Annotated in this window: 68 protein-coding genes and 4 tRNA genes; 21 read left to right on the top strand and 51 right to left on the bottom strand. The window is 41.9% G+C overall.

What is annotated here, in order from left to right; genetic code table 11:
• Positions 1-395: 395 nt before the first annotated feature.
• Genes FTV27_RS03145 through FTV27_RS03155 form a run of 3 tightly spaced genes read right to left on the bottom strand, consistent with a single transcriptional unit; the run spans position 396 to position 3232 of the window.
• On the bottom strand, positions 396-1472 hold the full coding sequence (locus FTV27_RS03145; protein ID WP_180077062.1) for a DUF6670 family protein: 1077 nt from the start codon (positions 1470-1472) through the stop codon (positions 396-398).
• A gap of 36 nt (positions 1473-1508) precedes the next feature.
• Complete coding sequence (pssA, locus tag FTV27_RS03150) at positions 1509-2333, bottom strand: CDP-diacylglycerol--serine O-phosphatidyltransferase (protein WP_180077063.1); 825 nt, start codon at positions 2331-2333, stop codon at positions 1509-1511.
• A 41-nt stretch (positions 2334-2374) separates the two neighbouring features.
• Positions 2375-3232 carry a 23S rRNA (adenine(2030)-N(6))-methyltransferase RlmJ gene (locus FTV27_RS03155; RefSeq protein ID WP_078189232.1) on the bottom strand — a complete coding sequence of 286 codons (858 nt, stop codon included), beginning with the start codon at positions 3230-3232 and terminating at the stop codon, positions 2375-2377.
• Between the two features lie 114 nt (positions 3233-3346).
• Here FTV27_RS03155 and FTV27_RS03160 point away from each other — a divergent pair, with 114 nt between their 5' ends.
• Both FTV27_RS03160 and FTV27_RS03165 read left to right on the top strand, forming a co-directional pair.
• Positions 3347-3949, top strand: coding sequence for a 2OG-Fe(II) oxygenase (locus FTV27_RS03160; protein WP_180035685.1), 603 nt, complete (start codon positions 3347-3349; stop codon positions 3947-3949).
• Positions 3950-4020: 71 nt separating this feature from the next.
• Positions 4021-4548, top strand: coding sequence for a hypothetical protein (locus tag FTV27_RS03165; RefSeq protein ID WP_180035684.1), 528 nt, complete (start codon positions 4021-4023; stop codon positions 4546-4548).
• A 51-nt stretch (positions 4549-4599) separates the two neighbouring features.
• On the opposite strand, the gene FTV27_RS03170 is transcribed toward FTV27_RS03165, so the two are convergent.
• The 5 genes from FTV27_RS03170 to FTV27_RS03190 all read right to left on the bottom strand — a co-directional run bounded on the left by FTV27_RS03170 (position 4600) and on the right by FTV27_RS03190 (position 9250).
• A complete protein-coding gene (locus tag FTV27_RS03170) occupies positions 4600-4857 on the bottom strand; it encodes a DUF2789 family protein (protein ID WP_078189234.1) in 258 nt (85 codons plus the stop codon).
• Between the two features lie 105 nt (positions 4858-4962).
• Entirely contained in the window at positions 4963-5223 is a 261-nt protein-coding gene (locus FTV27_RS03175; protein ID WP_078192425.1) for a DUF2789 family protein, read from the bottom strand.
• A 188-nt stretch (positions 5224-5411) separates the two neighbouring features.
• Positions 5412-6398: a malate dehydrogenase gene (locus FTV27_RS03180; protein WP_078192426.1), complete on the bottom strand. Its 987-nt coding sequence runs from the start codon at positions 6396-6398 to the stop codon at positions 5412-5414.
• 170 nt (positions 6399-6568) lie between these two features.
• A complete protein-coding gene (locus FTV27_RS03185; RefSeq protein WP_111885947.1) occupies positions 6569-7228 on the bottom strand; it encodes a ribonuclease I in 660 nt (219 codons plus the stop codon).
• 45 nt (positions 7229-7273) lie between these two features.
• The gene (locus FTV27_RS03190; RefSeq protein WP_180035683.1) at positions 7274-9250 is read right to left on the bottom strand and encodes a lytic transglycosylase domain-containing protein; all 1977 of its coding nucleotides are present in this window, start codon (positions 9248-9250) and stop codon (positions 7274-7276) included.
• Between the two features lie 307 nt (positions 9251-9557).
• Here FTV27_RS03190 and miaB point away from each other — a divergent pair, with 307 nt between their 5' ends.
• From miaB to FTV27_RS03210, 4 genes are all read left to right on the top strand, one after another.
• Entirely contained in the window at positions 9558-11015 is a 1458-nt protein-coding gene (gene miaB / locus FTV27_RS03195; protein ID WP_180035682.1) for a tRNA (N6-isopentenyl adenosine(37)-C2)-methylthiotransferase MiaB, read from the top strand.
• A 38-nt stretch (positions 11016-11053) separates the two neighbouring features.
• Positions 11054-12145, top strand: coding sequence for a PhoH family protein (locus FTV27_RS03200; protein WP_111885944.1), 1092 nt, complete (start codon positions 11054-11056; stop codon positions 12143-12145).
• A 9-nt stretch (positions 12146-12154) separates the two neighbouring features.
• Complete coding sequence (ybeY, locus tag FTV27_RS03205) at positions 12155-12637, top strand: rRNA maturation RNase YbeY (protein WP_078192431.1); 483 nt, start codon at positions 12155-12157, stop codon at positions 12635-12637.
• Between the two features lie 62 nt (positions 12638-12699).
• Complete coding sequence (locus FTV27_RS03210; protein WP_180035681.1) at positions 12700-12990, top strand: antibiotic biosynthesis monooxygenase; 291 nt, start codon at positions 12700-12702, stop codon at positions 12988-12990.
• Positions 12991-12993: 3 nt separating this feature from the next.
• Here FTV27_RS03210 and FTV27_RS03215 read toward each other — a convergent pair whose 3' ends face one another.
• Positions 12994-13851 (bottom strand): energy transducer TonB, encoded by an 858-nt coding sequence (locus FTV27_RS03215; RefSeq protein ID WP_213066202.1) that lies wholly within the window; start codon positions 13849-13851, stop codon positions 12994-12996.
• Positions 13852-14109: 258 nt separating this feature from the next.
• On the opposite strand from FTV27_RS03215, the gene FTV27_RS03220 reads away from it, so the two are divergent.
• The 4 genes from FTV27_RS03220 to FTV27_RS03235 all read left to right on the top strand — a co-directional run bounded on the left by FTV27_RS03220 (position 14110) and on the right by FTV27_RS03235 (position 16991).
• Positions 14110-14793: a hypothetical protein gene (locus FTV27_RS03220; RefSeq protein WP_078192433.1), complete on the top strand. Its 684-nt coding sequence runs from the start codon at positions 14110-14112 to the stop codon at positions 14791-14793.
• A gap of 157 nt (positions 14794-14950) precedes the next feature.
• Positions 14951-15664 (top strand): DUF3108 domain-containing protein, encoded by a 714-nt coding sequence (locus FTV27_RS03225; RefSeq protein WP_180010540.1) that lies wholly within the window; start codon positions 14951-14953, stop codon positions 15662-15664.
• A 91-nt stretch (positions 15665-15755) separates the two neighbouring features.
• Positions 15756-16331 carry a xanthine phosphoribosyltransferase gene (locus FTV27_RS03230; protein ID WP_078189246.1) on the top strand — a complete coding sequence of 192 codons (576 nt, stop codon included), beginning with the start codon at positions 15756-15758 and terminating at the stop codon, positions 16329-16331.
• A 267-nt stretch (positions 16332-16598) separates the two neighbouring features.
• Complete coding sequence (locus FTV27_RS03235; protein WP_180077209.1) at positions 16599-16991, top strand: hypothetical protein; 393 nt, start codon at positions 16599-16601, stop codon at positions 16989-16991.
• 619 nt (positions 16992-17610) lie between these two features.
• On the opposite strand, the gene wrbA is transcribed toward FTV27_RS03235, so the two are convergent.
• Positions 17611-18204: an NAD(P)H:quinone oxidoreductase gene (gene wrbA / locus FTV27_RS03240; RefSeq protein ID WP_180035680.1), complete on the bottom strand. Its 594-nt coding sequence runs from the start codon at positions 18202-18204 to the stop codon at positions 17611-17613.
• A 112-nt stretch (positions 18205-18316) separates the two neighbouring features.
• On the opposite strand from wrbA, the gene FTV27_RS03245 reads away from it, so the two are divergent.
• On the top strand, positions 18317-19564 hold the full coding sequence (locus tag FTV27_RS03245) for a YihY family inner membrane protein (RefSeq protein WP_180035679.1): 1248 nt from the start codon (positions 18317-18319) through the stop codon (positions 19562-19564).
• A gap of 53 nt (positions 19565-19617) precedes the next feature.
• On the opposite strand, the gene FTV27_RS03250 is transcribed toward FTV27_RS03245, so the two are convergent.
• Entirely contained in the window at positions 19618-20547 is a 930-nt protein-coding gene (locus tag FTV27_RS03250; protein ID WP_180035678.1) for a DMT family transporter, read from the bottom strand.
• Positions 20548-20650: 103 nt separating this feature from the next.
• Between FTV27_RS03250 and FTV27_RS03255 the strand changes: the two genes are divergently transcribed.
• From FTV27_RS03255 to FTV27_RS03265, 3 genes are all read left to right on the top strand, one after another.
• A complete protein-coding gene (locus FTV27_RS03255) occupies positions 20651-21466 on the top strand; it encodes a helix-turn-helix domain-containing protein (RefSeq protein WP_180035677.1) in 816 nt (271 codons plus the stop codon).
• A gap of 96 nt (positions 21467-21562) precedes the next feature.
• Entirely contained in the window at positions 21563-21922 is a 360-nt protein-coding gene (locus tag FTV27_RS03260) for an SEL1-like repeat protein (RefSeq protein WP_180035676.1), read from the top strand.
• Positions 21903-22337, top strand: coding sequence for a tetratricopeptide repeat protein (locus FTV27_RS03265; protein ID WP_180035675.1), 435 nt, complete (start codon positions 21903-21905; stop codon positions 22335-22337). The genes FTV27_RS03260 and FTV27_RS03265 overlap by 20 nt, the downstream gene beginning before the upstream one ends.
• A 52-nt stretch (positions 22338-22389) precedes the next feature.
• Here the strand turns inward: FTV27_RS03265 and FTV27_RS03270 are convergent, their stop codons facing one another.
• Both FTV27_RS03270 and FTV27_RS03275 read right to left on the bottom strand, forming a co-directional pair.
• Positions 22390-23031 carry a fumarylacetoacetate hydrolase family protein gene (locus FTV27_RS03270; RefSeq protein WP_180035674.1) on the bottom strand — a complete coding sequence of 214 codons (642 nt, stop codon included), beginning with the start codon at positions 23029-23031 and terminating at the stop codon, positions 22390-22392.
• Between the two features lie 32 nt (positions 23032-23063).
• Positions 23064-23561, bottom strand: a complete 498-nt coding sequence (locus FTV27_RS03275; protein ID WP_180035673.1) for a YcxB family protein — start codon at positions 23559-23561, stop codon at positions 23064-23066.
• Positions 23562-23724: 163 nt separating this feature from the next.
• Between FTV27_RS03275 and FTV27_RS03280 the strand changes: the two genes are divergently transcribed.
• A complete protein-coding gene (locus FTV27_RS03280; RefSeq protein ID WP_180077064.1) occupies positions 23725-25029 on the top strand; it encodes an SRPBCC family protein in 1305 nt (434 codons plus the stop codon).
• Between the two features lie 93 nt (positions 25030-25122).
• Here the strand turns inward: FTV27_RS03280 and FTV27_RS03285 are convergent.
• From FTV27_RS03285 to FTV27_RS03300, 4 genes are all read right to left on the bottom strand, one after another.
• Positions 25123-25199 (bottom strand) — tRNA-Arg (locus tag FTV27_RS03285).
• Between the two features lie 483 nt (positions 25200-25682).
• Positions 25683-25759, bottom strand: a tRNA-Arg gene (locus FTV27_RS03290).
• 45 nt (positions 25760-25804) lie between these two features.
• Positions 25805-25881 (bottom strand) — tRNA-Arg (locus FTV27_RS03295).
• A 15-nt stretch (positions 25882-25896) separates the two neighbouring features.
• Positions 25897-25986 (bottom strand) — tRNA-Ser (locus FTV27_RS03300).
• 268 nt (positions 25987-26254) lie between these two features.
• Here FTV27_RS03300 and rnr point away from each other — a divergent pair.
• The 5 genes from rnr (at position 26255) to FTV27_RS03325 (ending at position 32522) form a co-directional block, all read left to right on the top strand.
• Positions 26255-28672, top strand: a complete 2418-nt coding sequence (rnr, locus tag FTV27_RS03305) for a ribonuclease R (RefSeq protein ID WP_180035671.1) — start codon at positions 26255-26257, stop codon at positions 28670-28672.
• Between the two features lie 161 nt (positions 28673-28833).
• On the top strand, positions 28834-30873 hold the full coding sequence (locus FTV27_RS03310; RefSeq protein WP_180077065.1) for a M3 family metallopeptidase: 2040 nt from the start codon (positions 28834-28836) through the stop codon (positions 30871-30873).
• Between the two features lie 40 nt (positions 30874-30913).
• Positions 30914-31123, top strand: a complete 210-nt coding sequence (locus FTV27_RS03315; RefSeq protein ID WP_171256675.1) for a YheV family putative zinc ribbon protein — start codon at positions 30914-30916, stop codon at positions 31121-31123.
• Positions 31124-31139: 16 nt separating this feature from the next.
• A complete protein-coding gene (locus FTV27_RS03320; RefSeq protein ID WP_078192446.1) occupies positions 31140-31577 on the top strand; it encodes a hypothetical protein in 438 nt (145 codons plus the stop codon).
• A gap of 66 nt (positions 31578-31643) precedes the next feature.
• Entirely contained in the window at positions 31644-32522 is an 879-nt protein-coding gene (locus FTV27_RS03325) for a DMT family transporter (RefSeq protein ID WP_180035669.1), read from the top strand.
• A gap of 86 nt (positions 32523-32608) precedes the next feature.
• On the opposite strand, the gene FTV27_RS03330 is transcribed toward FTV27_RS03325, so the two are convergent.
• The 5 genes from FTV27_RS03330 to FTV27_RS03350 form a co-directional block, all read right to left on the bottom strand.
• Complete coding sequence (locus FTV27_RS03330) at positions 32609-34810, bottom strand: TRAP transporter large permease subunit (protein WP_180077066.1); 2202 nt, start codon at positions 34808-34810, stop codon at positions 32609-32611.
• 191 nt (positions 34811-35001) lie between these two features.
• Positions 35002-35574 carry a rhombosortase gene (gene rrtA, locus FTV27_RS03335; protein ID WP_078192449.1) on the bottom strand — a complete coding sequence of 191 codons (573 nt, stop codon included), beginning with the start codon at positions 35572-35574 and terminating at the stop codon, positions 35002-35004.
• A 41-nt stretch (positions 35575-35615) separates the two neighbouring features.
• Complete coding sequence (locus tag FTV27_RS03340; RefSeq protein WP_180077067.1) at positions 35616-36698, bottom strand: hypothetical protein; 1083 nt, start codon at positions 36696-36698, stop codon at positions 35616-35618.
• Between the two features lie 519 nt (positions 36699-37217).
• A complete protein-coding gene (locus tag FTV27_RS03345; RefSeq protein ID WP_078189263.1) occupies positions 37218-37604 on the bottom strand; it encodes a hypothetical protein in 387 nt (128 codons plus the stop codon).
• Positions 37597-37854 carry a succinate dehydrogenase assembly factor 2 gene (locus FTV27_RS03350; RefSeq protein ID WP_078189264.1) on the bottom strand — a complete coding sequence of 86 codons (258 nt, stop codon included), beginning with the start codon at positions 37852-37854 and terminating at the stop codon, positions 37597-37599. The genes FTV27_RS03345 and FTV27_RS03350 overlap by 8 nt, the downstream gene beginning before the upstream one ends.
• 181 nt (positions 37855-38035) lie before the next feature.
• Between FTV27_RS03350 and FTV27_RS03355 the strand changes: the two genes are divergently transcribed.
• A complete protein-coding gene (locus FTV27_RS03355) occupies positions 38036-39208 on the top strand; it encodes an acyl-CoA dehydrogenase family protein (protein WP_180035666.1) in 1173 nt (390 codons plus the stop codon).
• Between the two features lie 44 nt (positions 39209-39252).
• Here FTV27_RS03355 and FTV27_RS03360 read toward each other — a convergent pair whose 3' ends face one another.
• From FTV27_RS03360 to rplC, 29 genes are all read right to left on the bottom strand, one after another.
• On the bottom strand, positions 39253-40050 hold the full coding sequence (locus FTV27_RS03360; RefSeq protein WP_373687142.1) for an alpha/beta fold hydrolase: 798 nt from the start codon (positions 40048-40050) through the stop codon (positions 39253-39255).
• Between the two features lie 132 nt (positions 40051-40182).
• A complete protein-coding gene (locus FTV27_RS03365) occupies positions 40183-41673 on the bottom strand; it encodes an NAD(P)/FAD-dependent oxidoreductase (RefSeq protein WP_180035665.1) in 1491 nt (496 codons plus the stop codon).
• A gap of 215 nt (positions 41674-41888) precedes the next feature.
• Positions 41889-42254: a 50S ribosomal protein L17 gene (gene rplQ / locus FTV27_RS03370; protein ID WP_005012953.1), complete on the bottom strand. Its 366-nt coding sequence runs from the start codon at positions 42252-42254 to the stop codon at positions 41889-41891.
• An 18-nt stretch (positions 42255-42272) separates the two neighbouring features.
• The gene (locus tag FTV27_RS03375) at positions 42273-43280 is read right to left on the bottom strand and encodes a DNA-directed RNA polymerase subunit alpha (RefSeq protein ID WP_004650465.1); all 1008 of its coding nucleotides are present in this window, start codon (positions 43278-43280) and stop codon (positions 42273-42275) included.
• A 17-nt stretch (positions 43281-43297) separates the two neighbouring features.
• Complete coding sequence (gene rpsD / locus FTV27_RS03380) at positions 43298-43924, bottom strand: 30S ribosomal protein S4 (protein WP_078192454.1); 627 nt, start codon at positions 43922-43924, stop codon at positions 43298-43300.
• 12 nt (positions 43925-43936) lie between these two features.
• Positions 43937-44323 (bottom strand): 30S ribosomal protein S11, encoded by a 387-nt coding sequence (rpsK, locus tag FTV27_RS03385; protein WP_001040166.1) that lies wholly within the window; start codon positions 44321-44323, stop codon positions 43937-43939.
• Between the two features lie 19 nt (positions 44324-44342).
• Positions 44343-44699: a 30S ribosomal protein S13 gene (gene rpsM, locus FTV27_RS03390; protein ID WP_078189269.1), complete on the bottom strand. Its 357-nt coding sequence runs from the start codon at positions 44697-44699 to the stop codon at positions 44343-44345.
• Positions 44700-44806: 107 nt separating this feature from the next.
• Entirely contained in the window at positions 44807-44923 is a 117-nt protein-coding gene (gene rpmJ, locus FTV27_RS03395) for a 50S ribosomal protein L36 (RefSeq protein ID WP_000867907.1), read from the bottom strand.
• A gap of 20 nt (positions 44924-44943) precedes the next feature.
• Complete coding sequence (gene secY, locus FTV27_RS03400) at positions 44944-46263, bottom strand: preprotein translocase subunit SecY (protein ID WP_171263746.1); 1320 nt, start codon at positions 46261-46263, stop codon at positions 44944-44946.
• A gap of 45 nt (positions 46264-46308) precedes the next feature.
• Entirely contained in the window at positions 46309-46749 is a 441-nt protein-coding gene (gene rplO, locus FTV27_RS03405) for a 50S ribosomal protein L15 (protein WP_078189271.1), read from the bottom strand.
• A gap of 3 nt (positions 46750-46752) precedes the next feature.
• A complete protein-coding gene (gene rpmD, locus FTV27_RS03410; RefSeq protein WP_005012961.1) occupies positions 46753-46929 on the bottom strand; it encodes a 50S ribosomal protein L30 in 177 nt (58 codons plus the stop codon).
• A gap of 6 nt (positions 46930-46935) precedes the next feature.
• Positions 46936-47433 carry a 30S ribosomal protein S5 gene (gene rpsE / locus FTV27_RS03415; RefSeq protein ID WP_067762902.1) on the bottom strand — a complete coding sequence of 166 codons (498 nt, stop codon included), beginning with the start codon at positions 47431-47433 and terminating at the stop codon, positions 46936-46938.
• A 2-nt stretch (positions 47434-47435) separates the two neighbouring features.
• Positions 47436-47786: a 50S ribosomal protein L18 gene (rplR, locus tag FTV27_RS03420; protein ID WP_067762903.1), complete on the bottom strand. Its 351-nt coding sequence runs from the start codon at positions 47784-47786 to the stop codon at positions 47436-47438.
• 14 nt (positions 47787-47800) lie between these two features.
• Positions 47801-48334 (bottom strand): 50S ribosomal protein L6, encoded by a 534-nt coding sequence (gene rplF, locus FTV27_RS03425; RefSeq protein WP_078189272.1) that lies wholly within the window; start codon positions 48332-48334, stop codon positions 47801-47803.
• A 13-nt stretch (positions 48335-48347) separates the two neighbouring features.
• Complete coding sequence (rpsH, locus tag FTV27_RS03430; RefSeq protein ID WP_078189273.1) at positions 48348-48743, bottom strand: 30S ribosomal protein S8; 396 nt, start codon at positions 48741-48743, stop codon at positions 48348-48350.
• Positions 48744-48755: 12 nt separating this feature from the next.
• Complete coding sequence (gene rpsN, locus FTV27_RS03435) at positions 48756-49061, bottom strand: 30S ribosomal protein S14 (RefSeq protein ID WP_067762906.1); 306 nt, start codon at positions 49059-49061, stop codon at positions 48756-48758.
• A 9-nt stretch (positions 49062-49070) separates the two neighbouring features.
• Positions 49071-49607, bottom strand: a complete 537-nt coding sequence (gene rplE / locus FTV27_RS03440) for a 50S ribosomal protein L5 (RefSeq protein WP_067762907.1) — start codon at positions 49605-49607, stop codon at positions 49071-49073.
• A gap of 15 nt (positions 49608-49622) precedes the next feature.
• Positions 49623-49940 (bottom strand): 50S ribosomal protein L24, encoded by a 318-nt coding sequence (gene rplX, locus FTV27_RS03445; RefSeq protein ID WP_078189274.1) that lies wholly within the window; start codon positions 49938-49940, stop codon positions 49623-49625.
• Between the two features lie 9 nt (positions 49941-49949).
• Positions 49950-50318 carry a 50S ribosomal protein L14 gene (gene rplN, locus FTV27_RS03450; RefSeq protein WP_005012978.1) on the bottom strand — a complete coding sequence of 123 codons (369 nt, stop codon included), beginning with the start codon at positions 50316-50318 and terminating at the stop codon, positions 49950-49952.
• Positions 50319-50407: 89 nt separating this feature from the next.
• Positions 50408-50665 (bottom strand): 30S ribosomal protein S17, encoded by a 258-nt coding sequence (gene rpsQ, locus FTV27_RS03455; RefSeq protein WP_078192456.1) that lies wholly within the window; start codon positions 50663-50665, stop codon positions 50408-50410.
• On the bottom strand, positions 50662-50859 hold the full coding sequence (gene rpmC / locus FTV27_RS03460; protein ID WP_005012982.1) for a 50S ribosomal protein L29: 198 nt from the start codon (positions 50857-50859) through the stop codon (positions 50662-50664). The genes rpsQ and rpmC overlap by 4 nt, the downstream gene beginning before the upstream one ends.
• Positions 50859-51272, bottom strand: a complete 414-nt coding sequence (rplP, locus tag FTV27_RS03465; protein ID WP_068909575.1) for a 50S ribosomal protein L16 — start codon at positions 51270-51272, stop codon at positions 50859-50861. Before rplP ends, rpmC begins: the two co-directional genes overlap by 1 nt.
• 3 nt (positions 51273-51275) lie before the next feature.
• Positions 51276-52028, bottom strand: a complete 753-nt coding sequence (gene rpsC / locus FTV27_RS03470; protein WP_078189277.1) for a 30S ribosomal protein S3 — start codon at positions 52026-52028, stop codon at positions 51276-51278.
• A 1-nt stretch (position 52029) separates the two neighbouring features.
• Positions 52030-52359 carry a 50S ribosomal protein L22 gene (gene rplV / locus FTV27_RS03475; RefSeq protein ID WP_035265103.1) on the bottom strand — a complete coding sequence of 110 codons (330 nt, stop codon included), beginning with the start codon at positions 52357-52359 and terminating at the stop codon, positions 52030-52032.
• 11 nt (positions 52360-52370) lie between these two features.
• Positions 52371-52646, bottom strand: a complete 276-nt coding sequence (gene rpsS / locus FTV27_RS03480; RefSeq protein ID WP_004281508.1) for a 30S ribosomal protein S19 — start codon at positions 52644-52646, stop codon at positions 52371-52373.
• A gap of 19 nt (positions 52647-52665) precedes the next feature.
• Entirely contained in the window at positions 52666-53490 is an 825-nt protein-coding gene (rplB, locus tag FTV27_RS03485) for a 50S ribosomal protein L2 (RefSeq protein WP_078189278.1), read from the bottom strand.
• Positions 53491-53501: 11 nt separating this feature from the next.
• The gene (gene rplW / locus FTV27_RS03490) at positions 53502-53822 is read right to left on the bottom strand and encodes a 50S ribosomal protein L23 (protein WP_005012992.1); all 321 of its coding nucleotides are present in this window, start codon (positions 53820-53822) and stop codon (positions 53502-53504) included.
• Positions 53819-54421, bottom strand: a complete 603-nt coding sequence (gene rplD, locus FTV27_RS03495) for a 50S ribosomal protein L4 (protein ID WP_180035664.1) — start codon at positions 54419-54421, stop codon at positions 53819-53821. The genes rplW and rplD overlap by 4 nt, the downstream gene beginning before the upstream one ends.
• 11 nt (positions 54422-54432) lie before the next feature.
• Positions 54433-55071, bottom strand: coding sequence for a 50S ribosomal protein L3 (gene rplC, locus FTV27_RS03500; protein ID WP_078189280.1), 639 nt, complete (start codon positions 55069-55071; stop codon positions 54433-54435).
• Between the last annotated feature and the right edge of the window lie 22 nt (positions 55072-55093).

The following is a 55093-nucleotide window of genomic DNA, read 5'->3' on the forward strand; positions in this document are numbered from 1 at the left end:
TACTGACAAAAATTTGCTCAAATAAACTTCGAGTAATTTCTACCATCAATCAATGAAAATAATTTCGATCGATCAATCAGTAAAAATCCACACAAGTTGTTCTTCATAATCTCTTAATGATCTTCTTGTTGGTTCGTCACCAGCAAGCTAGGTCGGCTATATTACTCTTTATTTCTAAAGAGTCAACTGGTAATTCAAATTATTTTTAAACTTAAAAAATAAAACCCAACTTAATCAATTCAACCAAGTCATTGTTTTATCAGAAGTTTTAATCTTCATCACCGCCGATGGATGTGCATTCTACAGCATTTCACATCCGTTGCAACACCCTTTTTCATTTATTTTTATTTTTTCATTACGTTTGTTTATTTATTCTACTAAATTAAGTTTTTTTACTATTTTTTGAGCATAAAAGGGACGATATTTCCATATTTGTCCGTTAATTTATCTTTTTCATTCTTTTCTTGCCATTTTAAAGCTCGGCAATCGACATATTCACAGTAGCCACCCTCCCCACACTCGATTTCGTCGTTAATTTTAATTTGATAGTTAAAGCTTCCTGCATAGCCAGCGCCGAGTCCAAATTTAAAATCCCCACGACTCTGCGCTTGTATATGTATTTTCATTTTGTCATTTTGGTAAATCCATTCAAATTCACGTGGCAAATACATTTTTTGCAAATTTGGGGTTTTAACAGCGGGATAAACGCGCATGACTTTAAAGAACACACCTTGGTCTGCCATGAACACTTGCTGCTGATTTAAATCTCTTAGATATAAACGCGAACTCAAAATATTGTTATAACGATCTCGCGTTTGCATAAAGATAATTTGACGTTGTCGACTAAGGTTAATCACCTGATGGGTATAAAACGCTAAAGGTAAATATGGGAACTTGCGTATTTGTGCATAGGATAATACCGCCAGCTGATTTACATCATACATCTGGCCCTGAAATTTGATTTGACCTTCACATTGGCACATCACCGACCAATACTCAGCAAGACCTAATCTCAACTTAATTAAACACGAAGAAATATCGGTAGTTTGCACGGACAAATCTAAACTGAGTTCAGTATCTTCTCGATGGATTTGAAATACCGCTCCATCCCAACCAATCTGCTCTTTATCTCTAAATTTAAAGACGGTATCACTCAGACTACAGTCGTCTTTGATGGAATATGATTGTAATTGCCCAACCATATGACCGCTCACACTGGTCAATACTGTGGCTGTATTGAGTTCGTCTTGTTGAATGGACACAGGATTTTGAAAAGCGGGAATCTGAGGCTGACCGAGCCAACTTATAAAGTTAAGATAATGTAAGGGCGCAGGAAGATTCGGTAGACAGAGTCCATAATGGACTGAAGGGTAAGGCGTATTCGGCGCATGTAGATTTATTTTTTTATGTTGTAAATCTGGAGCTTGATTCAGTCGTCTTGATTGATCCAAGAAATCTTGAAATATATGCATATCAAGCTCCTTTTAATTTTTATTTCATGTTTTAACTCATGCTTCAGCCTTTTTTGCCATTAAGGTTGTGACAAAGCCAGACAATGCATAAATTACTGAAATAATTAAAATACCCATTGGAATATTATACGTTACGGCAGCTAAAATGAAGACTATGATTGGCAACACCGCAAATGGAACACGGCGACGATCCACAGTTTTAAATGAATAGTATTTTACATTTGAGATCATCAATAGACCCACTGCAATAATCACTACCGCATTAAAAATCTGAATACCTGTTTCGCGTAAGTCGAAGACCGCAGGGATATCCATACCTACCCATACCAATGAAATAATCATAACGGCTGCGAGTGGACTTGCAACACCAATAAAATAACGTTTATCGACAACCCCAATTTGTACGTTAAAACGTGCCAAACGGAAGGCTGCACATGCGGTGTAAACAAAACATGCTGCCAGGCCAATACGGCCTAAGTCATTTAGACTCCAGCTATACATTAAAACGGCAGGTGCAACACCAAATGCTAGCAAGTCCGACAACGAGTCAAACTGTTCACCAAAAGGACTTTGTGCGCCGATAGCACGTGCGACACGTCCATCCAAACCATCAAATAATGCTGCAAGGAAAATGGCATAAATGGCTTGTTGAAACTCACCATTCATACTGGCAATTATTGAATAAAAGCCGGATAACAACGCTGCAGTTGTAATCAAGTTTGGCCACAGATAGATCCCACGACGTTTCACTTTATGCCCTTCATGGGTATGCTCCTCTTCTTCAACTTCAAATGTAATGCCATCAAATGCATTTTCATCCTTTGAAGAAATTTCCCGCTCAGGTTTATTTGTATTTGTCATTGTTCGATCCTAACTGTGACCTTTCTTTTTCAAGTTTAAAATTATTCGCCAACCAACCAACGTACGGCTGCATGACCACCATTTTCATTCATACGAAGATGTGGGAACAACCATTGTAATGCTTCGTCCGCATCTTCAGAGAATTTCCAAGGTGGGTTAATCACCAATAAACCACAACCATTCAGTCCGACTGGAGTGTCATCTGGCCATACACAAATTTCGCAAACTAACTGACGACGAATGCCGGTTTTGTACATTTTCTTTTCAAAACGTTCAATCATCGCGCGGTCTTTAATTGGATACCATACCGCAAAAACGCCTGTCGGCCATTTTTTATAAGCAGCCACCAACAATTCTACAAGCTGTGGAAAATCTTTACGTTCTAATTCGTAAGGCGGGTCAATCATGACTAAACCACGTTTTTCTTTTGGTGGAATTACACCCAGTAAACCTTCGTAAGCATCACGCTCATGCAAGCCTGCACGTTTATCAAAAATATTGTGGCGCAATTGTTGGAATACATCGCGCTGCATTTCAAAAATCGTTGCCTTATCAGTTTCACGCATGCCTTCAAGTGCGAACCACGGAGAGCCTGGATAAGCGCCTTTGCCAAAGTTTTCACGCATTTTTTCAACAACTTTTAAATATTGTTGAACACCTTCAGGCGCATTGCGTTTAATCGAATCATCGAGCTTAACTAAACGATGAATACCATTTAAAAACTCACCTGATTTCTGTGCTTCAGAGGTCGAAAGATCATATTTACCTGCACCACCATGTGTATCTACATAGCGATAAGGTTTATCTTTTGCATTCAATCGACTTAATAACTGAAGCAGCAAAACGTGCTTCATCACGTCGGCAAAGTTGCCTGCATGGAAATGGTGACGGTAATTCATGTTTCTTTAATTCCTAATATCAACGGACATTTTAGCATGAAAAATAGTTTCATTCCGATGCTATTCTTGCTCTAGAATACGTCACCTTTTTTTCCACAACTTTATGGATCGTATATGGAAACAGCCTTTCTCCCAAAGTCTTGGCCGGTTGATCAAATCCTCGATGATTTAGATCAACACGGGTTTAGCATTATTGATGACGCTTATCCTGCTGAATATATACATGCACTTGTTGAAGAATGTATGTCAAATTTAAATAAATTTAGGGATGCAGCCGTACAAAATGGAGTCATCAGTAAAATTAGAAGTGATCATATTTTATGGATTAACGACACATTAGATGTCGCACAAGAACACGTTCAAGCCTTAGAACATTTATCAGAACAATTTAATCGCGCATTTTTTTCTAACATTCACGAAGTCGAAGCACATTTTGCTTGTTATAACGCAGGTGAGTTTTATGCACTACACAAAGATAATCCTCAAGGCAAAAATGGACGTGTCATTTCAGCGGTTTATTATTTGCATGAATATTGGCAAGCCGACTGGGGCGGTGAATTGCGCTTACAGGATAAGAATGATGTTTGGCATATTATAGAACCTAAACCGAATCGCATTGCGTTATTCCAAAGTGACCTATTACACGAGGTACTCGAAGCTAAACATCAACGTTTATCGATTACGGCTTGGCTACGTAATGACAACTCGATGTGGTAATTCGAGATTCCTCCTTTAAATCCCTTAAACTATCCTCATATATGAGTCATTCATAGATGAGGATGTACCCGATGCGTCAAAACAGTCATAAAATTATTCAGCGTATTGGCGAAACCGATCAATTATTTCTACAAGGCAACAGCCCTGAACTTGCCCTTGAGCGTGCAGACTTACGCCTGCAATTGGTTAATTTAAGTAAGAACCATCAAGAACAAGTGTATTTTCTGCAAGAAGCCATTGTTCTACTTGAGCAAAGCCGGATTGAATTTGAAGAAATGCCGATTGAGCTATACATCAATTTGTCTGTACATTTAGCCAAAGCTTATATGATATTTTTTGAAATTACCCAAGAGCAGCGCTATGCCCTGATTACCCAGCAGATTATGAAACCGATGTCCAAAGCTGAACATGGCGACATTTACTTCTACTTGGCCTATGCCTCTGCGGTAAAACAGGAACCTGCGTTAACCCGCCACTGGTTAAATAAATACTGCAAATCTCAAGAATTCAAACTGACCACATTACTTGAGCATCCTGCATTTAATCCATATCGCCAAGAAGATTGGTTTGCAGAGTTACGCCAAAGCAAACTGCACTAAATAAAAAAACACCTCTGAGGAGGTGTTTTTTTATTTGTGGAAAAATGAAATCTATGCTGGCTGCAGCTTATATGCATCCATATGCAACTGTTGATTCAGCTCATCAATCCATATAGCCCAATCATCATCTTGTACTAAATGACTGATTAGAAAATCACGCTGCGCTTTATTCCAAAACGGCGCATCATGTAAATTTTCACTTGCAGCAAGCTGATGCGTACGCACGTATAATTCGATCGCAGCTGGACTGCTAGCTAACCCCAATTGAGAAAACAATAAAGCTAAGGATGGTTTATTTTGATTGAGCATCTCGCCCTCCTTATCAACTAATCTGTCATTTATTATTTAATTAACTTATATGATGAAGCTAAAAAAACCTAGCGTTAAAACTAGGTTTGTTGTTTCAAATTGTATTTAGATTTTGCATGATCCGGAAAGCTTATGTTCTGTATGCAATTGTTCATTTAAAATATCGACCACTATGGCCCAGTCATCATCTTTTTTCCAATGACTGATAATGAAGTCACGCTGTGACTTCGTCCAAAATGGCGCTTCATGCAATGGAACATCCATGGTGATTTGATGCGTTTCGATAAATTGATCAATGCCTTCCGGACTTGCATCTAACCCCAATTGTTCAAAAAATAGTTCCAACGTCGGTTGTTGATCAAACATTGCCGTTCTCCTCAAGCCAAAAACATTTCTTCCACTTCATAGTTATCTGTTTAATTGACTTTGTCAGTTGCAACTACATCTCAACGTGTTATTTTTTGTTCAAAACTTAAGCTTGGTATTTTTCGCAGGCCATAAAAAAGCACCCCAAATGGAGTGCTTTTTTTTATAATTTAATTTAAAAAATTAAATTATTTAACCATGTCAGCAACTGCTGCACGTTCTTCTTCAAGCTCGTTTAGAGTGACGTTGATACGTTCACGGCTGAATTCGTCGATTTCAAGACCTTGAACGATTTTGTATTCGCCATTTTCACAAGTTACAGGGAAACCGAACATTACGCCTTCAGGAATACCATAAGAACCGTCAGAAGGAATACCCATAGTTACCCATTTGCCGTTTGTGCCAAGAGCCCAATCGCGCATATGGTCGATTGCAGCATTTGCAGCAGAAGCAGCAGAAGAAAGACCACGCGCTTCGATGATCGCAGCACCACGTTTACCAACAGTTGGAAGGAATACGTCTTTGTTCCAAGCAGCATCGTTGATTTTGTCTTTTAAGCTTTCGCCGTTTACATTTGCAAAACGGTAGTCAGCATACATTGTTGGAGAGTGGTTACCCCAAACTGTCATGTTTTCGATGTCAGAAACTGCAACACCCGCTTTTTGAGCAAGTTGAGTTAACGCACGGTTGTGGTCAAGACGTAACATTGCTGTGAAGTTTTTCGCTGGAAGATCTGGAGCAGATTTCATTGCGATGTAAGCGTTAGTGTTTGCAGGGTTACCTACAACAAGAACTTTAACGTCACGGCTAGCAACTTCGTTAAGTGCTTGGCCTTGACCGATGAAGATTTCACCGTTTACTTTAAGAAGGTCAGCACGTTCCATACCAGGACCACGTGGACGTGAACCTACAAGAAGAGCGTAGTCAGCATCTTTGAATGCAACTTTAGGATCATCAGTACCGATCATACCTTCTAAAAGAGGGAATGCGCAGTCATCAAGTTCCATCATTACGCCTTTAAGCGCTTGTTGAGCTTTCTCAACTGGAATTTCTAATAATTGAAGGATAACTGGTTGGTCTTTACCCAACATTTCACCGCTTGCGATACGGAATAATAAGCTATAACCGATTTGACCAGCTGCGCCAGTAACGGCAACACGAACTGCTTGCTTCATGTAATTATCTCCAATTGAGGAAGGTCATAATGATTAAATAGCTGTTCTATCTAATCTTAATAATCATAAACGGCAAAGATTGTACTCCAATCTTTTGACGCTTGCATGTAAAAGAGAATGCTTTTCAACAAAAGTATGATAGGAAATATAAATAAAATGCCGAAAAAAGCTTAGAAAGAACCTTTAATTATGAAAGTTGCAGGACAATTTCCGACAATAGTCGTAGGGCAACTTTTATACTGCCCATTGTTTTTATAGCAAATTTTAATCTCGGTCAGTAAACTGCCACCACGGGTTTGCATACAGTTAAATTCAATACTTTGGGATACCAATCCGCTGTTCATACGCAACATTTTATTACGCAAGACATTGGCTTGAATGGATTGGGTTTCTTGGCTAGTCAATTCATCTGGAATTTTTAGCTTATCTGCATGATTAATAATGGTTCTGAAATACTGACTAGCATTCATTGGGATACAGCCGCCGGTAGTGTGCCAAAGCGCCACGCGAGCATTTTCATCAGGCATAATCCGTGCAACCACTTTGGCTTGCAACGGAGAAAGTTTAGCTGAACTATTGGTAGTGCAATCACGGGTAGAAGTTTCTGGATATAGTCCCGTGATATTGAGTGAATACCCTTCCAGACATTTACGTTTTTTACTTTTTAAAGGATCATAGGCGCAAACAGCTGGCACCATTTGCACATCCATCACATAGCCATTAACCACGGGTGCTGCCGAAAGCACAGACACACCAAAGCCTGCACCACTGCCAATGAGCAGTGATGTCAGTATTCGATAAACAGGTCTAATGTTCAATTCGGCATTCATTATTTACCCATATTGCGCCTCAAAACAGGCGCGTTGCTTCAATGCTTATTGCGCATTCCGTAATGGAATCATTTGCATTCGTTTTTCAATCGATTGCGGTCCCTGACCCAATAAAAGGCCGTAATGGGTTGCATTGGTCATCACATGTTTTACATACTCTCGAGTTTCCGTTAATGGGATCGATTCTGTATATTGGTCCGCTGCAATCGCTTGATACTCAGGCTGCCAGCGTCGAGCACGATTTGGACCCGCATTGTAGCCTGCAGTCGCTAATACTGGACTATTACTCAATTGACGTTGAATCATCGATAAATAGAAAGTGCCATAACGGATATTGGTATTCATATCCGTTAATGCAGCGGGGTTATAACTCTCCCCCATCTGACGAGCCACCAATTTTGCGGTGTCTGGCATAATTTGCATTAAACCACCAGCACCGACATGTGAACGTGCGCTAGTGACAAACCGACTTTCTTGACGCATCAAGCCATAAGCCCATGCAGGGTCAATCCCTGCATTACGACTATGACTCACCACATAATTTTGATGCGGCATAGCATAACGTAAAGCATAATTGTGCTGTTTAGTGGTTCGATCTGCCGCATAAATCGCCCGATCATACCACCCCATATCGGTTGCACGTTTAGCTGCGGCAAGAATCATGCCATCATCATGCTTTAAGTAGGCTTGACGCACTGCCCAGTTCCATTCACGGTTAATATAGCTGTCAGATGCATTAATATTGCGCAATGCAAAGGCACGACGGAAGTGAATATCCTGACTGAGACGCTGCGCATCTTGTGACGAAGGCTGCACATTTGACGGAATATTGTTATAAGACTGACCAATTTTGTCACGTGCTAACAAATTATGGTAATCATCGCCAATGGCAAGCTTACGATAAATTTCTTTTGCCGCACGTTTAGATGAGGCATCGCCACGTTGTTCAGAGGCACGTGCTAACCAATATTGCCAACGATCTTCTTGCTTTTGCGAAACGCTCATCGCATCAATTGCACGAATGACACTTTCCCATGCGCCAAAACGAATGGCTTGTCGCGCATAAATCTCGGCTTCTTCTGCACTAAAAGGCAAGCCATAACTCAAATCAAGATAATTTAGAACTTCACGGTTGAAATTATTTTTCATTACCGTTGTACCACCGATATACCCGACACTACGGTATAGGGCTTTTTGTACATCGGCTGGTGTGCCTTCTGCTGCACGTTTCACCGAAGAAATTGCGCCATTTAAGTCGCTATCGGCCAAGCGTCCCATCGCATAAATCAGGTATGCATGATCTTCAGCTGTGGCTTTGGGTGCAGACCATAAATAATTCAGTGGATTGGCTTGAATGGTGTTGAGTTGTGACAAATTAATATTTACGCCAATGGTTTGCGCAGTCGCAATCGCTTGTCCTGACTGACCCGCTCTTAACTGTCCCCACATCCGTTGATGGCGGTCATCTTGAGTCATTAAAGGACTCGACAGCATCATACGGCCCAAGCCCGTACACGAGTCAGGTTGTGAGTTTGTGGTCAACCATACATCTTTAAATTCTGCGTAAACCAGAGGGTCGCCCGACTTTGCGCGGACTTGAGCCATGGCACATGTTTCAGCACGGTCAGCATTAGTCACATATTGCAAAACAGGCTGTGCTGTAGCGAAATCAGCTTGTTTGACTTTTTCTTCAACATAATCTGCGGCTAATTTTTCTGCCATTGCCGAGTTTGGATAGCGCTGTGCAAAATTAATAATGGCACTTGCAGGTTGTGAAGCCAAATTGTTATTCAGTAACCAATATTCTGGATAATAGCCCAAAACATCATTTTGCATGGATGATTGGTATTGTTGTAATAAACTAATATTGCCTGCATTCGCAGCACGTAAAGCATCGTTAAACTGCTCATCTGCGGCTTGGGAAAACGCAGAAATTCCGGAGAGCCCGACACTCAAAGCAAGTAATTTAGCGTAATTTTTCTGTTTAAAATTATGTTTTAACATCCACTTGCCTTCTTTCATGTCATTCTGCTCAGTTACAGCACATCGAACTTTGTTTAGGAATTAGTTTAATAATTCTAAACTCTGCATTGTGTTCTGTTATGTAACCTTATGATTAGCCAATATTAATTTTCAAACATTTTTACTTCATAAATCAATATGGCAGAGTTGTCATTTTAGGCTGTAAGTTTCTAGTAAATTACTGCTAAAATATTGCCCATTCTTAAAATCCCCTTTTTGACCTCCGCAGCTGCACAATTCAATTGATTGAATTGTCTGTCAGCCACGTATGGTTATTGATTTTCATAAAATTCCTTTAGGAGCCTACATGACGGTTCAAACCTTCATCCCGAATAGTGCCCAAGCTGCCCCAGATAACACTGTTACCCAGCCACAGCACACCCCAGCTCAAGATGGAGCAGTGAAAAAACTGTACATCGAAACGCAAGGGTGTCAGATGAATGAGTATGACAGTCAACGTATGGGCGACCTTTTAGGTGATTCTCACGGCTATGTGCTGACAAACGATCCAAAAGAAGCGGATATTCTCCTGATGAATACCTGCTCTATCCGTGAAAAAGCACAAGAAAAAGTATTTTCTGAGTTAGGCCGCTGGCGCAAGCTGAAAGAAAAAAATCCTGACTTGGTGATTGGTGTCGGTGGTTGTGTGGCATCTCAAGAAGGCGACAACATTCAAAAACGTGCGCCTTATGTCGATATGGTCTTTGGCCCACAAACTTTGCATCGTTTACCACAAATGCTTGATCAACATACTGAGCAAGTGGTCAAACCGAAAAAAGAAAAAATTCAGTTGGTGGATATTTCATTCCCTGATATTGAAAAATTCGACTTTTTACCTGAACCGCGTGTAGAAGGCTTTAAAGCGTTTGTTTCTATCATGGAAGGCTGTTCTAAATACTGTTCATTCTGCGTGGTTCCCTATACCCGTGGTGAAGAAGTTTCTCGCCCACTCGATGACGTATTGGCTGAAATTGCCACTTTAGCTGAAAAAGGTGTACGTGAAATTTCATTACTCGGCCAAAACGTGAATGGCTACCGTGGTGAAACCTTCGAAGGTAATATATGCACCTTTGCAGAGTTACTGCGTTTAGTGGCCGAAATTCCGGGCATTGGACGTATTCGTTACACAACCTCGCACCCGCTTGAATTTAACGATGACTTGATTCAATGCTACCGTGACTTACCGCAAATGGTTTCTCACTTGCATCTACCGGTTCAAAGTGGTTCGAATGACGTTCTACAAGCCATGAAACGTAACCACACGATTGATGTATATATCGATAAAATTGCTAAATTACGTCAAGTTCGCCCTGATATGCATTTATCTAGCGACTTTATTATTGGCTTTCCGGGTGAGACTGACGAAAACTTCGAAGAAACTTATCAATTTATCCAAGATATGGATTTCGATCATTCATACAGTTTCATCTACTCAAAACGTCCGGGTACTCCTGCTTCAGAACTTGAAGACACGACCCCTGAAGATGTGAAAAAAGAACGTCTTGCAAAAGTTCAACAATGGATTAAACAATCCAGTATCGATAAAACTGATGCAATGCTAGGGACCATTCAACGTGTCTTGATTGAGTCTGTTTCAGACAAAGATCCGAACTTGCTGATTGGTACTGCAGACAATACACGTTTGGTTAGCTTTATCGGTGATCCTGCATGGGTTGGGCGTTTTGCAGAGATTGAAGTGACAGATATTAAAACTTTGAAGTTTGTTTACGGTGAACTCTTGAATCTTGAGCCTGACGTGGCGTAATGTAAGCTTAATCGTCAGACCAATTTAAAGGAATTCTCTTGACTGCAGCGATTCGACGTACTGTAACTTTTGCTGGTATTCCACTTGACCGTTTACAAAGCATGCTCGGTGCCTATAACGGTCATCTCAAACAAATTGAACAACGTTTAGATGTCAAAATTTCTCATCGTGCAGATGCTTTTTTTGTCGATGGGGAAATCGATGCGGTAGAGAGAGCCGAAAGTCTCCTTCACCGTCTTTATGAAGAGTCCGAAACCAATCCACAGATTAGTGCGGACATTTTACACATGATGATTCAAGGCAGTCAGACTGACCGCGAAATTCAGGAAGATTTTTCTGAAAATGAGCATACCGGTTTAGACAATGTTTATCTACAAACCCGTAAAGGTCGGATCAATCCACGTGGTGCCAATCAAAAACGCTATGTACAGCGTATTTTACAAAGCGATATTTCATTTGGTATCGGCCCAGCGGGTACAGGTAAAACTTATCTCGCGGTCGCCGCTGCTGTAGATATGCTAGAACGTAACGAAATTCAACGCATTTTATTGGTTCGCCCTGCGGTTGAAGCCGGTGAAAAATTGGGTTTTTTACCCGGTGATTTGAGCCAAAAAATTGACCCTTACTTACGTCCGCTATATGACGCTTTGTATGAAATGCTCGGTTTTGAAAAAGTCGCAAAACTGATTGAACGTCAAGTGATTGAAGTTGCACCACTGGCCTACATGCGTGGTCGTACCTTAAATCATTCTTTTGTGATTTTAGATGAAGCACAGAACACTACCCCTGAACAGATGAAAATGTTCCTCACCCGTTTAGGCTTTGGTTCTCGAGCGGTGATCACGGGCGACATTACACAGGTCGATTTACCTCGTGGTCAACAATCTGGTTTGGCACATGCCTTACGTGTGATTGAAAAAATCAAAGAAATTCATATTACTCGCTTCCACTCTCGTGACGTGGTACGTCATCAATTGGTTCAAAAAATTGTTGAAGCTTATGAGGGATGGGACAGCGAACAACATCGCCTCACGGCTGAACAACGTGCAGAACGTAAAGCACGTCAGGAAGCTTTGGTGGCGGACAATGATGCTAAAGCTGATGGGCAGCATCAAGACGAAAACATTTAAGGATTCATTTTGAAACTTAATCTCTCCTTGCAGCAAAATTTTCAGTCACCTGAATTGGTGGTGAAACGTGCGCATATCAAAAAAGTCGTGGAAACGGCTTTACGTCATATCGATACACAAAGTGATTGTGAGATCGGTATTGCATGTGTGGACAATGACGAAAGCCACAAATTGAACTTGGAATATCGTGGTAAAGACAAACCGACTAATGTGTTGTCTTTTCCGAGCGATCTCCCCGATGAAATGGCTGCAGTTTTAGACTCATTTCCGATTGGCGACTTGGTGATTTGTATTCCTGTGGTTCTTCGTGAAGCACAAGAACAAAGCAAAGCACCCCTGACCCACTTTACGCATATGCTGGTACACGGTACGTTGCACCTCATGGGTTACGACCATGAAACCTCTGATGAAGATGCTGAAGAAATGGAAGCGTTGGAAATCGAGATTTTAGCCAAATTAGGGTTTGATAACCCTTATCTGGAAAGAGATTAAGAACAAAAAAGCGAGCTACGGCTCGCTTTTTTTATCGTCATAAAAACCAAGGAAGGAAAGATATGCAATATATCGTGATTTTTAAAGCACGCATTTGTACGCTTGATGAGCTGTATTTTTCGACTGCACAGCAGCTTAGAGACAAAGCCTTGACACACTTTAACTGTCAACATTTTGAAGCGCTGACAGAGGGTGAGCATGAAATCGCCCTTTCCTACTGGAATACATTAGAAGACATTCGAGCTTGGCAGCAAGATGCACAACATCTAGTGGCGCAACAATTGGGGAAAAACCAATGGCATGCGAGTTTTAGCGCCGAAATCTGCGAAGTTTTGCGACGCTATCGCGACTGAATTTTAACGCACCTCAAATTCTGCTTCTGCAGGATCGAAGCGCCAAGTACGCACAATACGAAGTTCTGAGATGTCTTTCATTTTGGCATCAAACAAACCAAAAGGTGCCGCCTTACGTACAGAGGTTTTTGCAGCTTCGTCCAATAAGTTTGAACCTGAACTTTCGATCAAACGAATGGCACGAATCCCGCCATTACTGTTCAAAATAACCATTAAACGTACTTCACCGCGTAGCTGTTGCTGTTTTGCCGCTTCAGGATAATAACGGTTACCGTAAAATTCGACTTTTTCGCGAAATTTTTCCATGTAAGCAGCAGAAACATCTTGCTTGGCTTGAATACCATCAATGGTTTTAATTTTTTGCTGACGGCTAAAATTTTGTTGGCGTTGTAAATATTGAGCTTCGATACTCGCCACCATCGCAGCCTTGGCCTGAAACTGACTATTCAACTCCTCAACGGCTTTTTTGCGACTGTTTTCTTCCGCTTGTTTTTGCCAACTCAAGGTTGTCATCAACACTTTGTCTTCAAAGCTCAGCTCTTTCTTTTGTTGCAGTTGTTCTAAAGCTTCGCTTTTTTGCTCCCCGGCTTTTTGTTCGATCATCGGTGCAGGCATGTCACTCGACATACGATGTGACTCACGGAATGTCCCTGAGCCCTGCTGATCGGCTTGTGCTAAAAAGTCTGCATGTTCAATTTTTTCCGTCGTAGAACGTAAAGAAACTGCAATTTCTTTGGTGTTATAATCCGCCTCTTGGGGCATGGAAAATTGCATGGTTAAAAAAGCCAAATGCAACACAGCAGCAAACGCCAATGCAGTTGCAAATATGGGATCTTTCCACCACTCTTTCATCAAGGGCATGAACGTTATTTTTTTCAGCATCACATTAAACCGACAATTTGCCGCATTCCCCAAACTGCTTAAAACAGTATAAAATAAAACTCGTATTCATTTTTTGATGAAAACGAGAAATCCATCAACACATAGATAATGCACAATTAAAATCATGAAAATGGTGCAATTTATTTTGCTAAACTGCAAGATCAAAACCTTGTGTTTTTATAGAAATCGACAAGATAAACATCGTCAAAAAACATAATTTGTCAGGATGCACTTCTTATGCAAACGCTAGTTTCCAATATCGCTAAACGTATACGCCAAGTGTACCAAAAAGCTGAAGGATTTATTGAAGATGAGCGTGAATTCCCAATGTCTCAAGTGTTTTTAAATGCGACATTTCAGCGCTTTGTGACCGATAATGTGAAAATGCTCAAAGACTTGCATGCTGACCTGCATGATGACTGGCTTCGACTGTATGCCACATTGGATTATAACGGGCTGATCATAACACTCTCTGTCGATTTAAAACTGGTACAGATGGAACTCAACAAACAAACCCAATTGATCGTATTTGAACAAATTAGTGATACACAAGTGATTGAAGCGAAGTATCCAAATGTTCTGTATAAGATGGGCGTGCGCATGGCGTTATGGTTCTATCAAAAAGTACTCAACCAAGATCCATTGGGTATGATTTTGGAAAAGCTCAATGTGATCAAAGTTAAAGATGATTTACTGTATTTAGACCTGAATCGCTGGCTCGGTAAAAGTCGATCAATTATCGACACACTGGGCAAAGTCCATGTCAACCATGCTGTTTTACGTGAGGCCGAATTGGTGGTGATTGGTAATGTTAATTTAACCGCATTGTTCACCAAGATGTCGCAAGAACGGATAGAAGACTGGGATGACTCAAATTTAAAAGACGATGAAGTCACGCCAATTAAGCAAAAGGAAAGCTAGACTTATCCTGTACTTAGATATCTTGAGCCTATAAAACGCTACACAACATATACATTAGGCACGGATTTGTGACGTGATTCTCCACAATCCAGCCGCATAATAAACATATCAGGTGGTTTAGCCCATCGCACTTCTATTGAATAGGAAAACCATACTTATGGCACATTCAGTTTTGAAAAATTTAGGTCTTGTTGCTGGGGTATCGACTACACTGCTTTTGACTGGTTTCTCAAGTCAGTCATTTGCCATGAGTCCATTCCAAGCAAGCTACCAGTTTAATTACAACGGCAAAAACTTGGGTTCTGCAACACGTACCCTAAAACAATCTGGGAATAACTGGACGTATGTTTTCGCAGCAAAAGCTGGTGCGATGGCCTCTGCAACTGAAACCAGTCGTTTTAGTTTAAATGGCAGCCAAATTCACTCGAACAGCTTTAGCCGCAGCAGCAAAATTTTGGTGCACAACAACACCATGAATATTAATTTTAATGCTGGCGCAAAAACCATTAATACCAAAAAAGATGATAAAGCGCGTTCATTTGCGTGGAAATCAGGTGTGTTAGATGAACTCAATGCTGAATTGCAAATTCGTGAGGATTTAAAAAATGGTGGTTTGAAATCGAATTACTACATTGCCGATGCCAAAGAGGTTGAAGCTCGTAAGTTCGTGAAACAAGGCACTGAAAAAGTGAAAACCACTTACGGGACTTTTGACACCGTGAAAGTCGTGATGCGCCATGACAAACCTGGCCGTCAAACCACCTTCTGGTTAGCACCAAAACTAGATTATCTACCTGTCAAAGTTTCCCACCAAGACAATAAAACCTCTTACGGTTTATTGTTAACGGGCTATAAAGGTGCAACAAATTAATTGATTTGATCAATTTCGCTTGCATTTTTCACGGTGCTTTTTAAAATACGCTTTTGCTTTAAAAAGCACCTGCCCCCTCGAGGATTCTCCCGTGCACGCTCTGGAACAGAAAATCTTAGCTGAAGGTATCGTTCTCTCTGAAGAAGTTCTGAAAGTCGATTCTTTCCTGAACCACCAAATTGACCCTGTGATGATGCAGCAAATTGGTCAAGAATTTGCCCGTCTTTTTAAAGATGCTGGCATCACAAAAATCATTACGATTGAAGCATCAGGTATTGCACCTGCAGTAATGGCTGGTCTTGAACTTGGTGTTCCTGTGATTTTTGCACGTAAATATCAATCTTTAACCTTAAAAGATGATTTGTATCGCTCAAAAGTGTTTTCTTTCACAAAACAAACTGAAAGCACTATCGCGATTTCTAAAAAGCACATCAATGCTGAAGATAAAGTTTTAGTGATTGATGACTTTTTGGCCAATGGTCAAGCGGCTTTAGGTCTTGCAGATCTTATTCATCAAGCAAGTGCTGAAGTATTGGGTATCGGTATCGTGATTGAAAAATCATTCCAACCTGGTCGTGATATTTTGCTTGAAAAAGGCTATCGCGTTGAATCATTGGCACGTGTGAAATCACTGGCGAATGGTACAGTTGAATTTGTACGTGACTAGTTTGCGTTCAAAAGAAAAAAGAACACATCAGGTGTTCTTTTTTTTGCTAAAAATTTGCCATTAAGGTGACATAAAGCGCACTTTTTAACGCCTTAGTTACAAGCAGACAAAACATCGGTGTGCAAAACTCGATAAAATTCAGGAAAATCGTCACATTTGATCGAATGAGTCAACTACTCATCTGTCAAATTACATTATGCTGCACCATAAATTCGGCCACTTTATTTTTTAAGGCTATGGAAAGTTATGAATACAGAAGAGCAAAACATGGAATCGACAGTTAAATGTCCAAAATGTGGATCAACCCATATTGAAAAGCGTAACCATGAACAAAACTTACAAAAAATTGGTGGTGTCTTACTCAGTGGTGCAGGAACTGCTGCAGGGACTGTCGGTGGTGCGGCATCTGGCGCATCTATTGGTGCTGCGATTGGTGGCGTGACTGCTGGCCCACTTGGCGTGATTATGGGCGGAACCATCGGGACTTTTGTTGGTGCAATTAGCGTCGGTATTACAGGCGGTTTTCTCGGACACCGTTTTGGTAAAAAAGCCGGCGTGATGGTCGATCAAAATATTTTTCTCGACTACCAATGTTTAGATTGCAAACAGCGCTTTGAAGTTGAGCAACAGCCTGAAGACGCTGCAAAGACTTCGGATTAAGACTAATTTGGATATTAAAAAAGAGCGCTTCAGCGCTCTTTTTTAATAGGTTATTGTTTTTCTAATATGTATTTCTAGTCTATTGAAATGCTATTCGAAAACCATGGCGAATCAATTATTTTGAAACATCAGTTAAAGATTTTGAGTCCACTTTAACTTGATCTTGTTTCGCTAAAAATTCTTTTTCTTCGGCTTTTTCTTTTGCGGGAAATCCATACTGTATAAACTGGCATTGCCGTACACAAGGAAGATGCAGCCAATACGGAACACAGGAAAGTCATTAGAAAATTAACAATAGACATCACACACCCCAAAGAAGAAATTTAAATACAAATCATGTAATCAAAAAATAAAAATAACGCGCCCAAAGAGAGAGCAATATTCGACTCGAAACCATCACTGAGCAGGCTGTATTTAAAAACTTTCAATATATTGTTGATATCATTTATTTTTAATATTTCAGGAATAGTTCGACAGATTTATTTTTATATTTTGGTCGGTATACAACGACATAAATAAAAAGACGTCACACGTAAATAAAGCAAGAAAAGTGAAATATTTAAGCCTTTTCTTGCCCGTTCGCTACAAAGTTAGCGCAACTTCCTAGAACATGTAAGTATCAAATCAACTTTTTGACGACTTCGCCTAGGCGTTTACCCAGCTCTTCACACAAGTTACGCTCATCTTGACTCAATAACTGATCATGGCGTGGACCACTGACATGGCTTGCACCATAAGGTGTACCACCCGTTTTGGTATTCGATAATGCCGGATGGGCATTACTTAAACCCATAACCATCATTCCGTGATGAAACAAAGGCGGCAGCATGGTCAGCAAAGTACTTTCCTGTCCCCCATGCATTGAACCTGAACTGGTAAACACACAGGCAGGTTTGCCATGTAATGCGCCATTGAGCCAAAGCGCTGTGGTTTGATCCCAGAAATATTTCATTTCCGACGCCATATTACCAAAACGTGTTGGCGAACCAAGGGCTAAACCTGAGCAATGCGCTAAGTCATCTAAGCTACAGTAAATATCGCCTTCGGCAGGAATACTGGGCTGCACGTCAGTCACCACAGCGGATAAATTTGGAACGGTTCGTATTTTTACCGCCATTCCCGACGCTTCAATTCCATTGGCAATCAAATGTGCCATCTCACGTGTTGAACCATATTTGCTGTAATACAGCACTAGTACATAAGCTTGCGTCATTTTTATAAATTCAATGAAAAAAGAAAACTATACGGTATTTTTCCTATTTTTTGGTTAAGCTAAGTGATGAAAATTGCATAAACATGACTAAAATAACTCGAGACTTGAACGAATGATCGAAGCATTTTTAAAAAAACTTCCCTTTTACGACAAGAAATGGTTTCAGTTTGTTTTATTTGTCATTCGACGTTTTGAAGCCGATCGCTGCCGTGAACAAGCAGGATCATTAACCTATACCACCTTGTTTGCAGTGGTACCCATGTTGACCGTATTCTTGGTCATCATCTCCTCAATTAAAGCTTTAGAACCTGCTCGTCAACAGCTTCAACAATTGATTTATAGTAATTTCCTACCGAAAACGACAATTGCTTTTGATAAAGCACTGAATGCATTCACCGATAAATCCAGTAACCTGACTGTTATTGGTGTACTGTTTTTATTCATTACCACAGTTATGATGCTGACCAGCATTGAGACAGTATTTAACCGAATTTGGCGGGTGCGTGAGACACGTGGCGGCATTATTGGCTTTATGCGCTATTGGACTATTATCTCATTAGGCCCAATCTTACTGGGTAGCGCATTTGTTGTGTCATCTACCTTGGCCTCTATGAATGTCCTCAGCAATAATTTTGCCGGCTATGAACTGGATGGGGCTTTTCTGCTGTGGATCTTGTCTTTTTCATTGACTATTTTAGGTTTTTTCATTCTGTATTGGACGATTCCCAACCGCAGTGTGCCGATTAAGGCCGCGCTGATCGCGGGTGTCTTTAGTGCGGTGGTCTTTGAACTGCTCAAAAACCTCTTTGGCTTTGTCATGTCAAATTTCACCAGTTATCAAATCGTTTATGGTGCATTTGCTGCGGTGCCAATTTTCCTGCTTTGGATATTCCTTTCATGGAATATCGTACTGATTGGGGTAGAAATTAGTTATGCACTGACCGCTTTCAATTCGGGCAACGACCAAAAACGCCATCCTGTGATTATGTTGATGGATTTGCTTGAATTATTTTATAAAAAGCAAAAACTCGGTCAGAGCGTGACAGAAAAAGAAGCACTTGAGGTTTTAGGGCGTGATGAAATCGGCCGCCTGCCAAGCTATATTTTATTGTTTGAAGAGCAACACCTGATTAAACGTACAGATGATGATCATTATGTTTTAGTTCGTAATTTAACCCAAGTGGACTTTTGGAGTTTTTACAGTAAGCTGCCCTATCCGCTCCCTAAACGGCAAGATTTAGGTCGCGTCGATCCAGATGATTTTTGGATGGAAAAAATTGGGCCGCAATTGGTCGAATCTGATGATTATCTTGCGGCCAAACTCTCGATACCGCTTGCGACTATTTTTGAAGAAAAATAAGCGTAAATAAAAAAAGGAGAGCCGTAGCTCTCCCTTTTAATTTATACATGATATTAGATCGCTGTGCACTGATGTCCCATCAATTTAGACAACCACCGATGCAAGGTTACCGTCATCACTCCAACCATTACTAAGGCCGTTCCCAAAATAAAGTTCAGTTCAATCGTTTCGTTTAAGATCAATACGCCAAAGACCAGTCCAAAGATTGGGGTAAGGAATGAAAAAACGCCCAGACCATTGGCCAGATATTTACTTAACAGCCAAAACCAAAGCATCAGGCTAAAAAATGAAATAATGAGCACATGAAAAATCATACTGCTGATGGACAACACCGTCCAATGTACAGTCATTTGTCCTGTCAGCCACGCCACGGGTAATAAAAATACACAACCACCAACCAATTGATAAAACAAGGTCTGAGTCGGAGGTGCATTAGAGAGTTTGGTGAGTCTTAATGAAATAGTGGTCAAGGCCCACATCACCCCTGCAAGTAGCGCCATCGCATCACCCAACAGTGCTTGAGTGTTGACTGTAGTGCTACTTTCACGTCCCATAAACGATAGAACAATACCTGAAAAGGCAATAAAAATACCGACCCATTGGATCGCTGTGAGTTTTTCTTCAGGCAACTTCCAATGTAAACCTAATGCCACAAAAATCGGTGCGGTATAGAGCAAGACAACGGTATGTGATGCAGAGGTATAGCGCAGGGATTCTGCCACTAAAATAAATTCGGCTGAAAATAAAAACGACACCCAGATACCCGGCAGCAAGTATTCGCGTGTATATAAATGTGTTCCCGGCTTAAGACGAATCAGTGGAAAGACCAACAGCGCAGCCAAACCCGATCGGATGGCAATTTGCATGATCGGCGCAATATCAACCGCGGCCAATTTCAAAATGACCTGTTGAATCCCTAAAATCATGCACAAAATAATCATCAAACCAGAAGCTTTTGCATCTAGCGCCTTACGCTGTTCCACACTATTTACTCGACAATACGACACGCAACACTATAGAACTGTCAGAAATAAAATATATACTTCAAAATAGACAAGTGATCTTCTTATTCAGGCAAAATTTCTCATGCGTCATAAAGCTCGTGCAGATCATACGCAGTTGCAACAACTTCCCACCAACGATGAAATTCAAGCAGCACTGTGGATCAGTTTTCGTGACGATCCTGCACTGTCTGTTTATCCCGTTCATGGACATGCTTGGGGCGAGTTTGTCTATGCCTTTAATGGCGTAATGGAAGTGAACATCAATCAAATAGACTATATTACCCCTCCACCTTATGGTATCTGGCTTCCCCCACATTTAGAACATAGTGGTTTAAATCGTACAGCGGTTTCACATGGAACCTTATATGTACATGAATCGCTATGTACTCACTTACCGAAACAACCGGGGATTTTACTCAGCTCACCTTTAGTTACAGCGATATTCAGCCATTTGCGTCTGTTGCATCAACAAGCCGATCTCATGGAAAATACGGCCGAGTATCAACGCTTACTCCATGTGATCTTAGATCAACTGCATCAAGCCAAACTGGTCAGTAGTTATTTACCGCATTCGGATCACCCTGCCCTCAAACAGCTGCTTGATTATTTACATCAACATCCTGCAGATCAGAGCGCGCTTGAGCAATTGGCACAGCGGATAAATATGACGGAACGTACTCTTGCGCGTTATTGTCAAAAAGAACTTGGGATGTCACTGCATGAATGGCGACAACGTCTCAAAGTCATGAAAGCCATGTCCATGCTCAACGCAGGCCAAACCATCGAAAATATTGCCTTAGAACTTGGCTATGCCAATGCCTCAGCGTTTATAAATATGTTTAAAAAATGGATGCTTTGCACCCCAGATCAGTTTAGGAAATCTACCTTAAAGCCCTAAATGTGTTTAAATTTAGCTATAAGGGTCTCTATAAAGTGATTCAACAATCCGTTAAGATCAAAAAATCTACGAAAAATGATAAAGACTCCATTTCGAATGAATAAAAAAACCATTTTAGCGCTGTGTTTATCTGCCGTATTTTTAATGGCTTGTAGTTCCAAAGAACAGCGTGAATTTAAATCCGCGCTCAAAATAGCTCAAAGTGGTGATGCGACCGCACAAATGAAAGTGGGTGATTTATACCTCAGTGGAACGGGCACAGAACAAAATATCGAACAAAGTGTACATTGGTACAAAGCTGCTGCGGATCAAGGCACTACGGTCGCATTTGCATGGTTAATGACTCAAGCCTACCAAGGAAACTCTCATGCAGATCAAGTGATTCGAAAGATGCAGCAAGATGGCAATATTTTCCTTGCACACTGGGTGCTAGACCTTGCAAAAAAAAACTCATGATCCTGCTGCTGAATATACCGTTGGTTGGATGTACGACACTGGAAAAGGCTTAATTCAAGATAAGCACCAAGCGCAAATTTGGTATGAAAAAGCTGCCAAACAAAAGAATGTCGAAGCGATCAAAGTCTTGGGAAATCAACATTATTTTTCTGAACATCCTTCGTCAACACCCGACAAAGCAGCTGAATATTTAAGCTATGCCGCAGAACAAGGGCAAGATGCTGACGCGGCGATGAAAATGGCACATTATTATCATTATGATATTCGAGATGGTGAAAAAGCGCGACTATGGTATGCCAAAGCAGGTGCATTGGGAGACACCGACTCACAGCATATGGCCGGCACCTATGAAACATGGAAAGACATTGGTCCTTTACAACCAAATGAGCCACCGCCATCAAGTAGCACTGAATAGATCAATCAAAAAAGGCTGCATTAAGCAGCCTTTTTTGTATTTCGTTCACAGATTATTTGACAAAAGTTGTCCAAACAAAATCCTGATTTTTGCCTTTCAGGGTCATTTTCAACTGCTCACCTGACTGTAGTGCCGCGACACCTGCAGGCGTACCTGTCATGACCACATCACCCGCTTCAAGACTAAACACTTGGCTAATATCGGCCAGTAATGTACCCACATCAAAAATCAGCAATGCAGTATCACCGTTCTGACGCAGTTCATCATTGACATGCAAGGTATAATGCACATCTTTCCAATCTTGAACCACTTCTTGGACATCGATCCAATCCGCAAGGATGCAAGAACCATCATAAGCTTTGGCACGTTCCCACGGCTGACCTTTTTTCTTTAAGTCATCTTGTAGATCACGCAAGGTCAGGTCTAGCCCCAAAGTCACAGCTCCGACTGCTTCTAAGGCTTTGCGTGGATCAGTTTCAGCCGATAAAGGACGATCAATACGTAAACTTAATTCACATTCATAGTGACAACTGCCCCATACAGGATTCCATGAGATGCCTTGGTCTAATGCGGTTAATGCACTTGGCGGCTTCATAAAAAGTACAGGACGGTCAGGAATTGCATTGCCTAATTCTTTGGCATGATCTGCATAACTACGACCGACGCAAACAATTTTAGATGGACGTGACTGCATACGACTCCCTCTTTTGTTATGAATAGATTGTCTTAGTGTTGAAAAGTATTGGTAAAAATCGCTTGGTCCGCAGTATCTTTAAATGCACTTTTCGGCACAATAATCACGGTTTTATTTTTCAGCTCAAGCATATAGGTCAATTTGCCTTCAGCAAAATTTGCCACTTCAGCATAATGAAAGACATTCTTACGCCCATTGGCATGAATTTCTGCATAGTCTTGAAATAAATCAATACCTTGTTCACTTTTGCCTAATTGGTATTTTACAAACTGGCGTTTAAACATCATCGGTAAAAACCAATAACGCATGATGCCTTGAAGGAGTAAAAAGAAAGCACCCAGCCCAATATAGTATGCACCGACACCATCTACACCCAAGTAAAAACCCCAGATGATAATCCCAAGGCTAATCGCTGGCGTTAAAAAACGCGTAAATTGCTTTTTGCCAAAAGTTGCTAGTGCAAAACCATCCTGTGATTCTTCTAGATTTAAAAAATAGCGCAGCGATAATGCAGGTAGATTTTCAGACATAAGCGTATGAATATTTAAAAATGAATTGCGCTAAATACTACACCACAATTCAAACTTGCTTCATGCTTTTTAATGGTCGGTTGTAACACTTCACTACTTCCCTTCCCTCTAGAAATACGTTAAAAACAGCAACAAATAAAAGATTGCATACGCAGGATGTGACATGCAGATAACAAAAATAATCATGGTACTGGTGTTTCTGAGTGGACTGAGCATATCGACCAGTTGGGCCAAATTCGTTCAATGGCAACCCCAGATTCCTAGTAGTTTGGACTTGTTTAATGGCAATGCCAAAGCCTTGGCAAATCTTGCCGGTGATCACATCGTGATTTTTGCACATCCCTCACAGCAGATTAGTCTGCCCACGATGAAAGGAGGCCAAAAAGTCATTGGTAAATTTCAAAGTGCCGCCGTGGTTATCCCAACCAACAGCAAAAATGTGGCGAGATTACTCAGTAATTATCCAAACTATGCCGGCTTATTTCCCACGCTAAAATCTGCTGAGGTTTTGCAACAGCAAGGTTCAACCAGCCAAGTTGAATATCGCATCCATATTCCAACACCAATTCCGGTTTTAAACTTTAAAGAAACCGTGGTGATGCAGCACCAAATTGATCACAACAGCATTAATAGTTTGGTTCTACAAGCACCGGTGCCCTTTGGTGCAGGGAAAATTGAATGGTTTGAGATCGATGCTCAACACACCTTGATTAGTGTGACCCAATGGGGCGATTTAAATCAGCCCAAAGGTTTTTTGTTTAGCAAAATATTAAATGCCTTACCCGATGCCAAATTAGGGATTCCTGCGGGAACCAATGGTTTTTTACTCGAATCATTACAGCGCCGATTTAAAGCCTTTAGCAGCGAAACTCTCGCTGCAAATCAATTACCTGAACTCAAATTAAATGCCTCTCAACTCGACAAAGTCACCCAATTAAGTCAAAGCTCAAAAGAACCTGTGTCCTTTATTTTGACAGCGCAACGCGTTCCCTTTGGGCAAAATTATGAATTGATGCGCTTTAGCACCAGTTTTCAATATTATGCACAAGAGCCTTCGAGCTTACAGCGCTGGATTAATGTGTCTTCGTTCAAGCACTTATTTCCAAGACAAGTTAAACATATGCAAGTGCAGAAAATTAATCCGCACCTCATGGATGCCGACTATAAAATTTCGGTGGGTTTAGGTGTGATCAATATTCCATTTGATTTTAAAATGCGTTTTAACTATCCCGACTTACTGCAAAATCAATATACCGCGACAGGTGGGGACTTAAAGTTTGTCCGAGGTGCCATGCATATTCGCCCCTTACAACAAGGGTCGTTATTACAATTGACCAGTGCGATGAAGATTGATGACAAAGCGCCTTTTTTACTTCGTGCTATGCGCAGTATGCCGTATCACGACATGTTGCCGGCTTTAGGCGGAAATACGGTCTTTGCACTTAAAGTTAAACAGAAGTTAAGTTAGAACCTTGATTGATGAGCTGAATTTATTGTTTTTAGCTATATTTCAGACACAAAAAAACCGCAACATGTGCGGTTATTTCAATCTTGATCAAGTTGGTGCGCTCAGAGAGATTCGAACTCCCGACCCCTTAGTTCGTAGCCAAGTGCTCTATCCAGCTGAGCTATGAGCGCGACGTCTTGATGAGGCTCATTATACGTGATTTTTATTTTTTGTTAAGAGCTTTTTCATATAAATTTAACCAAACGCACAGCAAATAAACAATTACCCTTTAAACACGCTAAAAATCAGCTAGATTTAATTTTTTAAAGGCTTTTGCATCACGAGTTTAGAATCTACAGTTAGCTGTAGTCACGTATAAATGCTCAAGATAAATAACAAATCTATCGCCATCATTGAATCGCGGCTTCAACTCACCCAACTTTTCTTTATCTTAGCTTTAAAAAAATGCATGACCATGAACAATTGAAATGAGGGTGAATCTATTGAAGAAAGCAAAATGAAATATACTGATAGTTTGTCTTATGAAATAGAACGCTTTATACAATCTAAGTAAAAGACAAAAGACAAAAGACAAAAGACAAAAGACAGGCTGCATCAAAACGATAAATCACAGGCACAAAAAAACCGCAACATGTGCGGTAATTTGTTCAAGTTGGTGCGCTCAGAGAGATTCGAACTCCCGACCCCTTAGTTCGTAGCCAAGTGCTCTATCCAGCTGAGCTATGAGCGCGTAACTTGTGTCGTCTTAAAAGACTACGTTTTCAGATTTACTTATTGGTGCGCTCAGAGAGATTCGAACTCCCGACCCCTTAGTTCGTAGCCAAGTGCTCTATCCAGCTGAGCTATGAGCGCGACATAAGTAAATCGTGGCGGTGAGAGAGGGATTCGAACCCTCGATACAGTTGCCCGTATGCATCCTTAGCAGGGATGTGGTTTCAGCCACTCACCCATCTCACCGTAACGTGCCGCCATAATACAAAGATCATGATACGACTGCAAGCACAGTCGTTATATTTTTTTCATTTTTTTACTCAATTAGATATTTTTTAAACGATTTTCAAAAAATTAGTGCAAAATTAGTTCAGCACGCGCTGCTATCCCCTACTTTTCAGCTTTAAACATTATAAAATATCGGCATAAAACACTTTATTGCAATCAATTGCGTGCAGTATCTGCTTGCATGACTTATGCTAATCCTAATCTTCTGATTTGAAGCCAAATACATATGAAAAACTGGGTCGACCCTGAAGCAAAAGCTGAAGCCGAACGTTATGACAATCCAATTCCAAGCCGTACTCTAATTCAAGAGACGATTGAACAACTGAAAACTGCAATGTCGCATGCCGATCTTGTAGAACATTTTGAAATTGCCGATCAAAAAAGTATTGATGCACTGAGTCATCGTCTGATTGCGATGGTTCGAGATGGTCAGTTGATGAAAGATGGATTTAAGTTCCAGCTTGCAGCTGAGCAACCGACTCATGAAGCAACGGTTTATATCAATTCAAAAGGTTTAGGCACAGCCAATATTAGTGGTGAAGATGACCTTTTACTTCCTGAACGTGAGTTGCGTCAGGTGTTTAATGGTGACCGTGTTAAAGTCCGCCAAACTTCGGTAGACCGTAAAGGCAAAGCATGGGGCTTTATTACTGAAGTTCTACAGCATCGTGTCAAAGAAATTATCGGTAAAGTGTCTGAGTATGAAGGTGAATATTTTATTCAGCCGGCAAATCCCAATGCACACCAACCGATTACTTTAGAAAAAGAATTAATCGAGCATGCCAAAGTCAAACTCGGCGACTCTGTACGTATTGCGATTGACAGCTACCCAACCAAAGAAGAATTTGCGACAGGTCATATTGTTCAGTCGATGGCTGATAAAGCAGACACTGAAATTATTATTCCACAAACCATTTTAGAGTTTGGTTTACCTTACGAATTCCCTGAAGCGGTACAACAAGAAGCCGACAGCTTTAAAGAACCATCAGAACAAGACCGTGAAGGTCGTGTCGATTTACGTGATTTAGCACTTGTCACCATTGATGGTGAAGATGCACGCGACTTCGATGATGCCGTGTATGCGGAAAAACGTCCGGGTGGTGGTTATCGTGTTGTCGTGGCAATTGCCGATGTCAGCCATTATGTACGTCCGGGTAAACCGCTCGATGACGAAGCTCAAGAGCGCGGTACATCGGTGTACTTCCCTCATTTTGTATTGCCGATGTTGCCTGAGGCGCTGTCGAATGGTTTATGTTCTTTGAACCCACACGTAGACCGTTTATGTATGGTCTGTGATTTAAACTTATCTCGCGCGGGTCGTGTCACTAAGTTTGAGTTCTATCCGGGTGTAATGCATTCAAAAGCTCGTTTGACCTATACTCAAGTGGCCGAATATTTTGAGGGTAATAGTCAAGCCATTCCTGAAGACCGTGATGTGCGTAAATCGGTCAATACCTTATTCCAATTGTATCAAGTGTTGAAAGGCTTACGTGCTGAACGCCACGCGATGGAATTTGAAACCGTTGAAACTTATATGACCTTTGATAAGCTAGGCGGTATTAATGAAATCCTACCGCGCAGCCGTAATGATGCACATAAGCTAATTGAAGAATGTATGTTGTTGGCAAACGTCGCAGCGGCAGAATATGCATTAAAAAATGAAATTCCAATGCTGTACCGTGTGCATGAGCCACCTGAGTTTTCACGCATTCAAAAGGTTCGTGATTTTGTGAAGTTATTGGGGCTGCCATTCCCTGAACAGCCGACTCAAGCTGACTATCAAGCCGTGATTGATGCCACCAAAGACCGTATTGATGCTCCAAGTATTCATGCCGTTTTACTCCGCTCAATGATGCAAGCCTATTATGGCGCGAACAATGCAGGTCACTTTGGCTTGGCTTATGAAGCGTATACGCATTTCACATCTCCAATCCGTCGTTATCCAGACTTGTTACTTCACCGTGCCATCAAAGCACAATTAAAGAAAAAACCTTACCCAATTTCTGGCGCTTCGCTGGATGATGCTGGTGAACACTTCTCTGCGACTGAGCGCCGTGCAGATGAAGCATCACGTTCTGTTACTACATGGTTGAAGTGCCATTACATGCAGCAACATTTGGGTGAAGAGTTTGTCGGTACCATCAGTGCAACTGCTGAATTTGGCCTGTTTGTAACGCTCAAAGACTTATATGTTGATGGCATGATCCACGTCAGCCAATTGGGTGATGACTTCTTCGTCTATGACCAACCGAGTCAGAGCTTAATTGGTCAATCTCGCGGTCAAGTTTTCAGTCTAGGCGATGAAGTTAAAATCAAAGTCGCTGGTGTAAATCTAGAAGAGCGCAAAATCGACTTTGAATTGATTCAACAATTGAGTCATGCAGGTCGTGCTATTCGAGCGCGTGCCCCTCGTGTTGCAAAGCCTACAGCCAAAGAAGAAGTCTTTTCAGAGCGTAAAACCAACGCTGCTGAAGATGGAGAACAGCCCATACGACGCAAAAAATCGAAATCTAAGCCCAGTTCATTCGGTAAAAAGCCTGCTAAAAAATCTGCAAGCAAATCTGAAGCAAAGGCTAAAGATAAAGTGAAGAAAAAATCCAAACCGAAAAAGAAAAAATCCAATGCAAAATCATCTGCGGATTAAGGTTGAAAGAAAAGAGCGCTTCGGCGCTCTTTTTGATTCTTAAGGTCAGTGAAGACTTCGCGCCCTCTGCAGAAGATGAATAATTCCTAATTTAGTCTTGATTTAACCCGCAACAAACCCTACATCTATAAATAACTCAGGATTTATATGAAGTAAAAAATATGACTTTAGAAAAGGCAACATTGCCCGTTCCTCAATTTGATCAAATTACCTTAGATCAACTCAAAGAAAAAATTCAAAATGCGATTCAACACGGTCAACAATTTCTAAATGAACTGACGATTGTTCCAGATTCGGTACAAAAACAACTAAATACGTTAGAACAGGTCGATGACCTTGAAAATAATATGAGTGAAGCTTGGGGCGTGCTGTCGCATCTGAACGCCGTGATGAATAATGCTGAAACTCGAGAGCTCTACCAATCTTTATTACCCAGCCTGAGTGAGTACTATACGCAGCTAGGTCAACATACAGTGTTGTATCAAACGTATCAGCATGTACATGACAACAGTGTATTTGACACGCTTCCTGCAGCACAACAAAGCGCGATTAAACTTGCGTTACGAGATTTTAAACTTTCAGGCGTAGCCTTAGAAGGTGAAGCGAAAAAACGCTATGCAGAAATATCTGCACGACTTTCACAGTTATCATCAGACTTTTCCAATCACGTATTGGATGCCACCCAAGCCTACTTCAAACCTTTAACTGAAGCGCAGCTCAAAGGACTACCTCAAGGCAGTATTGAACTTCTGAAACAATATGGTCAGCAACGCGAACTCGAACAGGCTGTAGCCACACTCGACTTCCCGTCTTATATTGCCATTATGACCTATGCAGAAGACCGCGAAGTGCGTGAAGCACTCTATAAAGCCTATACCACACGTGCTTCTGATCAGGCAGACTCTGCTGAATTTGACAATACAGCGGTCATGGAAGAAATATTGAAGCTACGTCTGGAAATGGCTAGCCTGCTTGGTTTTAACAATTACGCCGAATTGTCCTTGGCAAGCAAAATGGCACCCGATGTGGCAACTGTAGATCAGTTCCTGATTGAACTGGCAGAACATGCGCGTGTGCCAGCAGAGAAAGAAATCGCTGAACTGAAAGCCATTGCAGCGCAAGACGGTATCACTGAGTTACAACCGTGGGATGCCACTTTCTACTCAGAAAAACTCAAAGTTCAACAGTTTAATTTGTCACAAGAAGACCTGAAGCCCTACTTCCCTGCACCTAAGATTATTCAAGGCTTGTTCAGCATTGTAAATCGTCTCTATGGCATCAATGTAATCGAGCGTGAAGCGCCTGTTTGGCATCCCGATGCACGTTACTTTGAACTTGAAGATCAAGGCAGCGTGATTGGCGGTTTTTACTTTGACCTGTATGCACGAAGCGGTAAACGTGGCGGCGCATGGATGAGCGGCTTCCGTTCACGCATGCAAACTGAAAATGGTCTGCAAAAACCAATTTGCTACATGGTCTGCAACTTTACCCCACCTGTCGGTGAGCAAGCTACTTTACTCACTCATGATGAAGTAACGACGCTGTTCCACGAATTTGGTCATGGCTTACATCACATGCTCACTGAAGTCGATAATATTGCTGTGGCTGGTACACATGGCGTGGCGTGGGATGCTGTAGAGCTGCCAAGTCAATTCATGGAGTTTTGGACTTGGGATCAAGAAAGTTTAGATTTACTTAGTGAACATATAGAATCAAAGCAAACTTTACCAGCCGATCTGTTAAAAGCACTACAAGATGCGCGTTTCTTCCAGTCAGGGATGCAAACGTTACGTCAAATTGAATTTGCCATGTTTGACTTAAATATCCATAAGGCCAACCCTGCTTTGGACGCTACAGGCATCCAAAAAACCTTAGATGATATTCGTCAAAAATATGCAGTTGCACCCACCACTTCATACAACCGTTTCCAACATGGTTTCAGTCATATCTTCGCAGGTGGTTACGCTGCTGGTTATTATTCATACAAATGGGCAGAGGTTTTGGCAAGTGATGCCTTCGACCGATTCGAAAATGAAGGAATTTTTAATACTTCGACTGGCAAGTCGTTTAGACAATTTATTCTAGCAGTTGGCGGAAAAGATACGGCACTTGACGCATTTATCAATTTCCGCGGACGCGAGCCAAAAATAGATGCTCTGCTGCGTCATCAAGGTTGGACGAACGCATCTAAAAACGCTTAAACTAGGGACCTTAGTTAGATTCAAGGTAAGTATGATGACCATTAAACGACGCTTCATTGCAGGTGCAAAATGTCCAAAATGCCAAGCGATGGACCGGGTTGTCATGCTGACCTCTGGCGAAGACGAATGGATCGAATGCATTGATTGTGGTTACAGTGAAAATCGACCGACTCATGTCGATCAACCTGAACAACCTGCCGTGCCAGACGATATCGGTGTGATCCAATTTAAGCCACGTCAGCCTAAATAAAAATTAAGGTCAAGCAATGACAGAAGATCAAAGACATAATCCAAAATTGTTAGTTGGAATCATTGGGGGCTTAACGTTATTGATTGCTATCTTTTTTGCATATCAATGGTTAAGCAGCAGTACAGCAGATAAATCTGCGCTTCAAGAAGAAATGGTCGCTGCACCGGCTAAACCGCCTGTTGCAGTCCCAGTCCAATCTGAAACTGAAGCATCAGTCCCTGTCGCAGAGACTGAAACCCTTAAATTGGTCGAAGAAGACATTTTAGATGCAGCTGTACCTGAAAATGCCTCTTTAGCCAAAGAAGAAATTGCCAAATTAGATGACATTCAACAACAATTGAATGATCAGGAGCAAAGCTTAAAACAGCAACATTCAGATGCAGATGAGCTGATTAAACTGAAAGAAGAACAAATTAAATTACTCGAAGCACAGTTAGCGCAACAAGCAAAATAACTGACTTCTGCTACACCATGCGTACTTATAGGCTAGAATATCATCAGATTTTCTAGCCTTTTTGTTATGTCCACTACTACAACGCCACAAAATATCCCCAAAGCAATTGGCTTTCTCATGCTGTCAGCGCTGCTTTTTTCCATCATGGGGGTTTGTATACGCTACGCATCCCACACAGTAGATAATGCCACCATCGTATTTTTTCGCAATGCGGTTGGCTTATTGATCTTTCTACCTTTGATCCTACAAAAGGGCAGCACATTTTTTAGAACTGAAAAATTGTGGATGCATACCTGGCGTTCAATCGTAGGCTTGGTGGCAATGTATGGCTTTTTTTATGCCATTGCCCACTTAAAACTCTCCAATGCCATGGTCTTCACCTATTCCTCGCCGATCTTCATCCCCTTAATTGCATGGTTATTTTTAAAAGAAAAAATGACCCTGAGTATGCTCATTGCCGCAGTCATTGGTTTAATCGGCGTGCTCTTCGTCGCAAAGCCCGATGCAGGAATGTTTAATCAGTTATCACTGATCGGACTGACCGCAAGCTTCTTGGCAGCCATGGCATTTGTCACTGTCCGTGCCCTTACAGCAACCGAGCCGCCTGAACGCATTGTGTTTTATTTCTGCTTTTTTGGCACGCTCATTTCCATGATCCCGATGTTCTGGCTTTGGCGTCCTTATAGTTTAAAGGAGTTAGCCTTTCTGATTACAGCGGGGCTTTTGGCCAATATCAGTCAAATTTTTATGTCCAATGCCTATAAGCTTGCACCCGCAGGTCAAATTGGCCCCGTGAACTATATCGCGATTATTTTTGCGGGTATTTGGGGCTTTGCCCTGTGGCAAGAATTGCCAGACATTTACAGCCTATTCGGCTTTGCTTTTATATTTTTAGCGATTTTGCTTTGTAGTCCGATCCTACAAAATAAGTTTAAAAAGTCGTAAAGATCTCATTCATTTACTATCAATCGCGCGTCCCCTTATTCAATAAAAAAGCACCCGAAGGTGCTTTTTTATAGCTCACTGCGAATTTATTGGTACCAACCAAACAGTTTCAGAATATAAGGCGCATAAGTCACGATCACCAAAGCTGGGAACAATACAAGGATCGGTAAAATCCAACGTTCATAGCGATAATAGAAATTGGTGTATTGGGCTTTTGCTTCTGCATCTGCTGCCCGCACCTCCTCATCCCCGACGGAGAGTCGTGTCAACAAGTGATTCAGCGCTACAGGTGGCGAAACATAACCGAGCTCAAAGGCAACCAAAACGATCATCCAGAAGTGAATCGGATGAATACCATTTTCATAAGCTACTGGTGCAATCGTTGCTGCAACCAAAATCACTGCCCCGAATGGATCTGTCGTCATACCAATAATCGCCAACAACAATGCGATAAAGGCCAATGAAATATAGATATTGCCCAAATGCGTTGGTAATAATTCAACGATTTCTGTACGTTCAATCAAACCGCCGACACTTGCCGACAAGGCCATTAAGATAATTAATGCGCCAATGTGTCCAACCGTTTCTGAAGAAGCAAACCAAATTGAACTACCGAAACCACGACGGTTAGCCCCATGTCCACCATGTTCACGCATGAACTCAGAACTTTGCTCATGTTGTAAGCTGAGTTGTTCATGTGCATCTACAGTTTGCGAAGTAAAACGATCTGCAAACCAACGGTCAAACATAATGTAAACAATCAGAATGATCGGTAGAACCACAGGGGCAGTGAATTCATCCATTTGCGTATCTAAACCGTACTTGTAGAAAGCAATCACAAGCAAGGTCAGTACGATATACGGAATCACGGGAATGAATGCTTTCAGCATGCCCGGAATAGCCACTTTCGGCGATGCCACACGGAAACGTGTTTCTGCCAAGAACAGTGAAATACCCAAGAACAAGAATGCTGTGAGCCAGAACACATAGATACCGTGATCAAATAGTTCATCTGACGTGACATGGCGGCTATCAAGCATCGAGATCAAGATAATCAATAGACATGGACGGATGACCACACCTAAGGAACCTGACATTGCAGATACAGCGAGTGCGAACTGACGACGAGAGCCGGAGTTCCACACTTCTTTATAAATAATTGCACCGGCTGCTACAACGAAGATCCCTGAAGCACCGGTATAAGCGGTTGGAATCGCCGCGGCAATCAGAATTAACCACGTCAAAGTCTCAGGTGCTAAGTTCCATGGACGTAAAATCCCCAAGAACAAATCCATCACGCGCGTTTGGGTCAATAACATCCCGGCCCAAATAAACAGTGCAAGGTTCAGGAAAATCCCAGAGAACTCGACCAATTGCCCAAGGTAAATCCCCTGACCCATTGGATAGTCCATAAAGAAGGTAAACGCCACACCCGTAATAATCGCCATAAAGGCATACAGCGGTACACTCAATAGCGCAAAACCAATATTCCCCGGACCCGGCTCTTTCGCCGCAGGTGGTTTAAAGAACTGATAAATACTGATGAGGGTGACAATACCAAACAGGGCTAGCCACAACCAATATACAGCCAAAGTTTCTGTGGTCGATTTCACCCCAGAATTTAGGACTGAATTAAACTGACTATATACCGAGAAGGTTAATAGGCCATTACCAATCCCCATGAATAAAGCATAGACTTTATAATCCAAGCGTGTTGTTGGCGCACGTAGACCAATATGATGGAACTTTACTGAAGCAGTAATGGCAGACACCAAGACCATCAGTAAAAGAATCAATACACGGTTTTCAGAACCAAATTTAAAGATGCCAAAGAATGTCGTTTCAATCGCACGATAAGTACGAATACTTGGATGCTCATCTAAATAAGCTTTTGCTTTGTCATAAAATTGGAATTTTTCTTCACATTGCTGTACACCTGCCATGACTGATGCACGTACATCGGATTCAGATGCTGTACCAAAAATATCTGCAAATTCGTCAGCCGCATTGGCTTTCATTTGCGTTTGCACCATTTTATCTACATCTGGGTGGCGGTCACAATCTGGCTTGGTCGGTTCTGCACGTAAAAATGAATACTGCATCCCAATGCTTTCATTACCATACAAACGCTCACCAGTACGCAGAAGCTGACCATGAATCATCTCCCCTGTCCCGATAATCAATGTAAGCAGAAGCAAGATCAACACGACTAGAGTCGAAATCCATTCTGTCCAGACATACCTTAACAGCCCGACGATGCCGGATCTGTTTTGTGCATCATTTTGCATGAGTCTTCCTATTTTTTATTTTGGAGCCTAGCGGAGCCAAGCATCCTTTTCCTTATCGGCTCGAGAAGTTCCTTTCCCTGACCTAACTGTTTTATTATTACGTTTAAATTTGCATCAATATTCAAAACATTAAAATGACAATATGTATTTTCTTTTCGGTTTTTTTTGTCAACCCAATCACCTAAAGTGCGCTAGCGATCCCAGAAATAATTACCAATAAGATAAAACACGGCGATGACAATGCCCCAAATCACCCCCAATAAATGAGCTTCGACTAAAACGGGACTTCCTATTAATTCTGCCGTTCCGGTATTCCCTACGGTATTTTCCCAGACCAATTTTGCCAAAATCAGCAAGAGGACAAAGGCTGCAAAATTTCGCTCCCGCTTATACATTAAATGTACGCAAGCGACCGCAACATAGGCGCCATGCAAGACACCAGATAATCCTGCATAGGCTTCAATATCGGGAAGGAAAAAATAGAAACTTAGACTGATTAAAGGGGATAAAATCAATAAGATGGCAACAAAGTGCCATATTGAAACTCTTGGAAAAATAAACGGTAAGCAGATAAAGGCCAACATATTTAAAGCAAAATGAATCCAACCAACATGAACCCAATGGGCCGTCCATAAGCGCCAAAAGTCATGAAATAAATCATCTTGCCAGTAGATAAAATAGTCTTTAAATACCTGTAGCGAGGCACAGATCGAAACGAATACGGCAAGAAAGACAATTTTCGGAATTAAAAATTGTGTTTTCATTTTCGCTCCTCCTGTACCTCACATTTGGACTACATGCTTTATTAATTTGTTGCAGCACCACTCGTTTCTGTAGCACCACTGCTTTCAGCATCACCACTAAACAAATCATCAAGCTCGGAACTATTGGCACTTTCATCCCAGAAATGTTCCATACCATCATCACCGGTACGAACGCCTGTATGTTCAGTCCAATAACGATCTGAAATCCCTTTCACCATGCTTTCAGCCATACTGTCGATAAGCTTAAATTGCGGGTTAACAGGTTTTTCATCGCTACGTGCCTGTGCAAAAGTACGTAAGGCATCACGGATTTTCGCATCATCGCCACTGGCTTGTGCAGCAACTGCATATAACGCATGTGACAGTCTTACGCCTTTTTGCTCACCAATTTGCGCCGATTGTTTTAAGGTTTGGTATGGATCAGGTTTTCCATCTCCTGCACCCGGCAATAACGTCCAGATCACAGCGCGGGTTGCATTTGGTGCGCCCCAGAATTTTTCATTATTCAGACACACCATACCGCGTTCAACGATCGCAGCAATGTCTTTAGGAACGTTTACCGCCCCACCTGAGTTAATATCATTGGTCATGGCCTGTAAGCCACTTAACATTCCCAACATATACACTGTTTGGTCAATGTCGCTGTTCATTTTTGGACAGCCTTCACCTAGACTTTTCTTATACTTCTTTTCAAAACGATCTTGAAATAATTGATAGCCGGTATATTGACGCTGTGCCGCAAGTGCCGCCCAACGCTTTTGCTCAACACGGGCATCCTGTGCTTCGGTCACTTGGTTGGCTTTAGATGCACGTAAATAGCGTAACTCTGCGTCCAAGGCTTTTTGTTCTGCACAAATCCCTGCTGCTGAATACATCAACACAGCCACACGTGTTGGGTCTGCGCCCATATCTTTGGTGGCCATAATAGCTGGAGTTAATGAATTACCTGAATTACACACCATTTCAGCATCTTCCATGGCTAAAATGGGTGGCACAATATGTTTTTCAGTAAATCCGAGTGCGACATTAGCACCGGTTTTTACAACCTGCGAACAACCCGCGAATAATGTACTTGTTATTGCTACAACTGCCACACCCTGGCATATTTTTTGGACGCTCGACATTTTCCTGTCCTCTATAATTGTGTTTATGTCCATCACGACAAACATATCAGAAGCAAAAAATGAATAAAAGAGTATTTGCTCTAATTTGAACGACACACTGTGCCACGAATCAAGCTGAATGCAATTGACTGATTTTTTACAAAGACTAAATTTTAGGCAAAAAAAAGTAGCATAGCGACGGTTCGGCACATGCTACTTATTAACTGTGAAAGCGTTTGACTGCTTATTTTTGAGTTAACTGTTCCTTCAGCACTGTTCCTAGTCGTCCTATAACAATTGCTAACACAATCGCTATTACCAGAAACATCCAAGTTGGCATCATCATGATGATTTCCTTTAACGGCTGTTGGTAAGGCTAATATATAGGCAGAGAATCACCGCACAGCTTAAAATTGTCAGACAATTTAAATATTTTGCCAATAAAATCCAATCCTGTCAGACAAGATTATTTTAACCACAACACAAGGTAATGAAATATTTACATTTTATAGAATTTTAAAAATACAGGCTGTCTAACAATTAGATCATTTTGGCCAATACTTTGAGTGATTTCCACTGTTTCAATGACAATTGATCGCGCCAAATAATCACCGGTTTTGCACGCGCATGCATAAAATACACCACGATATACATTTGATGATCCAAAATATGACTAATTTGAACGCGTTGCACTGGGCGGTTCAGTCGTTGCAAAGACCAATCAGTTCCATCCAAATAATCTAGACTGGTGACGTGTAAATGCTTACGGAAAAACAGAACATAAACCACTAGCCCGATGAGGAAAAATATCCCCCAAAGCATGGGTGTTAGTAACTGATAAAGCAGCGTCATCAATACCGCAAAAATAAAAAACTGAAACGCATGCGATAAAAAACTGCGTTTCAGTTTGAATTGCCGATTATCCATGAACGTAATGTTTTAATTTTTGAATAAACGTTTTTAATTCAGGACGTGGCGGTTCACTAACTTCCATAAACCAATCCAACAAATCTGGATCTTCTGCAGCAACGAGTTCTGCAAACATGTCTTTTTCAGCTGCATCGGCTTGTAAATAGTAATTTTTGACGTAGGGATCAAAATAAACATCAATCTCTTTTAAACCACGACGTGCACGGTAGATCACTTTACGCTCTTCTAAGCTGATTTCATCAGTCATTGTCTTCCCCAATCGTTGAACCCGTCTAGTGTAACTCATCCACCCCATTGAAGTGGAGTGTTTTCACAGATTGACCGAATGCTTCATCGCATTTCCTGCTTTTGAATGTTCTGCACATTGCAGTCACTCGCTGCATCTTATAAGTTGAGACAAAGCCATAAAAATGAATAGGATATTCAAAATGCAATCTGGAGCGATTCGCCCACTCAACAACATGCTGCCACGTCAATTATTTAATGCAGAACATGATGCATTTCGTGAAACAGTACGAAAATTTTATGAAAAAGAAGTTGTGCCCAATATCGAAAAGTATGAAAAACAACAACATGTAGACCGTGACTTATGGAATAAAGCCGGTGCCATGGGCTTGCTTTGCCCGACCATGCCCGAAGCTTATGGCGGCTATGGTGTAGACCGACTCTATAGCATGATTCTGATTGAAGAGCAGGCCTATGCTATGGACTCCTCTACCGGCTTTTCACTGCATTCCGACATCGTGGCCAATTATATTCATAACTTTGGCAATGAAGAACAAAAGCTGCATTGGCTGCCGAAAATGGCTTCTGGCGAAACCGTGACTGCCATTGCAATGACCGAACCGGGCACAGGTTCAGACCTACAAGCCGTACGCACAACTGCTACAGAAGATGGTGATGACTATATTATTAATGGGTCAAAGATTTTTATCACCAATGGCTATTTATGTGACATGGCGATTGTGGTCTGTAAGACAGGCAATAGTGAAAAAGGCTCAGCTAATTTATCGCTAATTATCGTCGAGGCAGATCGCGTCGGTTTTAGTAAAGGCAAACCTTTAAACAAAATTGGCATGAAAGGTCAGGATACCTGTGAACTGTTCTTTGATAATGTCCACGTCCCTAAAAGCAACTTACTCGGCATGCAAGGTATGGGCTTTATGATGCTGATGAAGGAATTGGCTTGGGAGCGTATGTTGGTTGCGATTATTTGCCAAGCCGGTGCAGAAGCAGCCTTTGCGCACACAGTTCAATACACCAAAGAACGTAAGGCATTTGGCAAGACCGTATCAAGTTTCCAAAACACCCGTTTTAAATTGGCAGAACTACGTACTGAGATCGATTTTTGTCGAGCTTATCTAGATCGCTGTATGGAACTACAACTTGAGGAACAGCTCGGTATTGACGCTGCAGCCGCTGCTAAATACAAAATTTCAGAAATGTTTTCCAAAGTTGTGGATGAATGTCTGCAGTTGCATGGTGGCTATGGCTATATGCTTGAATATCCAATTGCTCGCGCTTATATCGACAATCGTGCCAACCGTATCTATGCCGGAACCAATGAAATTATGAAAGAGCTCATTTCCCGATCTTTATAACAACAAAGCCCATCATCAGATGGGCTTTTTACATTCTTTCGATATCAACTTAAATCATTCACAAAATCACAGATCAGTGCAGTGACCAAAGCAGGTTGCTCTTTGTGCGGCATGTGATGAAGCCCTTCCAAAATCTCTAGCTCGGTATCGCCTTGTATACCCGAAAAAAGTTTCTGAGCTTGTGCTGTCGTCCCGTATTCATCCAGTTCTCCATGAATGATCAAGCTTGGACACTGTACTTTTCCAGCATAATGCTCGAGGTTCCATTGACGAAAACTCGGTGAGAGCCAAGTTTCAGTCCAAGCATCCAAAACCCATTGGGCTTTATCCCCATGGTATTTAGCCAAGCGTTCAAGCTGTCCAGGCTGCGCAAACCCTGTTTTAGCTTCACGTATACCCGATAATGTGAGTTCTTCCACTTCATACTGTGCTGATATAGTAATCAGACCTCGACATTGTTCAGTATATTCACTGGCAATCACAACAGACATTCCTCCGCCAACACTATGCCTCATCACGATAAACTGTTGAATGGAATAATGTTGAAGTAGCGCCTTAAAGCCCTGCTGTGCTTCGGCATAGACAAAATCAGTACTTAATACATCAGGATTTGCTGACGAACGACCAAAACCCAACCGATCATAAGCAATGACCTTTCTGCCAGACGCAGAAGCCAATTGCGCAGGAAAATCACGCCACAAATCCACACTCCCCAGTGAATCATGCATCAATATAATCGGAGCCAAAGTTGCATCATTATCTGCTATTTCAGGCTGCCAAGCTTTAATATATAGCTCATAATCATTTAATTTTATAAATTCTGAATGTTGTTGAATATTCACATTAACCCTGTGTGCTTTTCCTTATTTCAACATGATATATTTTTCGACAAATAATACGCATCAAATAAAACCCTAAAGTCACTCATTTAAAGCAAAAAAAGGAGCATCATGCTCCTTTTTTATGTAATAGACTTAAGAAACTAATCTGGGTTTAGCAGCCACTTGATCAGACTTTTTTTCAAATTTCAGCACTCCATCTTCAAATGAAGCATGCTTTAATTCTTTACGATCTGCCAAATAGTTATTGCTGACTTTCCACGGTGCATGTTTACCCTGTTTTGGCATCACATCTGCTGCACGTGCAATATAGCCTGAAGTCAAACTTCCCATTACGGTATCTTCTAACAACTCGGTCGCATCGCCTTGTGGAATCACTTGGTTATAACCATTTTGATCCATATAGTTAATCAATTTACAGATGTATTCAGAAGCAATATCGACTTTTAATGTCCATGAAGCATTAATATAGCCAATAATCATCGCCATATTGGGTACATCACTGACCATCACGCCATGGTACAACATATGTTTAGAGGTATTTAATGGCTGTCCATCGATTGTGGCACTAATCCCGCCTAAAATTTGAATATTTAGACCTGTAGCTGAAATTACTACGTCCGCATCAAGATGCTTGCCTGATTTCAATTGAATGCCATTTTCAGTAAAACTTTCAATTTGATCGGTTTCAACAGATGCACGGCCTTCGCGTAAAATTTTAAACAAATCACCATCTGGCACCACACAAAGGCGCTGATCCCAAGGATTGTAATCTGGGGAAAAGTGCTTCATATCCACTTTACCTTTCAACTGCAACTCAATTGATTTTAATAAAAATTTACGGAGTAATTTAGGTTGCTTTTGTGCAACAGCATAAACAGCCCGTTGGACACCGATATTTCGTGCACGGGTAAGTTTATAAGCAACATCTTCAGGTAATACTTTACGCATCTTGTCATAAATGATGTCAATAGAAGGTACTGAGGCAATATAAGTTGGAGAGCGCTGTAACATCGTTACATGAGCTGCACCTCCTTTTGCCATGGCAGGGACCAAGGTAATCGCTGTTGCACCACTGCCAATAATGACCACTTTTTTACCTGCGTAATTAAAATTTTCAGGCCAATGTTGTGGATGAATAAAGGTACCTTTGAACTTTTCTTGCCCTGCGAACTCAGGTTGGAACCCTTGGTCATAATTATAATAACCCGTACAGCCAAAGACGAAATTTGCAACCCAGGTTTGTTGCTTCTTCTTCGCATCTTCAATAACAACAGACCACTTACGAGTCTGTGAGTCGTAATTTGCACTCACAACACGGTGTTGAAAATGAATTTTTTCTTTAATCTTATATTCGTCAATTACTTCAGAAAGATAGCCTTTGATCGAAGGCCCGTCTGCAAGCACACTAGATTTTTTCCACGGCTTAAAATTAAAGCCAAAAGTTGACATGTCCGAATCAGAACGAATACCAGGATATTTAAAAAGATCCCATGTACCACCGAAACTTTCACGACGTTCAATAATTTCAAATGAACGATTAGGACAATTTTTTGAAAGATGAGCAGCCAAACCTACACCGGAGATACCTGCACCTACAATGAGAATATCAACTTGTTTTTCCATGTTGTTCTTTTAACCTATCTTAGATTTATATTTATTAAATCACATTTTTGACAATGAACAATGTCAAGTTTAAGCAAAAGGCGTTTTATTTTTATCTTTTAAGGACAAATTGAATTATTGTCTAACAATATATAGCCACCACAAAACTGCAGGCATTAAAAAAGGTCGGTTAAAAACCGACCTTTTTAGAACAACGTACGCTGCTCTTCACGAAATTAGTTAACTTCGCGATCTACTAGCTCAACGTAAGCCATCGGTGCAGCATCACCTGCACGGAAGCCCGCTTTAAGAACACGTAGATAACCGCCGTTACGCTCTTTGTAACGAGGGCCAAGAACGGTAAATAATTTACCAACAGTTGCAGCTGAACGAGTACGAGCAAACGCTAAACGACGGTTTGCTACAGAATCGACTTTAGCTAAAGTGATTAAAGGCTCAGCAACACGACGTAATTCTTTTGCTTTAGGAACAGTAGTTTTAATTAACTCGTGTTCGAACAAAGAATTAGCCATGTTTTGGAACATCGCTTTACGATGACTGCTTGTACGGCCTAATTTCACACCACTATTACGATGACGCATGGTGATAGTCCTACTTAATTAACGGCTACGATAAGCAAAGCGATCGTCCATGCGGAGGCTAGCCGGTGGCCAGTTCTCTAAACGCATGCCCAATTGCAAGCCTTTCGATGCCAGAACATCTTTAATCTCAGTCAACGATTTTTTACCTAAGTTAGGAGTTTTAAGCAACTCAACTTCAGTACGTTGAACAAGATCGCCAATGTAGTAAATATTTTCTGCTTTCAAACAGTTAGCAGAACGAACAGTAAGCTCTAGATCATCTACTGGACGAAGCAAAATCGGATCAACTTCTTCACGAGGCTCTTGAGCAACTGGTGCTTGATCTTTCTGAAGATCAACAAAAATTGCAATTTGTTGTTGCAAGATTGTTGCCGCTTTGCGGATTGCTTCTTCAGGATCAACAGTACCGTTGGTTTCAAGATCAATGATCAGTTTATCAAGATCAGTACGTTGTTCTACACGAGCGTTTTCCACTGTGTAAGACACACGTTTGATTGGGCTGTAAGAAGCATCTAATTGCAAACGACCCACTGGGCGAGTTTCGCCCTCAGGGAAGCGTGAATCAGAAGTCTCATAACCACGACCTTGAGAAACTTTCAGGCGCATTTTTAATGAGCCAGAAGCACTTAAAGTACCGATCAAATGTTCAGGGTTAACCACTTCAACATTGTGTGGTAAACGAAGGTCAGCGGCTGTAACGTCGCCAGGACCTTGTTTTTCCAATGTCAGATAAGCTTCATTTTGATCGAACAGCTTAATAGACAATCCTTTTAGGTTCAGCAAGAGCTCGACGATGTCCTGCTGCAAGCCTTCCAAAGTACTGTACTCGTGCTCGACACCTTCAATCTCTACTTCAACCACGGCTGCGCCAGGTAAAGAAGACAAAAGGATACGACGTAAAGCATTACCAAGAGTATGACCAAAGCCACGCTCTAATGGTTCTAGAATAACTTTTGCCGAGGTCCCGCTTGCCGCTTCGACCTTAATCGCTTGCGGAGTTAGAAACTCATTTGCAGTACGCGTCATTATTGCTACCTCAAGGATTATTTAGAATACAATTCTACAATCAAGCTTTCGTTGATTTCAGCAGGTAAATCAGAGCGATCTGGTGCAGCTTTGAATGTACCTTCCAATTTAGAATGATCAATTTCAATCCAAGATGGAATGCCACGTTGAGTCGCTAACTCAACTGCGTTTTTAATACGCAATTGTTGTTTAGCACCTTCGTGAACCGCAACAACGTCACCAGCTTTAACTTGGATAGACGCGATGTTAACACGACGACCATTTAAAGTGATTGAACGGTGAGATACAAGCTGACGAGCTTCTGCACGTGTAGAACCAAAACCCATGCGATAAACAACGTTATCTAGACGGCTTTCAAGAAGTTTCAACAAGTTTTCACCTGTTGCGCCTTTAACACGAGCAGCTTCTTTGTAGTAGTTACTAAATTGACGCTCTAAAACACCGTACATACGACGTACTTTTTGTTTTTCACGTAATTGTAGTGAGTACTCAGATTGTTTGCCGCCACGAGCGCCACCATGTTGGCCAGGTGCTTTAGCAGCTTTTTTTGTTTTGACGTCAAATGGTTTAACGCCAGATTTTAATTGCAGGTCTGTCCCTTCGCGGCGAGAGAGTTTGCATTTTGGACCAATATAACGAGCCATGAATGTTTCTCCTTACACGCGACGTTTTTTAGGTGGACGGCAACCGTTGTGCGGGATTGGCGTCACATCGGTAATGCTGTTAATTTTATAACCCACTGCACCTAAAGCACGAACCGCAGATTCACGACCTGGACCAGGACCTTTTACAAGGACGTCCAAGTTTTTCAAACCGTAATCTAAAGCAGCTTTACCAGCAACCTCAGCAGCTACCTGAGCAGCAAACGGAGTTGATTTACGTGATCCACGGAAGCCTTGTCCACCAGAGGTAGCCCAAGCCAGTGCATTACCTTGACGATCGGTAATAGTCACAATGGTGTTATTAAAAGAAGCGTGAATGTGTGCAACACCTTCAGAGACGGTACGAGTGACCTTCTTGCGTGTGCGAGTATCTTTAGCCATCTTTTAGCTTCCAGAAATCTTATTTCTTAATAGGTTTGCGCGGACCTTTACGGGTACGTGCGTTAGTTTTGGTGCGTTGACCACGGACAGGCAAGCTGCGACGATGACGAAGACCGCGGTAGCAGCCTAAATCCATTAAACGTTTAATGTTCATGGAAATTTCGCGACGTAAATCACCTTCGGTAGGAACCTTAGTAACTTCTGCACGAATCGCATCAAGCTGAGCGTCATCTAATTCACGAATTTTAGTTGTTGGTGCAATACCAGCAGCAGCTAAGATAGCTTTTGCAGTGTGGCGACCAATACCAAAAATGTACGTTAGAGAGATAACAGCATGCTTGTTATCCGGAATGTTTACACCGGCAATACGAGCCATTCAATTTTCTCCAAAAAGGCAGTTAAGATAATCAACCGCCCGACAAAATCTTTGAGGGGCGGATAATAACCTAATTAGCCTACTGAAATCAACAGGTCTTGATCAGATTAACCTTGACGCTGCTTATGACGAGGTTCTGCGCTGCAAATTACGCGAATAACCCCATTACGACGGATAACTTTACAGCTACCACAAATTTTCTTTACAGAAGCTTGAACTTTCATAATGAAACCTCTAAGTGCGCTTATCCTTTCGGATGAGCAGTCGTTTTACGCATTAACGATTGATTGTCATATTGATGCGATGTGAGATGAGCTTGAAGCTGAGCCATAAAGTCCATCACCACCACCACTACGATCAGTAAAGACGTACCACCTAAGCTAAATGGAATACCAAATGAACTTTGTAGAATCATCGGCATTAAACAGATGATTGTGATATAAACCGCGCCAATAAAAGTCAAACGATTCAAAATATGATCTAAATAGCGTGCAGTTTGCTCACCAGGACGAATACCCGGTACATAAGCACCACTACGTTTTAAATTCTCTGACACTTCTTTCGGGCTAAATACTAGCGCAGTATAGAAGTAACAGAAGAAGATAATTAATGCGCCAAATAGCACCAAATACATCGGTTGACCCGGCGACAATACGAGTGCCAAATCTTGTAGGCCACGTTTAATCACGCCAGCATTTGGATCTGCGCTGCCTACCCATTGCCCTAAGCTCGCTGGGAACAATAGCAATGAACTAGCAAAAATTGCAGGAATCACACCCGCCATATTAATTTTTAATGGCAAATGTGTTTGCTGGGCAGTAAATACACGACGACCTTGTTGTTTTTGAGCATAGTTTACCGGAATACGACGCTGCGCCTTCTCAATAAACACAATTGCTGCTAACACTGCAACAGACAGCAATGCAAAAATTGCAAGACCAATTAAACTTGATTGGCCATTATCTACTGAGGTTAAAGATTGCAGAACCAAGTTCGGCAAACCAGCAACAATACCAGCGAAGATGATCATGGAAATACCATTCCCTACTCCACGCTCTGTAATTTGCTCACCTAACCACATCAGGAACATTGTACCTGCAACTAAAGAAGTTACAGCAGGAACGTAAAAAGCAAGTCCACTAGTCAAAGTAATATTTTGACTAATCAAACCTGCACACATCCCAACAGCTTGCACAAGTGCAAGAAACAATGTGCCTTGTCGCGTATATTGATTGATCTTACGCTTACCTTGTTCGCCTTCTTTCTTTAAAGCTTCCAGCGAAGGAACAACCGTAGACATTAACTGCACGATAATCGATGCAGAGATATACGGCATAATCCCAAGAGCAAGAATTGACATACGCTCTAATGCACCACCTGAGAACATGTTAAACAAACCAAGGATCGTACCTTGGTTTGCATTAAACAGATTCTCTAGTGCGGCATTGTTAATGCCCGGTACTGGAATATGTGCTCCCAGTCGAAAAACCAACAACGCCCCGATGAGGAACATCATACGGCGGATAATTTCACGATATTTCACATGAAAAGGCTGGCCTTTCATCATGTTAACATGACCTGTCGAACTAGGAGTCATAGACACTGGGGATTACTCCTCGACTTTACCGCCAGCAGCTTCAACAGCAGCTTTAGCGCCTTTAGTCAATGCAACACCTTGAACAGTGAACGCACGAGTAATTTCACCAGAAAGTACGATACGTGCACGTAACATATCTTTACGTACAACGTTAGCAGCTTTTAAAGTTTCAAGAGACACGATGTCGCCTTCAACTTTAGCGAGTTCTGATAAACGTACTTCAGCAGTTTTCAAAGCCATTTGGCTAGTGAAACCGAATTTAGGTAAACGACGATATAACGCAGTTTGACCACCTTCGAAACCAGGACGTGTACCACCGCTCTTACGTGAGTTTTGACCTTTGACACCACGGCCACCAGTCTTACCAACGCCAGAACCGATACCACGGCCTAAACGTAGGTTGTCACGCTTAGCACCTTCTGCAGGTGCAATTGTATTTAAACGCAGAGTCATGGCTTATTCCTCTACACTAACCATATAGTAAACTTGGTTGATCATACCACGGTTAGAAGGCGTATCTTGCACTTCAACTGTATGACCAATACGACGCAGACCTAAACCTTTAAGGCTAAGCTTGTGATTTTTCAAGCGATGCGATGAAGATTTAGTCTGGGTAACTTTAATCGTTTTCATGATTGATTACCCTTGAATTTGTGCTACTGATAAACCACGTTTCGCAGCAACTTTCTCAGGAGAAGTCATATCACGCAAACCGTTAAAAGTTGCGTTTACTACGTTAGCAGCGTTAGTAGAACCATAACACTTAGTTAATACGTTACGTACACCTACAGCTTCTAAAACTGCACGCATAGCGCCACCAGCAATTACACCAGTACCTTCAGAAGCAGGTTGCATGTAAACGCGGCTTGCACCGTGACGAGCATTGATAGGGTGCTGAACAGTACCGTCAACAAGGTCAACAGTAATCATGTTGCGACGAGCAGCTTCAAGTGCTTTAGAAATAGCAGCTGGAACTTCACGTGCTTTACCACGACCAAAACCTACGCGACCATTACCATCACCCACAACAGTTAATGCTGTGAAAGAGAAAATACGACCACCCTTAACAACTTTGGCTACACGATCAACGGCAACCAGCTTTTCAACAAGACCTTCGTTTTGTTCAACTTTAGCCATGATTAGAACTCCAAGCCGTTTTCACGAGCAGCATCAGCCAAGGCTTTGATACGACCATGATATTTGAAACCAGAACGGTCAAATGCAACTTTAGTTACACCAGCCGCTTTAGCACGTTCTGCAATTAAAGCACCAACTTTCTGAGCCGATTCAACGTTACCAGTAGTACCAGCACGTAGAGTAGCGTCTAAAGTAGAAGCTTGCGCTAATACTTTGCCACCATCTGCAGAGATAACTTGAGCATAGATGTGACGCGGAGTGCGGTTTACACACAAACGAGTCGCACCCAATGCACGGATGTGCAAGCGTGTGCTTTTCGCACGACGCAAACGGGATTGTTTCTTTTCGTTCATAAGAACCTCGCGCCTTATTTCTTCTTAGCTTCTTTACGAAGTACAACTTCGTCAGAATAACGAACACCTTTACCTTTATAAGGCTCTGGCGGACGGTAACCACGGATTTCTGCAGCAACTTGACCTAATTTAGCTTTATCAGCTGATTTAAGTACAATTTCAGTTGCAGTAGGAGTTTCTGCAGTTACACCTTCAGGAAGGTTGTAGTCGATCGGGTGAGAGAAACCAAGGTTAAGGTTAACAATATTACCTTTAACCGCAGCTTTATAACCAACACCAATCAGTTGCAACTTACGTTCGAAACCTTCGTTAACACCTTTTACAAGATTGTTAAGCACAGCGCGAGCAGTACCAGCCTGCATCCAAGCATCTTTAGATTCAGCTTTAGGAGCAATAACTAGAGTACCGTCTTCCTGTTTTAGCTCGACCAGCGCATGCAGGTTGAAAGACAATGTACCTTTGCTGCCTTTCACTTCGACCTGCCGGCCGTTCTGAGTAACTGTAACACCGTTAGGTACAGTTACTGGGGCTTTAGCCACACGAGACATGAGGAATCACCTATTAAGAAACAAAAGCAATAACTTCACCACCGATACCTGCAGCACGTGCAGCGCGATCAGTCATGATGCCTTTGCTTGTAGAAACAATTGCAATACCTAAACCTTGCTTAACGCTAGGAAGTGCATCTTTACCGCGATATTGACGTAGACCTGGACGGCTTACGCGTTTCACAGTATCAATAACTGGTTTGCCTTCGAAATATTTTAAAGTAATCGTTAAAGTCGCTTTGCCTTCATTATCAGCAACAGCTACATCAGCGATATAACCTTCTTGTTGAAGTACGTTAGCAATCGCAACTTTCAACTTTGAGTTTGGCATAGAAACAGTTTGTTTCTTTGCCATTTGTGCGTTACGAACACGTGTTAGCATGTCGGCAACGGTATCTTGCATACTCATTTATAGTGCTCCTTACCAGCTTGCCTTAACAACGCCCGGTACATCACCTTGCATTACTGTTTCACGTAATTTGTTACGGCTTAAACCGAACTTACGGAAGTAACCATGAGGACGACCAGTTAAACCACAACGGTTACGTAGACGTACTGGAGACGCATTACGTGGTAATGCTTGAAATTTCATCATCGCTTCGAAACGTTCTTCGTCTGATGCATTTACGTTTGCGATAATTGCTTTTAATTCAGCACGTTTCGCAGCGTATTTAGCAACAGTAGCTTCGCGTTTCAATTCGCGATTAATCATACCTTTCTTAGCCATATCGACCTCTTATTTGAACGGGAAGCCGAATGCACGCATAAGCGCACGGCCTTCGTCATCGGTGCGAGCAGTCGTAGTGATGGTAATGTCCATACCACGAATACGATCAATCTTATCAAAATCGATTTCAGGGAACATGATTTGTTCCTTAAGACCCATTGAGTAGTTACCACGACCATCAAATGATTTCGCAGAGAAACCACGGAAGTCACGGATACGAGGGATCGCGATAGAGATCAAACGGTCTAAGAATTCGTACATACGTTCGCCACGTAAAGTAACTTTACAGCCGATCGGCCAACCATCACGGATTTTGAAACCAGCGATAGATTTACGAGCTAAAGTAAGTACTGGTTTTTGACCAGCAATTGCTTGCATATCAGAAAGAGCGCCATCTAACAATTTCTTGTCAGCTGATGCAGCACCAACACCCATGTTGATGGTAATTTTTGTAATGCGAGGGATATCCATCACATTCTTAACGCCCAATGTTTCTTTTAATTGAGCCTTAAGTTCGTCGTTGTAACGCGTTTTAAGTCTGGCCATTGCCTAGTCAACCTATTACTTCGCTACCGCCACTGATTCACCATTAGATTTGAATACGCGAGTTTTCACGCCTTCAATCACTTGGTAACCAACACGGTCAGCCTTTTGGGTTGTAGCATTAAAAATTGCCACGTTAGAGATATGAAGCTCAGCTTCTTGAGTTACGATGCCGCCTTCAGCGCCAGTAGCTCGGTTAGGCTTTTGATGCTTCGTTACCAAGTTAAGGCCTTCAACCTTAACACGGTCATTTGAAACAGACAAAACAGTACCTTGTTTGCCTTTTTCTTTACCTGCGATCACAATTACTTGATCGCCCTTTTTAATCTTAGCCATGAGTGCCTCTTATAGAACTTCAGGAGCCAATGAAATAATTTTCATGAACTGTTCAGTACGAAGTTCACGAGTCACTGGTCCGAAAATACGAGTTGCAATCGGCGCTTTGTTGTTGTTCAAAATAACAGCTGCGTTATCGTCGAAACGAATAACTGAACCATCTGCACGACGGATGCCGAATTTTGTACGTACAACTACAGCATTCATCACGTCACCTTTTTTAACACGTGCGCGTGGAATAGCTTCTTTTACAGTAACTTTAATAATGTCGCCAACAGAAGCATAACGACGATGTGAACCACCAAGTACTTTAATACATTGTACGCGGCGAGCACCACTGTTGTCTGCTACGTCGAGCATACTTTCGGTTTGAATCATTGCCCTACTCCAAAACCGAGCATCACCGGTCGCAATTTCGAAAGGCTCAAAGAGTACTCGAAATTGACCGATGATGCAAGAACGTTTAATTACTCAGCAGCAGCTTCAACAACTTCAACTAAAGTCCAAGACTTAGTTTTAGACATTGGGCGGCTTTCTTTGATGCTTACTACGTCGCCAACTTTAGCAACATTGTTTTCATCATGAGCGTGTAATTTAGTTGAACGGCGGATTAATTTGCCATACAACGGGTGTTGAACGCGGCGTTCGATAAGAACAACGATAGACTTGTCCATCTTGTCGCTAACTACTTTACCGGTTAACGTGCGAACTGTTTGTTCACTCATTGTCCGTTCCCCTGTTTTTCGGTAAGGAGGGTCTTAATACGAGCAATTGTCTTACGAGTAAGCGCAACTTCGTGCGATTTACCCAATTGACCAGTTGCTTTCGCCATACGAAGACGGAATTGGTTAAGCTGTTGCTCATCAAGCAAAGCTGTCAACTCTTCTACCGACTTTTCACGTAGATCATTAGTTTTCATTACATTACCGTCCGAGTCACGATAGTGGTTTTAAACGGAAGTTTTGCAGCAGCAAGCGTAAACGCTTCGCGAGCAAGTTCTTCGTTAACACCATCAATTTCGTACAAGACTTTACCTGGTTTGATTTGGCAAACCCAGTATTCCACAGAACCTTTACCTTTACCCATACGAACTTCTAATGGTTTTTCAGTAATTGGTTTGTCTGGGAAAACACGGATAAAGATCTTACCACCACGTTTAATACGACGGCTGATTGTACGACGCGCTGCTTCAATTTGACGTGCTGTCATTTGACCACGTTCAACTGATTTAAGTGCAATAGTACCAAAAGATACTGAGCTACCGCGATGTGCTAGACCAGTGTTACGGCCTTTTTGCACTTTACGGAATTTAGTACGTTTAGGTTGTAACATGGATTATTCTCCTTTTTCAGCAGAACGATCATTGCGACGACCACGACGCTCTTGACCTTCACCACGACCACGACCACGTTTAGCTGGACGTTCTTCAGCTGGAGCTGGGTTCATGACTTGTTTCATGCCGCCCAAGATCTCACCACGGAAGATCCATACTTTAACGCCGATCGTACCGTAAGTAGTCTCAGCACGCATAGTAGCATAGTCGATGTCAGCACGAAGAGTATGAAGAGGTACACGACCTTCACGATACCATTCAGTACGAGCAATCTCAGCACCACCTAGACGGCCTGAAACTTCTACTTTGATACCTTTAGCACCAGCACGCATAGAGTTTTGAACCGCACGCTTCATAGCACGACGGAACATTACACGTTTTTCTAATTGAGAAGCGATTGCTTCAGCAACTAAACGAGCGTCTAAATCTGGGCGATCGATTTCGTTGATACTTACTTGCGCAGGAACACCCATAATGGCTGTTAATTCGCGTTGTAATTTCTCAATGTCTTCGCCTTTTTTACCGATCACGATACCAGGACGTGCAGTGCTAATAGTTACTTTAGCTGCGCCTGTAGGGCGTTCGATAAGAATATTGCTTACCATCGCATTCTTAAGTTTTTTAGTTAAAAACTCACGAACTTGAAGATCTTTTAGCAAATATTCAGCATATTGTTTCGGATTCGCATACCAGTTAGCGTTATGACGTTTCACAACACCTAGGCGGATACCGATTGGATGAACCTTCTGACCCATATCAAACCCCTACCTTAACGGTAATGTGACAAGTACGCTTAGTAATACGATCTGCACGGCCTTTAGCACGTGGCAAAATACGTTTCAGGCTCATGCCTTCATCAACGTAGATCGTAGAAACTTTAAGGTCGTCTACATCTAAACTGTTATTGTGTTCAGCGTTTGCAATCGCAGATTCCAATGCTTTTTTAACTAAAACTGCAGCTTTTTTGTTGCTGAAGTTTAAGATATTCAAAGCATGCGCAACAGATTTGCCGCGAATTAGGTCTGCAACCAAACGTGCTTTTTGTGCCGAGATAGCGGCACCGCGTAATTTAGCAGTTACTTCCATCATAGCACCTATTAACGTTTAGACTTCTTGTCAACACCGTGACCACGATAGGTACGAGTTGGCGCGAATTCACCTAATTTATGACCAACCATATGCTCAGATACGATCACTGGAACATGGTTACGGCCATTGTGTACAGAAATTGTTAGACCAACAAAATCCGGTAAGATCATCGAACGACGCGACCAAGTTTTGATCGGCTTACGGTTATTAGCCGCGATAGCCGCTTCAACCTTAGCGAACAAGTGCGCATCGACGAATGGGCCTTTTTTCAGAGAACGAGGCATTGTCAGATTCCTTTACTTGTTACTTAACGCGACGGTCGCGAATGATCATCTTAGTCGTACGCTTGTTGGTACGTGTTTTGTACCCTTTAGCTTTTTGACCCCATGGACTTACAGGTTGAATACCTTTGTTACGTCCTTCACCACCACCATGTGGATGGTCTACTGGGTTCATCGCCATACCACGTACGGTAGGACGAACGCCACGCCAGCGTGATGCACCTGCTTTACCAAGTGAACGAAGGTTGCTTTCTGAGTTAGAAACTTCACCTAACACAGCACGGCATTCAACGTGTACTTTACGCATTTCGCCTGAACGAAGACGAATGATAGCGTAAGAACCGTCACGACCCAACAATTGAGCAGATGTACCAGCAGAACGTACTAATTGTGCGCCTTTACCGATTTTAAGCTCGATGTTGTGAAGAGTAGAACCGATAGGCATGTTGCGAAGTGGCAAGCAGTTACCTGGACGGATTGGAGCATCGTTACCAGACTGAACTTGATCACCAGCGCGAAGGCCTTTAGGTGCAATAATATAGCGACGTTCACCGTCAGCATATTTCAATAAAGCAATATGAGCTGTACGGTTTGGATCGTATTCAATACGCTCAACTACAGCAGGGATGCTGTCTTTGTTACGTTTGAAGTCTACGATACGGTAGTGCTGTTTATGACCACCACCAACGTGACGAGTTGTAATGTGACCGTTGTTATTACGACCGCCAGTACGTTTTTTAGCTTCAACCAACGGAGCATATGGCGCGCCTTTGTGAAGGTGGTTATGAACCACTTTCTCTACAAAGCGACGTCCTGGAGACGTTGGCTTACATTTTTGAATCGGCATAATTTTCGTCCTTATTCCGCTGCGTTTTCAGCGGTATCGCCCAAGTCAGCCATTTCAACATCTTGGCCAGCTTTCAGGGTGACGTATGCTTTTTTAACATCAGAACGACGTCCTAATGTTTTACCAAAGCGTTTAGTCTTACCTTTAGTGATCGTTGTGTTAACTTTAACAACTTGAACACCAAATAGTTGCTCAACAGCTTTTTTGATTTCAAGTTTGTTTGCATCTAGTGCAACTTTGAACACTTGAACACCAGCAGTTTCGCCTAAAACTTGTGCTTTTTCTGAGAATACAGGTCCTTGTAGGACTTGATAGATACGTTCGTTGTTCATCCGAGTTCTACCTCAATTTTCTTAGCAGCAGCAACAGACATAACAACTTTATCGAACGCGATCAAGCTAACAGGATCGATTGCAGCAGCATCAACCACATCAACGTGTGGAATGTTGCGAGCAGCAAGATACAAGTTCTCATCAACAGCATCTGTAACGATTAATGCACGAGGTGCATTCAAGTCGTTAAGTTTTGCAAGCAATTCTTTAGTTTTTGGAGCTGCAACAGCAATCTCTTCAACTAAAATAAGGCGATCTTGACGAACAAGCTCAGCCAGGATGCATTGCATAGCACCGCGATACATTTTACGGTTTACTTTTTGAGACCAGTCTTGTGGACGAGCAGCAAAAGTTTTACCACCGCCAACCCAGATTGGGCTACGAATAGAACCAGCACGAGCGCGGCCAGTACCTTTTTGACGGAAAGGTTTTTTACCACCGCCAGAAACGTCAGCACGTGATTTTTGCGCTTTAGAACCTTGACGACCACCAGCTAAGTAAGCTGTAACAACTTGGTGTACAAGAGCTTCGTTAAAATCACGACCAAACGCAACTTCAGATAACTCAACAGCAGAGCCGGAAACAGTATTTAAATTCACGTTATTTCCCCTCAGGCCTTGATAGTAGGACGAACAGTAACGTCGCCACCAGTAGCACCAGGAACCGCGCCTTTAACAACTAGAACTGAACGTTCTGCGTCGATAGCAACGATTTCAAGACCCTGTGTAGTTACACGTTCAGCACCTAAGTGACCAGGCATTTTTTTGCCTTTGAACACGCGACCAGGAGTCTGGTTTTGACCTGTAGAACCGATAACACGGTGAGATACAGAGTTACCATGTGTAGCGTCTTGAGTACGGAAGTTCCAACGCTTAACACCACCTTGGAAACCTTTACCTTTAGATGTACCAGTAACGTCAACAATTTGACCCACTGTGAACACATCTACACCGATAGTTCCGCCAACTTCACGACCTTCAAGATCAGCTTCTGTAGCGCGGAATTCTTGAACTAGACGACCAGCAGCAACACCAGCTTTCGCAAAGTGACCTTTCTGAGCGTTAGTTACACGAGATTCGCGACGTTCACCAGTAGTGATTTGAATCGCTTGATAACCATCAGTTTCAAGCGTTTTGATTTGTGTGATGCGGTTAGGATCAACCTCAATCACTGTTACAGGTACAGAAACACCAGCATCTGTAAAGATACGTGTCATACCGCACTTGCGACCGACTAAACCAATAGCCATGTGCATAAACCTCTAAAAAAGC

The organism is Acinetobacter sp. YH12251, assembly GCF_013417465.1.
GTDB lineage: Bacteria > Pseudomonadota > Gammaproteobacteria > Pseudomonadales > Moraxellaceae > Acinetobacter > Acinetobacter amyesii.

What these genes read in the sequence shown, in the direction of transcription:
- FTV27_RS03145 (WP_180077062.1), bottom strand. Translation starts at nt 1,472, where the DNA reads ATGCATATATTTCAAGATTTCTTGGATCAATCAAGACGACTGAATCAA.
- pssA (WP_180077063.1), bottom strand. Translation starts at nt 2,333, where the DNA reads ATGACAAATACAAATAAACCTGAGCGGGAAATTTCTTCAAAGGATGAA.
- FTV27_RS03155 (WP_078189232.1), bottom strand. Translation starts at nt 3,232, where the DNA reads ATGAATTACCGTCACCATTTCCATGCAGGCAACTTTGCCGACGTGATG.
- FTV27_RS03160 (WP_180035685.1), top strand. Translation starts at nt 3,347, where the DNA reads ATGGAAACAGCCTTTCTCCCAAAGTCTTGGCCGGTTGATCAAATCCTC.
- FTV27_RS03165 (WP_180035684.1), top strand. Translation starts at nt 4,021, where the DNA reads ATGCGTCAAAACAGTCATAAAATTATTCAGCGTATTGGCGAAACCGAT.
- FTV27_RS03170 (WP_078189234.1), bottom strand. Translation starts at nt 4,857, where the DNA reads ATGCTCAATCAAAATAAACCATCCTTAGCTTTATTGTTTTCTCAATTG.
- FTV27_RS03175 (WP_078192425.1), bottom strand. Translation starts at nt 5,223, where the DNA reads ATGTTTGATCAACAACCGACGTTGGAACTATTTTTTGAACAATTGGGG.
- FTV27_RS03180 (WP_078192426.1), bottom strand. Translation starts at nt 6,398, where the DNA reads ATGAAGCAAGCAGTTCGTGTTGCCGTTACTGGCGCAGCTGGTCAAATC.
- FTV27_RS03185 (WP_111885947.1), bottom strand. Translation starts at nt 7,228, where the DNA reads ATGAATGCCGAATTGAACATTAGACCTGTTTATCGAATACTGACATCA.
- FTV27_RS03190 (WP_180035683.1), bottom strand. Translation starts at nt 9,250, where the DNA reads ATGAAAGAAGGCAAGTGGATGTTAAAACATAATTTTAAACAGAAAAAT.
- miaB (WP_180035682.1), top strand. Translation starts at nt 9,558, where the DNA reads ATGACGGTTCAAACCTTCATCCCGAATAGTGCCCAAGCTGCCCCAGAT.
- FTV27_RS03210 (WP_180035681.1), top strand. Translation starts at nt 12,700, where the DNA reads ATGCAATATATCGTGATTTTTAAAGCACGCATTTGTACGCTTGATGAG.
- FTV27_RS03215 (WP_213066202.1), bottom strand. Translation starts at nt 13,851, where the DNA reads ATGCCCTTGATGAAAGAGTGGTGGAAAGATCCCATATTTGCAACTGCA.
- FTV27_RS03220 (WP_078192433.1), top strand. Translation starts at nt 14,110, where the DNA reads ATGCAAACGCTAGTTTCCAATATCGCTAAACGTATACGCCAAGTGTAC.
- FTV27_RS03225 (WP_180010540.1), top strand. Translation starts at nt 14,951, where the DNA reads ATGGCACATTCAGTTTTGAAAAATTTAGGTCTTGTTGCTGGGGTATCG.
- FTV27_RS03235 (WP_180077209.1), top strand. Translation starts at nt 16,599, where the DNA reads ATGGAATCGACAGTTAAATGTCCAAAATGTGGATCAACCCATATTGAA.
- wrbA (WP_180035680.1), bottom strand. Translation starts at nt 18,204, where the DNA reads ATGACGCAAGCTTATGTACTAGTGCTGTATTACAGCAAATATGGTTCA.
- FTV27_RS03245 (WP_180035679.1), top strand. Translation starts at nt 18,317, where the DNA reads ATGATCGAAGCATTTTTAAAAAAACTTCCCTTTTACGACAAGAAATGG.
- FTV27_RS03255 (WP_180035677.1), top strand. Translation starts at nt 20,651, where the DNA reads ATGCGTCATAAAGCTCGTGCAGATCATACGCAGTTGCAACAACTTCCC.
- FTV27_RS03260 (WP_180035676.1), top strand. Translation starts at nt 21,563, where the DNA reads ATGAATAAAAAAACCATTTTAGCGCTGTGTTTATCTGCCGTATTTTTA.
- FTV27_RS03270 (WP_180035674.1), bottom strand. Translation starts at nt 23,031, where the DNA reads ATGCAGTCACGTCCATCTAAAATTGTTTGCGTCGGTCGTAGTTATGCA.
- FTV27_RS03275 (WP_180035673.1), bottom strand. Translation starts at nt 23,561, where the DNA reads ATGTCTGAAAATCTACCTGCATTATCGCTGCGCTATTTTTTAAATCTA.
- FTV27_RS03280 (WP_180077064.1), top strand. Translation starts at nt 23,725, where the DNA reads ATGCAGATAACAAAAATAATCATGGTACTGGTGTTTCTGAGTGGACTG.
- rnr (WP_180035671.1), top strand. Translation starts at nt 26,255, where the DNA reads ATGAAAAACTGGGTCGACCCTGAAGCAAAAGCTGAAGCCGAACGTTAT.
- FTV27_RS03310 (WP_180077065.1), top strand. Translation starts at nt 28,834, where the DNA reads ATGACTTTAGAAAAGGCAACATTGCCCGTTCCTCAATTTGATCAAATT.
- FTV27_RS03320 (WP_078192446.1), top strand. Translation starts at nt 31,140, where the DNA reads ATGACAGAAGATCAAAGACATAATCCAAAATTGTTAGTTGGAATCATT.
- FTV27_RS03325 (WP_180035669.1), top strand. Translation starts at nt 31,644, where the DNA reads ATGTCCACTACTACAACGCCACAAAATATCCCCAAAGCAATTGGCTTT.
- FTV27_RS03330 (WP_180077066.1), bottom strand. Translation starts at nt 34,810, where the DNA reads ATGCAAAATGATGCACAAAACAGATCCGGCATCGTCGGGCTGTTAAGG.
- rrtA (WP_078192449.1), bottom strand. Translation starts at nt 35,574, where the DNA reads ATGAAAACACAATTTTTAATTCCGAAAATTGTCTTTCTTGCCGTATTC.
- FTV27_RS03340 (WP_180077067.1), bottom strand. Translation starts at nt 36,698, where the DNA reads ATGTCGAGCGTCCAAAAAATATGCCAGGGTGTGGCAGTTGTAGCAATA.
- FTV27_RS03345 (WP_078189263.1), bottom strand. Translation starts at nt 37,604, where the DNA reads ATGGATAATCGGCAATTCAAACTGAAACGCAGTTTTTTATCGCATGCG.
- FTV27_RS03350 (WP_078189264.1), bottom strand. Translation starts at nt 37,854, where the DNA reads ATGACTGATGAAATCAGCTTAGAAGAGCGTAAAGTGATCTACCGTGCA.
- FTV27_RS03355 (WP_180035666.1), top strand. Translation starts at nt 38,036, where the DNA reads ATGCAATCTGGAGCGATTCGCCCACTCAACAACATGCTGCCACGTCAA.
- FTV27_RS03365 (WP_180035665.1), bottom strand. Translation starts at nt 41,673, where the DNA reads ATGGAAAAACAAGTTGATATTCTCATTGTAGGTGCAGGTATCTCCGGT.
- rplQ (WP_005012953.1), bottom strand. Translation starts at nt 42,254, where the DNA reads ATGCGTCATCGTAATAGTGGTGTGAAATTAGGCCGTACAAGCAGTCAT.
- FTV27_RS03375 (WP_004650465.1), bottom strand. Translation starts at nt 43,280, where the DNA reads ATGACGCGTACTGCAAATGAGTTTCTAACTCCGCAAGCGATTAAGGTC.
- rpsD (WP_078192454.1), bottom strand. Translation starts at nt 43,924, where the DNA reads ATGGCTCGTTATATTGGTCCAAAATGCAAACTCTCTCGCCGCGAAGGG.
- rpsK (WP_001040166.1), bottom strand. Translation starts at nt 44,323, where the DNA reads ATGGCTAAAGATACTCGCACACGCAAGAAGGTCACTCGTACCGTCTCT.
- rpsM (WP_078189269.1), bottom strand. Translation starts at nt 44,699, where the DNA reads ATGGCTCGTATTGCCGGTGTAAACATTCCGGATAACAAGCATGCTGTT.
- rpmJ (WP_000867907.1), bottom strand. Translation starts at nt 44,923, where the DNA reads ATGAAAGTTCAAGCTTCTGTAAAGAAAATTTGTGGTAGCTGTAAAGTT.
- secY (WP_171263746.1), bottom strand. Translation starts at nt 46,263, where the DNA reads ATGAAAGGCCAGCCTTTTCATGTGAAATATCGTGAAATTATCCGCCGT.
- rplO (WP_078189271.1), bottom strand. Translation starts at nt 46,749, where the DNA reads ATGACTCTGCGTTTAAATACAATTGCACCTGCAGAAGGTGCTAAGCGT.
- rpmD (WP_005012961.1), bottom strand. Translation starts at nt 46,929, where the DNA reads ATGAAAACGATTAAAGTTACCCAGACTAAATCTTCATCGCATCGCTTG.
- rpsE (WP_067762902.1), bottom strand. Translation starts at nt 47,433, where the DNA reads ATGGCTAAAGTTGAACAAAACGAAGGTCTTGTTGAAAAGCTGGTTGCC.
- rplR (WP_067762903.1), bottom strand. Translation starts at nt 47,786, where the DNA reads ATGAACGAAAAGAAACAATCCCGTTTGCGTCGTGCGAAAAGCACACGC.
- rplF (WP_078189272.1), bottom strand. Translation starts at nt 48,334, where the DNA reads ATGTCTCGTGTGGCTAAAGCCCCAGTAACTGTACCTAACGGTGTTACA.
- rpsH (WP_078189273.1), bottom strand. Translation starts at nt 48,743, where the DNA reads ATGAGTATGCAAGATACCGTTGCCGACATGCTAACACGTGTTCGTAAC.
- rpsN (WP_067762906.1), bottom strand. Translation starts at nt 49,061, where the DNA reads ATGGCTAAGAAAGGTATGATTAATCGCGAATTGAAACGCGAAGCTACT.
- rplE (WP_067762907.1), bottom strand. Translation starts at nt 49,607, where the DNA reads ATGGCCAGACTTAAAACGCGTTACAACGACGAACTTAAGGCTCAATTA.
- rplX (WP_078189274.1), bottom strand. Translation starts at nt 49,940, where the DNA reads ATGGCTAAGATTAAAAAGGGCGATCAAGTAATTGTGATCGCAGGTAAA.
- rplN (WP_005012978.1), bottom strand. Translation starts at nt 50,318, where the DNA reads ATGATTCAAACCGAAAGTATGCTCGACGTAGCAGACAACAGTGGTGCT.
- rpsQ (WP_078192456.1), bottom strand. Translation starts at nt 50,665, where the DNA reads ATGAGTGAACAAACAGTTCGCACGTTAACCGGTAAAGTAGTTAGCGAC.
- rpmC (WP_005012982.1), bottom strand. Translation starts at nt 50,859, where the DNA reads ATGAAAACTAATGATCTACGTGAAAAGTCGGTAGAAGAGTTGACAGCT.
- rplP (WP_068909575.1), bottom strand. Translation starts at nt 51,272, where the DNA reads ATGTTACAACCTAAACGTACTAAATTCCGTAAAGTGCAAAAAGGCCGT.
- rpsC (WP_078189277.1), bottom strand. Translation starts at nt 52,028, where the DNA reads ATGGGTCAGAAGGTTCATCCAATCGGTATCCGCCTAGGTGTTGTGAAA.
- rplV (WP_035265103.1), bottom strand. Translation starts at nt 52,359, where the DNA reads ATGGAAGTAACTGCTAAATTACGCGGTGCCGCTATCTCGGCACAAAAA.
- rpsS (WP_004281508.1), bottom strand. Translation starts at nt 52,646, where the DNA reads ATGCCTCGTTCTCTGAAAAAAGGCCCATTCGTCGATGCGCACTTGTTC.
- rplB (WP_078189278.1), bottom strand. Translation starts at nt 53,490, where the DNA reads ATGCCGATTCAAAAATGTAAGCCAACGTCTCCAGGACGTCGCTTTGTA.
- rplW (WP_005012992.1), bottom strand. Translation starts at nt 53,822, where the DNA reads ATGAACAACGAACGTATCTATCAAGTCCTACAAGGACCTGTATTCTCA.
- rplC (WP_078189280.1), bottom strand. Translation starts at nt 55,071, where the DNA reads ATGGCTATTGGTTTAGTCGGTCGCAAGTGCGGTATGACACGTATCTTT.